This is a genomic window from Streptomonospora mangrovi, from assembly GCF_027604915.1.
Taxonomy (GTDB): domain Bacteria; phylum Actinomycetota; class Actinomycetes; order Streptosporangiales; family Streptosporangiaceae; genus Streptomonospora; species Streptomonospora mangrovi.
In genome coordinates, this window is sequence record NZ_JAJAQC010000050.1 from 1 (window position 1) to 56,720 (window position 56,720).

Annotated in this window: 54 protein-coding genes, 1 tRNA gene and 1 pseudogene (1 of these 56 running past the window's edge); 17 read left to right on the plus strand and 39 right to left on the minus strand. The window is 74.0% G+C overall.

Going from position 1 to position 56,720, the window contains the following annotated elements:
• Positions 1-100: 100 nt before the first annotated feature.
• The 4 genes from LG943_RS22735 to LG943_RS22750 form a co-directional block, all read right to left on the minus strand.
• Positions 101-844 (minus strand): alpha/beta hydrolase, encoded by a 744-nt coding sequence (locus LG943_RS22735; protein ID WP_270074388.1) that lies wholly within the window; start codon positions 842-844, stop codon positions 101-103.
• Positions 845-954: 110 nt separating this feature from the next.
• Positions 955-1,281: an ATP/GTP-binding protein gene (locus LG943_RS22740; protein ID WP_270074389.1), complete on the minus strand. Its 327-nt coding sequence runs from the start codon at positions 1,279-1,281 to the stop codon at positions 955-957.
• A gap of 107 nt (positions 1,282-1,388) precedes the next feature.
• Complete coding sequence (locus tag LG943_RS22745; RefSeq protein ID WP_270074390.1) at positions 1,389-2,579, minus strand: 3-hydroxyacyl-CoA dehydrogenase; 1,191 nt, start codon at positions 2,577-2,579, stop codon at positions 1,389-1,391.
• Between the two features lie 151 nt (positions 2,580-2,730).
• The gene (locus LG943_RS22750) at positions 2,731-3,117 is read right to left on the minus strand and encodes an SCO5389 family protein (protein WP_270074391.1); all 387 of its coding nucleotides are present in this window, start codon (positions 3,115-3,117) and stop codon (positions 2,731-2,733) included.
• A gap of 289 nt (positions 3,118-3,406) precedes the next feature.
• On the opposite strand from LG943_RS22750, the gene nucS reads away from it, so the two are divergent.
• The 3 genes from nucS to LG943_RS22765 all read left to right on the plus strand — a co-directional run bounded on the left by nucS (position 3,407) and on the right by LG943_RS22765 (position 7,009).
• Complete coding sequence (gene nucS / locus LG943_RS22755) at positions 3,407-4,084, plus strand: endonuclease NucS (RefSeq protein WP_270074392.1); 678 nt, start codon at positions 3,407-3,409, stop codon at positions 4,082-4,084.
• 445 nt (positions 4,085-4,529) lie between these two features.
• A complete protein-coding gene (locus LG943_RS22760) occupies positions 4,530-5,996 on the plus strand; it encodes a M20/M25/M40 family metallo-hydrolase (RefSeq protein WP_270074393.1) in 1,467 nt (488 codons plus the stop codon).
• A gap of 404 nt (positions 5,997-6,400) precedes the next feature.
• Positions 6,401-7,009 carry a cob(I)yrinic acid a,c-diamide adenosyltransferase gene (locus tag LG943_RS22765; RefSeq protein ID WP_270074394.1) on the plus strand — a complete coding sequence of 203 codons (609 nt, stop codon included), beginning with the start codon at positions 6,401-6,403 and terminating at the stop codon, positions 7,007-7,009.
• Positions 7,010-7,098: 89 nt separating this feature from the next.
• Here the strand turns inward: LG943_RS22765 and LG943_RS22770 are convergent, their stop codons facing one another.
• From LG943_RS22770 to LG943_RS22905, 28 genes and pseudogenes are all read right to left on the minus strand, one after another.
• Positions 7,099-7,401: an MTH1187 family thiamine-binding protein gene (locus tag LG943_RS22770; protein WP_270074395.1), complete on the minus strand. Its 303-nt coding sequence runs from the start codon at positions 7,399-7,401 to the stop codon at positions 7,099-7,101.
• A 91-nt stretch (positions 7,402-7,492) separates the two neighbouring features.
• Complete coding sequence (locus LG943_RS22775; RefSeq protein WP_270074396.1) at positions 7,493-7,978, minus strand: DUF2550 domain-containing protein; 486 nt, start codon at positions 7,976-7,978, stop codon at positions 7,493-7,495.
• A gap of 28 nt (positions 7,979-8,006) precedes the next feature.
• On the minus strand, positions 8,007-8,414 hold the full coding sequence (locus LG943_RS22780; protein WP_270074397.1) for a F0F1 ATP synthase subunit epsilon: 408 nt from the start codon (positions 8,412-8,414) through the stop codon (positions 8,007-8,009).
• A gap of 89 nt (positions 8,415-8,503) precedes the next feature.
• Positions 8,504-9,937: pseudogene (gene atpD / locus LG943_RS22785) on the minus strand (F0F1 ATP synthase subunit beta); the annotation flags it as partial.
• 5 nt (positions 9,938-9,942) lie between these two features.
• Positions 9,943-10,863 carry a F0F1 ATP synthase subunit gamma gene (locus LG943_RS22790; protein WP_270074398.1) on the minus strand — a complete coding sequence of 307 codons (921 nt, stop codon included), beginning with the start codon at positions 10,861-10,863 and terminating at the stop codon, positions 9,943-9,945.
• 3 nt (positions 10,864-10,866) lie between these two features.
• Positions 10,867-12,510, minus strand: coding sequence for a F0F1 ATP synthase subunit alpha (gene atpA, locus LG943_RS22795; protein WP_270074399.1), 1,644 nt, complete (start codon positions 12,508-12,510; stop codon positions 10,867-10,869).
• A 77-nt stretch (positions 12,511-12,587) separates the two neighbouring features.
• The gene (locus LG943_RS22800) at positions 12,588-13,397 is read right to left on the minus strand and encodes a F0F1 ATP synthase subunit delta (RefSeq protein WP_270074400.1); all 810 of its coding nucleotides are present in this window, start codon (positions 13,395-13,397) and stop codon (positions 12,588-12,590) included.
• A complete protein-coding gene (gene atpF, locus LG943_RS22805; RefSeq protein WP_270074401.1) occupies positions 13,397-13,951 on the minus strand; it encodes a F0F1 ATP synthase subunit B in 555 nt (184 codons plus the stop codon). The genes LG943_RS22800 and atpF overlap by 1 nt, the downstream gene beginning before the upstream one ends.
• A 21-nt stretch (positions 13,952-13,972) precedes the next feature.
• Positions 13,973-14,185 (minus strand): ATP synthase F0 subunit C, encoded by a 213-nt coding sequence (atpE, locus tag LG943_RS22810; protein WP_179767334.1) that lies wholly within the window; start codon positions 14,183-14,185, stop codon positions 13,973-13,975.
• Between the two features lie 111 nt (positions 14,186-14,296).
• Positions 14,297-15,139, minus strand: coding sequence for a F0F1 ATP synthase subunit A (gene atpB / locus LG943_RS22815; protein WP_270074438.1), 843 nt, complete (start codon positions 15,137-15,139; stop codon positions 14,297-14,299).
• Positions 15,140-15,345: 206 nt separating this feature from the next.
• Positions 15,346-15,564, minus strand: a complete 219-nt coding sequence (locus tag LG943_RS22820) for an AtpZ/AtpI family protein (protein WP_270074402.1) — start codon at positions 15,562-15,564, stop codon at positions 15,346-15,348.
• 69 nt (positions 15,565-15,633) lie between these two features.
• Positions 15,634-16,086 (minus strand): hypothetical protein, encoded by a 453-nt coding sequence (locus LG943_RS22825; RefSeq protein WP_270074403.1) that lies wholly within the window; start codon positions 16,084-16,086, stop codon positions 15,634-15,636.
• A 288-nt stretch (positions 16,087-16,374) separates the two neighbouring features.
• Complete coding sequence (locus LG943_RS22830; RefSeq protein WP_270074404.1) at positions 16,375-17,535, minus strand: MraY family glycosyltransferase; 1,161 nt, start codon at positions 17,533-17,535, stop codon at positions 16,375-16,377.
• Between the two features lie 743 nt (positions 17,536-18,278).
• Entirely contained in the window at positions 18,279-19,571 is a 1,293-nt protein-coding gene (locus LG943_RS22835) for an erythromycin esterase family protein (protein WP_270074405.1), read from the minus strand.
• Between the two features lie 279 nt (positions 19,572-19,850).
• The gene (locus LG943_RS22840; protein ID WP_270074406.1) at positions 19,851-20,441 is read right to left on the minus strand and encodes a hypothetical protein; all 591 of its coding nucleotides are present in this window, start codon (positions 20,439-20,441) and stop codon (positions 19,851-19,853) included.
• Between the two features lie 172 nt (positions 20,442-20,613).
• The gene (locus tag LG943_RS22845) at positions 20,614-21,489 is read right to left on the minus strand and encodes an L-threonylcarbamoyladenylate synthase (RefSeq protein WP_270074407.1); all 876 of its coding nucleotides are present in this window, start codon (positions 21,487-21,489) and stop codon (positions 20,614-20,616) included.
• Positions 21,490-21,589: 100 nt separating this feature from the next.
• Positions 21,590-22,447: a peptide chain release factor N(5)-glutamine methyltransferase gene (gene prmC, locus LG943_RS22850; RefSeq protein WP_270074408.1), complete on the minus strand. Its 858-nt coding sequence runs from the start codon at positions 22,445-22,447 to the stop codon at positions 21,590-21,592.
• Positions 22,444-23,511 (minus strand): peptide chain release factor 1, encoded by a 1,068-nt coding sequence (prfA, locus tag LG943_RS22855; RefSeq protein ID WP_270074409.1) that lies wholly within the window; start codon positions 23,509-23,511, stop codon positions 22,444-22,446. Before prfA ends, prmC begins: the two co-directional genes overlap by 4 nt.
• 153 nt (positions 23,512-23,664) lie before the next feature.
• Positions 23,665-23,874 carry a 50S ribosomal protein L31 gene (gene rpmE / locus LG943_RS22860; RefSeq protein WP_179767343.1) on the minus strand — a complete coding sequence of 70 codons (210 nt, stop codon included), beginning with the start codon at positions 23,872-23,874 and terminating at the stop codon, positions 23,665-23,667.
• A 431-nt stretch (positions 23,875-24,305) separates the two neighbouring features.
• Positions 24,306-25,577 carry a serine hydrolase domain-containing protein gene (locus tag LG943_RS22865; protein WP_270074410.1) on the minus strand — a complete coding sequence of 424 codons (1,272 nt, stop codon included), beginning with the start codon at positions 25,575-25,577 and terminating at the stop codon, positions 24,306-24,308.
• Positions 25,578-25,798: 221 nt separating this feature from the next.
• The gene (locus tag LG943_RS22870; RefSeq protein ID WP_270074411.1) at positions 25,799-27,673 is read right to left on the minus strand and encodes an L-lactate permease; all 1,875 of its coding nucleotides are present in this window, start codon (positions 27,671-27,673) and stop codon (positions 25,799-25,801) included.
• A gap of 260 nt (positions 27,674-27,933) precedes the next feature.
• The gene (rho, locus tag LG943_RS22875; RefSeq protein ID WP_270074412.1) at positions 27,934-29,907 is read right to left on the minus strand and encodes a transcription termination factor Rho; all 1,974 of its coding nucleotides are present in this window, start codon (positions 29,905-29,907) and stop codon (positions 27,934-27,936) included.
• Between the two features lie 430 nt (positions 29,908-30,337).
• The gene (thrB, locus tag LG943_RS22880; protein WP_270074413.1) at positions 30,338-31,315 is read right to left on the minus strand and encodes a homoserine kinase; all 978 of its coding nucleotides are present in this window, start codon (positions 31,313-31,315) and stop codon (positions 30,338-30,340) included.
• 38 nt (positions 31,316-31,353) lie between these two features.
• Entirely contained in the window at positions 31,354-32,412 is a 1,059-nt protein-coding gene (gene thrC / locus LG943_RS22885; RefSeq protein WP_270074439.1) for a threonine synthase, read from the minus strand.
• Positions 32,413-32,672: 260 nt separating this feature from the next.
• Positions 32,673-33,968: a homoserine dehydrogenase gene (locus tag LG943_RS22890; RefSeq protein WP_270074414.1), complete on the minus strand. Its 1,296-nt coding sequence runs from the start codon at positions 33,966-33,968 to the stop codon at positions 32,673-32,675.
• Between the two features lie 108 nt (positions 33,969-34,076).
• Positions 34,077-35,471 (minus strand): diaminopimelate decarboxylase, encoded by a 1,395-nt coding sequence (gene lysA / locus LG943_RS22895; protein ID WP_270074415.1) that lies wholly within the window; start codon positions 35,469-35,471, stop codon positions 34,077-34,079.
• A gap of 294 nt (positions 35,472-35,765) precedes the next feature.
• Positions 35,766-37,421 carry a DALR anticodon-binding domain-containing protein gene (locus LG943_RS22900; protein ID WP_270074416.1) on the minus strand — a complete coding sequence of 552 codons (1,656 nt, stop codon included), beginning with the start codon at positions 37,419-37,421 and terminating at the stop codon, positions 35,766-35,768.
• Between the two features lie 216 nt (positions 37,422-37,637).
• On the minus strand, positions 37,638-38,036 hold the full coding sequence (locus LG943_RS22905) for a response regulator transcription factor (protein WP_270074417.1): 399 nt from the start codon (positions 38,034-38,036) through the stop codon (positions 37,638-37,640).
• Positions 38,037-38,174: 138 nt separating this feature from the next.
• Here LG943_RS22905 and LG943_RS22910 point away from each other — a divergent pair.
• From LG943_RS22910 to LG943_RS22920, 3 genes are all read left to right on the plus strand, one after another.
• Positions 38,175-38,246, plus strand: a tRNA-Arg gene (locus tag LG943_RS22910).
• A gap of 932 nt (positions 38,247-39,178) precedes the next feature.
• Positions 39,179-40,441, plus strand: a complete 1,263-nt coding sequence (locus tag LG943_RS22915) for a styrene monooxygenase/indole monooxygenase family protein (RefSeq protein ID WP_270074418.1) — start codon at positions 39,179-39,181, stop codon at positions 40,439-40,441.
• Positions 40,442-40,582: 141 nt separating this feature from the next.
• Positions 40,583-41,200: a class I SAM-dependent methyltransferase gene (locus LG943_RS22920; RefSeq protein WP_270074419.1), complete on the plus strand. Its 618-nt coding sequence runs from the start codon at positions 40,583-40,585 to the stop codon at positions 41,198-41,200.
• A 49-nt stretch (positions 41,201-41,249) separates the two neighbouring features.
• Here LG943_RS22920 and LG943_RS22925 read toward each other — a convergent pair whose 3' ends face one another.
• The 3 genes from LG943_RS22925 to LG943_RS22935 form a co-directional block, all read right to left on the minus strand.
• The gene (locus tag LG943_RS22925; RefSeq protein ID WP_270074420.1) at positions 41,250-42,629 is read right to left on the minus strand and encodes a hypothetical protein; all 1,380 of its coding nucleotides are present in this window, start codon (positions 42,627-42,629) and stop codon (positions 41,250-41,252) included.
• 105 nt (positions 42,630-42,734) lie between these two features.
• Positions 42,735-43,358, minus strand: a complete 624-nt coding sequence (locus tag LG943_RS22930; RefSeq protein ID WP_270074421.1) for a TetR/AcrR family transcriptional regulator — start codon at positions 43,356-43,358, stop codon at positions 42,735-42,737.
• Positions 43,359-43,461: 103 nt separating this feature from the next.
• Positions 43,462-44,190, minus strand: a complete 729-nt coding sequence (locus tag LG943_RS22935; RefSeq protein ID WP_270074422.1) for a hypothetical protein — start codon at positions 44,188-44,190, stop codon at positions 43,462-43,464.
• Positions 44,191-44,551: 361 nt separating this feature from the next.
• On the opposite strand from LG943_RS22935, the gene LG943_RS22940 reads away from it, so the two are divergent.
• The 11 genes from LG943_RS22940 (at position 44,552) to LG943_RS22990 (ending at position 51,502) form a co-directional block, all read left to right on the plus strand.
• A complete protein-coding gene (locus LG943_RS22940; protein WP_270074423.1) occupies positions 44,552-44,863 on the plus strand; it encodes a gas vesicle protein GvpO in 312 nt (103 codons plus the stop codon).
• 70 nt (positions 44,864-44,933) lie between these two features.
• The gene (locus LG943_RS22945; RefSeq protein WP_270074424.1) at positions 44,934-45,347 is read left to right on the plus strand and encodes a gas vesicle structural protein GvpA; all 414 of its coding nucleotides are present in this window, start codon (positions 44,934-44,936) and stop codon (positions 45,345-45,347) included.
• Positions 45,344-46,075: a GvpL/GvpF family gas vesicle protein gene (locus LG943_RS22950; RefSeq protein WP_270074425.1), complete on the plus strand. Its 732-nt coding sequence runs from the start codon at positions 45,344-45,346 to the stop codon at positions 46,073-46,075. The genes LG943_RS22945 and LG943_RS22950 overlap by 4 nt, the downstream gene beginning before the upstream one ends.
• Before the next feature lie 36 nt (positions 46,076-46,111).
• Positions 46,112-46,360 (plus strand): gas vesicle protein GvpG, encoded by a 249-nt coding sequence (locus LG943_RS22955; RefSeq protein WP_270074426.1) that lies wholly within the window; start codon positions 46,112-46,114, stop codon positions 46,358-46,360.
• A 13-nt stretch (positions 46,361-46,373) separates the two neighbouring features.
• Complete coding sequence (locus LG943_RS22960; RefSeq protein ID WP_270074427.1) at positions 46,374-47,057, plus strand: hypothetical protein; 684 nt, start codon at positions 46,374-46,376, stop codon at positions 47,055-47,057.
• The gene (locus tag LG943_RS22965; protein WP_270074428.1) at positions 47,050-48,312 is read left to right on the plus strand and encodes an SRPBCC family protein; all 1,263 of its coding nucleotides are present in this window, start codon (positions 47,050-47,052) and stop codon (positions 48,310-48,312) included. The genes LG943_RS22960 and LG943_RS22965 overlap by 8 nt, the downstream gene beginning before the upstream one ends.
• A gap of 98 nt (positions 48,313-48,410) precedes the next feature.
• Entirely contained in the window at positions 48,411-48,863 is a 453-nt protein-coding gene (locus LG943_RS22970; RefSeq protein WP_270074429.1) for a gas vesicle protein, read from the plus strand.
• Complete coding sequence (locus LG943_RS22975; protein ID WP_270074430.1) at positions 48,860-49,705, plus strand: GvpL/GvpF family gas vesicle protein; 846 nt, start codon at positions 48,860-48,862, stop codon at positions 49,703-49,705. The genes LG943_RS22970 and LG943_RS22975 overlap by 4 nt, the downstream gene beginning before the upstream one ends.
• On the plus strand, positions 49,702-50,004 hold the full coding sequence (locus LG943_RS22980; RefSeq protein ID WP_270074431.1) for a gas vesicle protein: 303 nt from the start codon (positions 49,702-49,704) through the stop codon (positions 50,002-50,004). The genes LG943_RS22975 and LG943_RS22980 overlap by 4 nt, the downstream gene beginning before the upstream one ends.
• Before the next feature lie 86 nt (positions 50,005-50,090).
• Positions 50,091-50,645 (plus strand): gas vesicle protein K, encoded by a 555-nt coding sequence (locus LG943_RS22985; protein ID WP_408648638.1) that lies wholly within the window; start codon positions 50,091-50,093, stop codon positions 50,643-50,645.
• Between the two features lie 116 nt (positions 50,646-50,761).
• Positions 50,762-51,502, plus strand: coding sequence for a class I SAM-dependent methyltransferase (locus LG943_RS22990; protein WP_270074432.1), 741 nt, complete (start codon positions 50,762-50,764; stop codon positions 51,500-51,502).
• Between the two features lie 229 nt (positions 51,503-51,731).
• Here LG943_RS22990 and LG943_RS22995 read toward each other — a convergent pair whose 3' ends face one another.
• The 4 genes from LG943_RS22995 to LG943_RS23010 all read right to left on the minus strand — a co-directional run.
• Positions 51,732-53,225, minus strand: a complete 1,494-nt coding sequence (locus tag LG943_RS22995) for an ABC transporter ATP-binding protein (RefSeq protein WP_270074433.1) — start codon at positions 53,223-53,225, stop codon at positions 51,732-51,734.
• Positions 53,222-54,043 carry an ABC transporter permease gene (locus LG943_RS23000; protein WP_270074434.1) on the minus strand — a complete coding sequence of 274 codons (822 nt, stop codon included), beginning with the start codon at positions 54,041-54,043 and terminating at the stop codon, positions 53,222-53,224. Before LG943_RS23000 ends, LG943_RS22995 begins: the two co-directional genes overlap by 4 nt.
• 705 nt (positions 54,044-54,748) lie before the next feature.
• Entirely contained in the window at positions 54,749-55,753 is a 1,005-nt protein-coding gene (locus LG943_RS23005; RefSeq protein ID WP_270074435.1) for an ABC transporter permease, read from the minus strand.
• Positions 55,753-56,720, minus strand: partial view of an ABC transporter substrate-binding protein gene (locus LG943_RS23010; RefSeq protein ID WP_270074436.1) — the 3' portion only. 544 nt of this gene lie beyond the right edge of the window; 968 of the gene's 1,512 nt are visible here — the last part of the coding sequence; its start codon lies off the right edge, out of view — the gene reads right to left on this strand; it ends in the stop codon at positions 55,753-55,755. The genes LG943_RS23005 and LG943_RS23010 overlap by 1 nt, the downstream gene beginning before the upstream one ends.

The window sequence follows — 56,720 nt, forward strand, 5'->3', positions numbered from 1 at the left end:
CCGGTTCGCCCGGGGGCGGGGCCGCCGCCGTTGGTGTGTGCTCGGTGTGCTTCGTGTGCTTGCGAGGTGCCCCCCGCAGGGAGCGCCCCGCCGCCCCGGATCAGGTGGCGGTGCTGAAGGTGTCGCGCTCGTAGGGGCCGTCCCACTCCTGGGGCAGCGGGGCGGCCTTGGGCGCCACGCGCTCGACCACCTCGTTGAGCACCCGGCGCACGTAGGGCTCGCCCACCCACAGGTGCTTGGCGCCCTCCACTCCGATGACCTCGGCCTGGGGCACGCGCGCGAAGCGCCGCCGGGCCTCGTCGGGGCGCAGGTAGTCGTCGAACTCCGGCACCAGCGCCACCAGGGGCTTGCCCGACTCCGCCCAGGTGTCCAGGTCGGCGTCGGTGGCGCGGTGCAGCGGCGGCGACAGCAGGATCGCGCCCGCGACCTCGGGGTCGCACCCCCACTTCAGCGCCAACTCGGTGCCGAAGGACCAGCCCAGCAGCCACGGCGCGGGCAGCCCCTCGAACTCGGCGAACTCGATGGCGGCCGCCACGTCGAGGCGCTCGGTCTCGCCCTCGCCGAACTCGCCCTCGCTGGTGCCCTGGCGCGAGGACGTGCCCCGGGTGTTGAAGCGCAGCACCGCCACGTCGGCCAGCGCGGGCAGCCGGAACGCCGCCTTGCGCAGCACATGGCTGTCCATCATCCCCTCGGCCGTGGGCAGCGGGTGCAGGCACACCAGCGTGGCGACCGGATCGCGGTCCTGCGGCAGGGCGAGTTCGCCCACCAGGCGCAGGTCGTCGGCGGTGTGCAGGGTGACGGGGCGGCGCTCGGCGGGCAGCACCGTGGTGGCGCGGATCTGCATGGCTCCTCGGTTCGGGTGGAGGTGCGGGCCAACAAGAGCGGGGCGGGCGGCGGAGGGCGGCGCGGGCGCGGCGGCGGGGCCGGCGGCCCGCGCGTCGGTGGCCGGCGCGGTCAGCGCCGGGGGTGGCGCACGCCCCGGTGGGTGCGCCGCTCCCAGCACGAGGAGTGCCAGTGGCGGCGGTCCTCACCGTCGCCGAAGGGCCGCCAGGCCACGACGTGCGGCATGCCCGGGGGGATCTCCTGGTGGCAGCCGGGGCAGCGGTAGGACTTGGCGGCGGCCGCGCCGGTGATGCGGCGGATGACCCACTCGCCGTCGGGGCCGGACTCGCGGGCCTGGCCGCCCGTGACGCGCAGGAACAGGGCGTCGTCGTCACCGGACGGGCGGCCGCCCCCCTTGCGGAGGGCGCCGCGGCGGGAGGTGTTGCGGCGCGGACTCACCCCTCCAGGGTAGGGGCGCCCCCGGCGGCGCCGGGCAACGGCCCGCCCGGCGGCGCGACGTCACCGCGCGCCGCCGCGGCGGGGCCGGAGGCCGGGCCGACGGCGGGTCAGCGCAGGGTGTCGCGGCCCTCGCGCATGAGGTCGGCCAGCAGCGGCGCCCACTGGATCGACGCCAGGTGGGCGTTGGCCATGCCGCCCAGCACACCGGTGACCCAGCCGACCCCGCGCTCGTCCAGCAGTTCGATCGGCCCCTTGGGGTAGCCGCAGCCGAACCGCATGGCGGTGTCGACGTCCTGGGCGGTGGCGTAGCCGTCGCCGACCATCCGCAGGGCGTCGTCGATGTGGGGGGCCAGCAGCAGGCCGGCGAGGTCGAACCCGTGGGCGCCCGAGCGCACCCGCTCGGCGAGGACGCCGGTGGGAGGTTCCTCGGCGGGGTTGTCGGCGGCGTTGTGGTCGTAGAACCCGCGCCCGGTCTTGCGGCCCAGCCGGCCGGCGGCGACCATGCGCCGCAGCAGGGGCGCCGCGACGAACCGGGGCGAGCGGAACTCCGCCCACAGCACGTCCATGACCGCCAGGCAGACGTCCAGGCCGACCAGGTCGGCCAGGGTCAGCGGCCCCATGGGCAGGCCGGCGTCCTTGGTGATGGCGGTGTCGATCTCCTCGCGCGAGGCCAGGCGGCGCTCGTAGACGCTGATCGCGTCGTTGATGTAGGGCACCAGCAGCGCGTTGGCGACGAACCCGGCGCGGTCGCCGACCACCACGGGGGTCTTGCCGATGCGCTTGGCGACCTCGGCGGTGATCTCGACGGTGGCGGGGGCGGTGGAGACGGTGCCGACCACCTCGGTCAGCTTCATCACCGGCGCGGGGTTGAAGAAGTGCAGGCCCACGACCTTGTCGGGGCGCCCGGTCAGCGCGGCGATCTCGGTGACCGACAGCGAGGAGGTGTTGGTGGCCAGGATGGTGCCCGGCGGGCAGATGCGGTCGAGGTCGGCGAACACGTCGCGCTTGAGGTCCATGCGCTCGGGCACGGCCTCCACCGCGAAGTCGGCGTCGGCCAGGTCCGCGCGGTCGGTGCTGAAGGCGATGCGGCCGAGGATGGTGCGCTCCTCCTCGGCGGTGAGCTTGCCCTTGGCGACGGCCTTGGCCAGCGAGCGCTCGACGTGGGCGCGGCCGCGCTCCAGCGCCGCGCCGTCGATCTCGACCCCTGTCACGTGGAACCCGGCGCGGGCGAACACCTCGGCGATACCGGCGCCCATGGTGCCCAGCCCGACCACACCGACCTTGTCGAATTCCTGCATGGGGTTCACTTTACGCGCTGGTAGCCCGGGGCGCGGGCGGCAGGGGCGCCGTGGGCGGGCCGGGGTGCGGGGGCGGAGACGGCGGCGGGGGCCGGCGGTGCCGGCCCCCGCACCTGTGGCGGCCGCGGCGCGCGGGCGCCGCGGCCGGCTGTCAGCAGTCGACGAGTTCGGGGGTCTGGTTGAGCACCTGGGCTCTGGGGGTGACGAAGTCGGTGTAGGCGGAGTCGGCCTCGGGCCGGAACAGGGCCACCCGGTGGCAGTTCTGGAAGGCCAGGCGCATGCCGAAGTGGCGCTCGACGGCGCCGCGCATGGCGTCGCTCGCCAGCAGGCGCAGGAGCTGGCCGCGCTCGGCCTCGCCGGGCGGCGGAACCTCGTTGGCCTCGTAGCCGGCCTCGGCGGTCGCGGCGCGCTCGGCCAGACCGCTGACCAAACTCCAGGCGTACGGCAGTGACTCCTGGATGCAGGCGATGAAGTCGGCGTCGCCGACCGGGCCGCGCCTCGCCTTGCTCAGGAGTTCCGGTGAAACCGTAAGCGACATTGGATGTCCCTATCTTGTCTGTGGCAGACCGCCGCGCGGACCCCTCCCTGACCGGCGCAAACCGATCGGATCCGCGCACCTTCCTGCGACGTTAGCCCCCGCACGCAGAGACGTCACGGGACGTCAAGGCCATACCTGACTAGCCTCGACGCCATATGAAAATAGTTATCGTTTTCATCCGGCGCCACCGGAACCGCTGGAACGCCCGCCACACAAGGCGTGAGGCGCACCACACCCCTGCGGCCAACGCCCCCCGCGCGGTCCCCCGGCGCGGCTAGGATCGTGCAGCGTGAGACTCGTGATCGCCCGGTGCAGCGTCGACTACGTCGGCCGCCTCACCGCCCACCTGCCCATGGCCCCCCGGCTGATCCTCTTCAAGGCCGACGGCTCGGTCTCGGTGCACGCCGACGACCGCGCCTTCAAGCCGCTGAACTGGATGAACCCCCCGTGCACGGTGCGCGAGTCCGCCGACGACGACGGCACCCAGATTTGGACCGTCACCCACGGCAAGTCCGGCGAGAAGCTGGTGCTGCGCATCGAGGAGGTCAGCCACGACAGCTCCCACGAGCTGGGCGTGGACCCCGGCCTCCAGAAGGACGGCGTGGAGGCCCACCTCCAGGAGCTGCTGGCCGAGCACATCACCACCCTGGGCGAGGGCTACACCCTGATCCGGCGGGAGTACCCCACCGCCATCGGCCCGGTCGACATCCTCTGCCGCGACGGCTCGGGCGCCACCGTGGCCGTGGAGCTGAAGCGGCGCGGCGACATCGACGGCGTGGAGCAGCTCACCCGCTACCTGGAACTCCTCAACCGCGACCCCGCGCTCACCCCGGTGCGCGGCATCTTCGCGGCCCAGGAGATCAAGCCGCAGGCGCGCGTGCTGGCCACCGACCGCGGGATCGGCTGCGTCACCCTCGACTACGACGCCCTGCGCGGCATCGAGCCCGACACCCCGCGCCTGTTCTAGCCCCGGGCCTCTTGGCACAGCCCGCCACCCCGGCCGCAGCCGGTCCACCGGGCCGCTCCGCCCTGCCCGGACCCGCCCACCGCTGACCGGCTCTGACCAGCCCGTCGAGCCCGCCGGTCCGGCCCAGGCGCCCCGGAGTCCTCGCGCGTCCGCCACCCCGATCCGGGAACCGTTCATCACACCACACAACTCCGACATCACGGAAGGTGTGTGGCTGAATGTGGCAAGTATGCGCGTATCGTCTTGCTGTCGCGCGACCCCGGTGACAGGCTCGCGATACCTCGCACCAGTTGCGCCCGCCCGGTCACCCCGGGTAGACGGGCGCGCCCACAGGAGGACTCAAGTGCCCACCCGTGAACCTGGACCATCCCCCCGGCCGCTCCGCCGCGGCCGGCGCCCCGCCGAGCCCGGGCGCGCCTCCGGCGGACCGGGCCGCGGCGGTGCCGTGCGCCTGATCGGCGCCGGATCCGCCGTCGTCCTCGCCTTCGGCCTCGGCCTGGCGCCCGGCACGGCCCACGCCGACGACGCCGTGCTGCCGACCCTGGTCACCCCCGGCGGCATCCGCGAGCACCTGGAGAACCTCTCCACGATCGCCGAGTACAACGGCGGCAACCGGGCCACCAGCACCCCCGGCTACGACGTCGCCGCCGACTACGTGGTCGACCAGCTCAAGCGCGCCGGGTACAAGCCGCGCCGCGTCGACTACGACTACGAGCTGTGGGTGGAGAACTCCGACCCCGTCCTGGCCCAGACCGCGCCCGAGCCGCGCGAGTTCGCCTACCCCGACGAGTTCGCGACCATGAACTACTCCGGGGCCGGCGACGTCACCGCGCCGGGCGTGGCGGTCAACACCGGCAGCGCCGAGAGCGGCTGCGCCCCCGCCGACTTCGCCGACTTCCCCCAGGGCGCCATCGCGCTCATCATGCGCGGCACCTGCACCTTCCAGCAGAAGGCGCAGAACGCCGCCGACGCCGGCGCGGCCGGCGCCGTGGTCATCAACAACGTCGAGGGCCCGATCAACGGCACCGTCGGCGAGACCTCCACCATCCCGGTCGTGGGCGCCACGGCCGCCGCCGGCGAGGCGCTGCTGGCGGCCGGCGAGGGCCTGGAGCTGCACCTGGCCGTGGACTCCCAGGTGCGCCAGGAGTCCTCCTACAACATCGTCGCCGACAGCCGCCAGGGCCGCGCCGACAACGTGGTCATGGTCGGCGCCCACCTCGACAGCGTCCCCGAGGGCGCGGGCATGAACGACAACGGCAGCGGCGTGGCCACCGTCCTGGAGACCGCCCAGCAGTTCGCCAAGCTGGACGACCCGGCCAACCGCGTGCGGTTCGCGTTCTGGGGCACCGAGGAGGAGGGCCTGATCGGCTCCACCCGCTACGTCGAGGGCCTCACCGAGCGCCAGCGCGAGCGGATCGCGCTCTACCTGAACTTCGACATGCTGGGCTCGCCCAACTACGGCCGGTTCGTCTACGACGGCCGCGGCGAACTGGACGACTCCCTGCCGCCGCCCTCGGGCTCGGGCGCCATCCAGAAGACGTTCGAGGACTACTTCAGCGAGCGCGGCCTGGTCACCGAGCCGACGCCGTTCAACGGCCGCTCCGACTACAGCGCCTTCATGGAGGCGGGGATCCCCTCGGGCGGCCTGTTCAGCGGCGGCGACGGCACCAAGACCGAGCAGCAGGTGGAGTACTACGGCGGCACGGCCGGGGTGGACTTCGACCCCAACTACCACACCGCCCAGGACGACCTCGACAACGTCAACATGGAGGCCGTGGACCAGCTCTCCGACGGCGTGGCCTACGCCGTGGAGACCTACGCCCACAGCACCCTGCCGGTCAACGGGGTGGCCCGCACCTACCAGGACCAGGAGTTCGACCCGGCCCGCAAGGGCGACCTCTGGCTGCGGTAACCGTCCTACCGCAGACGGCGCCCGTGGACGAGGCGATGCGCTCCTCGTCCACGGGCGCTCCGTGTGACCGGCCCCCCGGATACCGTGCGGCAACCGAGGCGACCGGCCGGGGTGCCGCGCGCCGCGAAAGCTCCCCCCGACCAGGGTGGATGGCCCGGCCCCCCGACCCCGGCCATCCACCCCAGCGGTCGCGGCGCGCCGCTCGCGCCGGCGCGCGCTGGTCGGTCGAATGGCCCCCGCTGTCCACACCCGAACAGCACCGCGCGCCCCGGCGTCAAGGCAACTACTCTGAGTAGTTCACCCACTCCATAAGGTATCAGCACCGCGTCAGGGCCACACCCTTCGATGCCGAACGGTTATCCGCGCGGGGCGCGCCCCGCCGCCCCCGGCCTAGAGTGGGCGGCATGACCAACCGGGACTCCGACACCCCCGTCGTGCTCTCCAGGATCTACACCCGCGTCGGCGACGACGGCACCACCGCCCTGGGCGACATGAGCCGCACCCGCAAGACCGACACCCGCCTGGCCGCCTACGCCGACGTCGAGGAGGCCAACGCCGCCATCGGCACCGCGCTCGCTCTGGGCCGCGACATCCCCGACCACGTCCGCGCGGTCCTGGGCCGCGTGCAGAACGAACTGTTCGACCTCGGGGCCGACCTGTCGCGGCCCGTGGCGCCGGCCGAGGAGGCGGCGGAGTACCCGCCGCTGCGGGTGGAGGCGGCCTACATCGAGCGCCTGGAGGCCGACTGCGACCGCTACAACGCCGACCTGCCGACCCTGCGCAGCTTCCTGCTGCCCGGCGGCACGCCGGCGGTGGCCCTCATGCACACCGCCCGGGTGGTCACCCGCCGCGCCGAACGGGCCGCCTGGGCGGCGGTCGAGGAGCACGGCGACACGGTCAACCCGCTGACCGCCCGCTACCTCAACCGGCTCTCCGACCTGCTGTTCGTCCTGTGCCGGGTGCTGGCCCCGGCCGGGACCGAGGTGCTGTGGAAGCCGGGCGGCGAGCGCTGAGCACTCCCCCGCCGGGCGGCGGCGCGCGGCCGGACCCGCCCGGCGGACCGGCGCGGTCGGTGCCGGTGGCGCCGACCGCGCGGCCGGGGCTAGCCCGCGCCCTCGGCGAGTTCGCGCTCGACCGCCTCGACCTTGCTGGTCAGGCCGTCGGTGACCCCTTCGCGGATGTCGGCCTTGAGCACCAGGCTGACCCGCGAGGAGCCCTCGCCGGCGGCGGCCACCGCCCGCTTGACGACGTCCATGACCTCGTCCCACTCGCCCTCGACGCTGGTGAACATCGCGTCGGTGCGGTTGGGCAGGCCGCTCTCGCGCACCACGCGCACGGCGCGCGCCACCGCCGGGGCGACCGAGTCGCCGGTACCCATCGGACTCACTGAGAATGCCACGATCATGGAGCCAGCCTAGGCCGCGGCCGCCGCGCTGTCGCGTACGGATGCCCGGCGGGGCGGCCCGGTGCGGCGGGGGGCGGCGAGCGGCGGGGCGCTAGGACTGCCAGATGGTCCCCGGCGGCATCGACTCCAGCCACGACAGGAACCCGGTGAGCGCGCCCTCGGTCATCGCCAGCTCATAGACCGGCTCGGTGGGGTCGGAGCCGTCGGCGGCCTGCCAGCCGACCGCCACGACCACCAGGTCCATGGTCAGCTCGGTCAGGTCGGCCGGGGTGGGGGTGCGGCGGGCCATAACGACGAGGCCGCGGCGCGACAGTTCGACTGTCGGCCGCGGCCACAGGGAGAAGATCCGGTACCAGCGCAGCTCCTGGCTGCCGTAGCGCCCGAACCCCATGCGCCAGGGGGTCGGGCGGGGTCCCGCCCCCACACGCAGGTAGCACTCGACCCCGCCGCCGCCCCGCTCCAGGACGAACCGCCGCCCGGTGACGGCCAGCAGGCCCAGCAGCGTCAGCACCAGGAGCGCGATGAAGACCCATTCGGCGACGAGGAACCACGCCTGCCCGAGTATCCGCTCCTGCACTGACGCCTCTCCTTGCTCGGCCCGCCGCTCAGACGGTCTCGCCGACGGCCTGGAGGCGGCTGCGCGCCCGCGCGGCGCGCGCCAGGGTGTCCACGTCCTCGGGGGACAGGCCGCCCGACTCCACGTCGCGCAGCGCCGCCTTGGCGCGCTCGACGTCGATGTCCTCGGCCAGCTCGGCGACCTCGGCCAGGATCGAGACCCGGTTGTCCTGGGACACGACCATGAACCCGCCGTGCACCGCCGCCCGGACCTCGCCGTTCTCGCGGCCGCCCAGCACCCGCACCACCGCGCCCGGCGCGAGCAGCGCCAGCACCGGGGTGTGCCCGGGCATCACGCCGACCTCGCCTTCGGTGGTCTTGGCGATGACCATGCCGCCCTCGCCGGCCCACAGCTCGCGCTCGGGCGAGACGATCTCGACGAAAAGCTTCTTCGACACTGCCACAAACTCCTCTGCTCGTGGGCGGTTTCACGCGGACGCGGCCGGCCGGTGCGGCCGGCCGCGCCCCGCGAAGCGCCATAGCCATGCAGCGTCTTCGCCTTCTCGACGGCCATCTCGATGTTGCCGACGTCCAGGAACGCCTGCTCGGGCAGGTGGTCGTACTCGCCGTCGCAGACCGCCTTGAACGAGGCGATGGTCTCCTCCAGCGGAACGAACACGCCCGGGTTGCCGGTGAACTTCTCGGCGACGAACATGTTCTGCGAGAGGAACCGCTCCAGGCGCCGCGCCCGCTCGACGATGATCTTGTCCTCTTCGGACAGCTCGTCGATACCCAGGATCGCGATCTGGTCCTGGAGGTCGTTGTTGCGCTGGAGGATGCCGATCACGCGCTGGGCGACGTCGTAGTGCTCCTGGCCCACGTACTGCGGGTCGAGGATGCGCGAGGTCGACGCCAGCGGGTCCACCGCCGGGTAGATGCCCTTCTGCGAGATCGGGCGCGACAGCTCGGTGGTGGCGTCCAGGTGGGCGAAGGTGGTCGCCGGAGCGGGGTCGGTGTAGTCGTCCGCGGGCACGTAGATCGCCTGCATCGAGGTGATCGAGTTGCCGCGGGTCGAGGTGATCCGCTCCTGGAGGATGCCCATCTCGTCGGCGAGGTTGGGCTGGTAGCCCACCGCGGAGGGCATGCGGCCCAGCAGGGTCGAGACCTCCGACCCGGCCTGGGTGAACCGGAAGATGTTGTCGATGAACAGCAGCACGTCCTGGTTCTGCACATCGCGGAAGTACTCCGCCATGGTCAGCGCGGACAGCGCCACGCGCAGCCGGGTGCCCGGCGGCTCGTCCATCTGGCCGAAGACGAGGGCGGTGTCCTGGAGGACCTCCATCTCGTCCATCTCCAGGAACAGGTCGGTGCCCTCACGGGTGCGCTCGCCCACACCGGCGAACACCGACACACCGCCGAAGTTGCGGGCGATACGCGTGATCATCTCCTGGATGAGCACGGTCTTGCCCACACCGGCGCCGCCGAACAGGCCGATCTTGCCGCCGCGCACATAAGGCGTCAGCAGGTCGATGACCTTGATGCCGGTCACCATCATCTCGGTCTTCGACTCCAACTGGTCGAAGGCCGGGGCCTTGCGGTGGATCGGCCAGCGCTCGGTGACCTTCAGCTCCGAGGCGGGGACGTCCAGGGGCTCGCCCAGCGTGTTGAACACGTGGCCCTTGACGCCGTCGCCCACGGGGACGCTGATCGGCTCGCCGGTGTCGCGGACCTCGGCGCCGCGGACCATGCCGTCCTGCGGGGCGAGGCTGATGGTGCGGACCAGGTTGTCGCCGAGGTGCTGGGCGACCTCCAGGGTCAGCGTCTTGGTCTCGCCCCCGAGGGTGACATCGGTGTGGAGGGCGTTGTAGATGGGCGGGAGGGCGTCGGCGGGGAACTCCACGTCGACGACCGGGCCGGTGACCCGGGCGATCCGCCCGGTGGCCGTGCCAGGCGTGGCCGTCCCTTCAACAGTCGCAGTCACTTCTCTTACTCACTTCCCGCGCGGGCAGCGGCGAGCGCGTCAGCGCCGCCGACGATCTCGCTAATCTCGTTGGTGATCTCCGCCTGGCGGGCCTGGTTGGCCTGGCGGGTCAGGGTCTTGGCAAGCTCCTCGGCGTTGTCGGTCGCCGCCTTCATGGCGTTGCGGCGCGACGCCTGCTGCGATGCGGCCGACTCCAGGAGCGCGAAATAGATCCGGTTGGTGACGTACTGGGGCAGGAGCTGGTTCAGCGCCTCCTCGGCGGAGGGCTCGAAGTCGTACAGGGGCAGCGGACCGCCCTGCTCGGCCTCCAGCACCTCGGCGTCGACCTCCTCCACCTCCAGCGGCAGCGCCCGGTGGGAGGCCGCCTTCTGGGTGAGCATCGAGATGAACTCGGTGGAGACGATGTGGATCTCGTCGACGCCGTCCTCGGTGGCGCTGTCCTTGGTGAAGCGGTCCATCAGCTCCGAGGCGATCTCCTTGGCGTCGGCGTAGGAGGGGCGCTCGGTGATGCCCTCCCACGTCCGCTCCATGGGCCGCTGCCGGAACTGGTTGAACGCGATGCCCTTGCGGCCCACCACGTACTGGACGACGTCCTTGCCCTGGTCGCGCAGCAGCGCGCCCAGGCGCTCGGACTCCTTGATCGCGTTGGCCGTGTACGCGCCGGCGAGCCCCTTGTCGCTGGTGATGACCAGGACGGCCGCCCGGGTCGGGTTCTCCGACTCGGTCAGCAGCGGGTGGTCGGTGACGCGCTGCGCCAGTGCCGACACCGCCCTGGTGATCTCCCGCGCGTACGGGCCCGCCGCCTCGACCGCCCGCTGCGCCTTGGTGATGCGGGTGGTGGCGATCAGTTCCATCGCGCGGGTGATCTTCGCCATCGACTTGGTCGAGCGGATCCGCCGGCGGTAGACGCGAAGCTGTGCTCCCATGGGCTACTTCCCGGAACTCTTGGCGACCTTGATGGTCTCCTGGCCGACCTGGCTCTCCTCAAGCGCCTCGGCCTCCTCCTCGGTGCCCAGCACGGTGCCGGCCGAGGTCTGGAAGGTGGCCTTGAACTCCGCGACGGCCTCCTTGAGCGCGGCCTCGGTCTCCTCCTCGAACTTCTCGCTCTCGCGGATGTTGTCGAGGACCTTGCCGTGCTCGCGGGCGAGGAAGTCCAGGAAGTCCTCCTCGAAGCGGCGCACGTCCTCCACGGGGACGTCGTCGAGCTGGCCGGTGGTGCCCGCCCAGATCGAGACGACCTCCTTCTCCATGGAGAACGGGGCGTACTGGCCCTGCTTGAGCAGCTCCATCAGCCGCTCGCCGCGCTCCAGTTGCGCCTTGGAGACCGCGTCGAGGTCGGAGCCGAACGCGGCGAACGCCTGGAGTTCGCGGTACTGGGCCAGGCCCAGCCGCAGCGAACCGGTGACCTTGCGGATGGCCTTGGTCTGGGCGGCGCCGCCCACACGCGACACCGACACACCGACGTTGATCGCCGGGCGCTGGCCCTGGTTGAACAGGTCGGTCTCCAGGAAGACCTGGCCGTCGGTGATGGAGATGACGTTGGTCGGGATGTAGGCCGACACGTCGTTGGCCTTGGTCTCGATGATCGGCAGACCGGTCATCGAGCCCGCGCCCATGTCGTCGGAGAGCTTGGCGCAGCGCTCCAGCAGCCGGGAGTGCAGGTAGAACACGTCACCGGGGTAGGCTTCGCGGCCCGGCGGGCGGCGCAGCAGCAGCGACACCGCGCGGTAGGCCTCGGCCTGCTTGGTGAGGTCGTCGAAGACGATCAGCACGTGCTTGCCGTCGTACATCCAGTGCTGGCCGATGGCCGAACCGGTGTAGGGCGCCAGGTACTTGAAGCCGGCGGGGTCGGAGGCCGGGGCGGCGACGATGGTGGTGTACTCCATCGCGCCGGACTCCTCCAGCGCGCGGCGCACGCCGGCGATGGTGGAGCCCTTCTGGCCGACGGCGACGTAGATGCAGCGGACCTGCTTCTTGGGGTCGCCCGACTCCCAGTTGGCCTTCTGGTTGATGATCGTGTCGATGCCGATGGCGGTCTTGCCGGTCTGGCGGTCGCCGATGATCAACTGGCGCTGGCCGCGCCCGATCGGGGTCAGGGCGTCGATGGCCTTGAGACCGGTCTGCATCGGCTCGCCCACCGGCTGCCGCTTCATGACCGAGGGGGCCTGGAGTTCGAGGTCGCGGCGCTCGGTGGTCGCGATCTCGCCCTGGCCGTCGATCGGGTTGCCCAGCGGGTCCACGACCCGGCCGAGGTAGTTGTCGCCCACCGGAACCGAGAGGACCTGGCCGGTGCGGCGCACCGCCTGGCCCTCCTCGATGTGGGTGAAGTCGCCCAGGACGATGGCGCCGATCTCGCCGATCTCCAGGTTCTGGGCCAGGCCCAGGGTGCCGTCTTCGAATTGCAGCAGCTCGTTCGCCATCGCCGAGGGAAGGCCACCGACGCGCGCGATTCCGTCACCGGAGTAGGTGACGGTTCCGATCTCCTCGCGTGCGGCGGCGTCGGGCTCGTACGACTGGACGAAGCGCTGTAGCGCGTTCCGGATCTCCTCCGGCCGGATCGTCAGCTCCGCCATCTCACGTATGTCCTTGCTCTCGAATGGCGCCGCGTTGCCCGGCGCCGGTGCGTTGTGCTTGGGGGTGGATCGTCGCCTCAGCCGGCCAGGCGGCGTCGGACCTCACTCAGCCGCCCGGCGATCGTGCCGTCGATGACCTCGTCGCCCACGCGGATGGACAGGCCACCCAGGACCTTCGGATCGACGTCGATGTTCAGGTGGATCGGCCGGCCGTAGGCCCGCGAGAGGGTGGTGCGCAGGCGGTCCTGCTGGGCTTCGCTGAGCGCGACGGCCGTGCGCACCAGGGCGACGTACCGCTGCGCGCGCTCGGCCACGAGCTGGCCGTAGTACTCCAGGCCCTGCTCCAGGGTACGTCCCCGGGGACGGGTCACGACCTCGGTGACCAGGGCCGATGTGGCGGGGTCGGTCTTGCCGCCGAGCAGGGACTCCACCAGGCGCGCCTTGGCGCCGGTGTCGGCCGCGTCGTTGGTCAGGGCCGCGCGCAGCTCGGGCTCACCGGAGAGGATCCGGCCGAACCGGAACAGCTCGTCCTCGACCTCGCCCAGCCGCTGCTCGCTCTCGGCGCCGGCGACCGTCGCGAAGACGGCCGCCCGCTCCACCGCGGCGACCAGGTCGCGCGGGTTGGACCAGCGGGCCTGGACGATGTCGCCGACCACCAGGATGGTGGAGGGCGACACCTTGGCCTCCAGGAGGTTCCCCGCCAGGCCGGACTTGCCCTCGGCGGGGTTGGCCGGGTCGGCCAGCCACCGCCGGAGGGTGTGCTCGCGGTCCAGCAGGGCCGCGACCTCGAACAGCTCGCGGCCCAGGGCGGCGGTGTCGGCCGAGGCCAGCAGGGACCCCAGCCGCTCGGTGACCGACTCCAGGGAGGTGCGGCTGATACCTCGCATCAGCGCACCTCGGCCTGGGAGGCGGTGCCGCTCCGCTCCAGCTCGTCCAGGAACCGGTCGATGACGCGGTTCTGGGCGGCGGTGTCGGAGAGGGTCTCGCCGACGATGCGGGCGGCGAGGTCGGTCGACAGGGCGCCGATCTCACCGCGCAACTGGGCGAAGGCGTGCTGGCGGTCGGCCTCGATCTGGGCGTGTGCGGCGTCGAGGATCCGCTGCGCCTCGGCCTGGGCCTCCTCGCGCGCCTCGGCGATGATCGCCGCCCGCTGCTCCTTGGCCTTCTCCAGCTCCCGCGCGTACTCGCGGTGCGCCTCTTCCAGCTTCTCGCGGTACTGCTGGCGGATCTCCTCCGCCTCCGCCTCGGCCTTCTGGGCGCGCTCGATGCCGCCCTCGATCTGGTTGGCGCGCTCGTCGAGAGCGGCCATCAGCCGCGGCCACATGCGGTAGACCACCACGGCGAAGAGCACGAAGGCGATCGTGCCGAAGGTGAACTCATCCCAGTGGATCCGCAGGATGTTGGGCTCCTCGTGCCCCTGCGCCAAAATCATGGCCGGCATCTCCTAGCTCGAAAAAGCGGACTACTGCTGGATCAGCGCGAGCACGAAGCCGAGGATGGCGAGCGCCTCGACGACCGCGAAGCCGAAGATCATCTGGGTCTGGAGCATGCCGCGGGCCTCGGGCTGGCGGGCGATGGCCTGCACGCCCATGCCGAAGATCAGACCGACACCGATACCGGGGCCGATGGCGGCGAGGCCGTAACCGATGGTCGCGAGGCTACCGGTGATTTCCATTGATTTCCCTTTACTCGAACACGCCGACGGGTATGGGTTCCGCCGGTCTGACGTTGCTTCTTGCGGACTAGGGGTCGAGACGGCGCACGCGGCTCCCGAGGGGAGGACCCGCTAGTGCGCACCCTCCATCGCCTCACCGATGTAGACCGAGGCGAGCAGGACGAACACGTAGGCCTGGACGGCCATGATGAACAGCTCGAACACCGTGAACACCAGGAACCCGAACAGCGCGATGCCGGAGTAGAGCACCGACACACCGCCGAGCACGGGGCCCATGGGGCTCATGGGGTTGAACATGTAGAACCCGGCCGCCGCGAACACCGCCAGCAGCAGGTGGCCGGCGAACATCACCGCGAAGAGCCGGACCGCGTGGGTGAACGGCCGGATCACGAAGTTGGAGATCGCCTCGATCGGCACCACGACCGGCAGCAGGTAGCCCGGCACTCCGGCGGGCACCATGCGGGCCTTGAAGTGGGCGCCCACGCCGTGGCGGCGGATGCCCACCGCGTTCCACAGCAGGTAGATGAAGAGGGCCAGCACCGCGGGGAACGCCAGGTTGCTGGTGACGGGCAGTTGCAGCCCGGGGATGAGACCCATCACGTTCATCGTGAAGATGAAGATGAAGAGGGTCACCATCAGCGGGATGTACTTGTCGCCCGCCTTGCCCATGGTGTTGCGGGTGATCTGGTCGCGGACGAAGGCCACGAACAGCTCGGCCACGCTCTGCGCCCGAGTGGGCACCACCTTGGGGTTGCGGGTGGTGAAGTACCAGAACGCCATGGACACCAGCGTGGCCACGATCAGGACCAGCAGGTACTTGGTGATTCCGGAGGTGCCGGGAAGACCGAACTCCACCCAGGGGGCGGGGAAGAAGAGCTCCGTGGTGGGGGCCTGGAACCCACATCCGAAGTCGTTGAAGATGTGGCAGCCTTCTTCTTGGGCGGCACTGTGCACGGCAGCACTCCCGTTGGTGTGTACGTTCACCGGTCCTCGCTCGCTACGCGGACGGTGCGGACAGGCTGCGCGACGGCGCCGACCACCACGCTCCCGCGGAGGGCTCCCTCACGGCGAACCCATTCGTCGTGACGCAACTCAATCCTCGATGTATACGGCGGCACCGCGCCGCGGACCCTGGGCCGCGGGGGTACCGGAGTGGACTTTCAGGAGCGGACGTAGGGGACCACGATCAGATAGATCGCGCCCGCCATACCGAGGAGCACGCCGATCGGCAGGAACACCGTCGACAACCCCAGCAGCCAGTCCGCCAACCAGCCCGCGCCGCCGAAGACGAGCGGGCCTGCCAGCAGGTAGGAGAAGAGCGTCATCCCGTCGGCTTCCGGCGACTTCGGGGCCTCGCCGGTTCCTGGACGATCGTTCATCTCGCTCCGGAAGATAGCAGTAAGTGAAACGTGCTCGCACATCGCCCCGAAGGGGCGCAACCACCGGTTTCACCTGTCGTTCCCGACTCCGGCACCGGCCTGGGACCCCGCGTTCTCGGGGCCGTCACCCGCCGGCTCCACGTAGAGCTGGCGGACCCGGGAGCTGACGATCGCCTGACCGGTCAGCCAGGCGATGACGCAGCCCAGCGAGGTCAGTGCGAACGAGAGGTGGTGGAACGCGGTGGTCCCGCCGAACAGCACCAGCGCGACCGCCAGCACGCCGATCTTGGTCGTGTAGACCACGAACGCGATCGGCAGCAGCAGGTGGGGATGGCGCTGGCCGGCCCAGGAGACCACGAAGGCCGACACGGCGAAGAACCCGAGGATCAGCAGCGTGCCGATGGCGGCGCCGATGAGCCCCGGAACGCCCGCCGAGACGGTGGCGGCCGCTGCGGCCACCACACCCACGGCGGCGGTGGGAATCGCGGCGCCGCGGAGGATCCGGGCGTCGTGTTCCTGCATGAATAAGGCTCCGGTGGCTGTCTTGGGGTGCTTGCTCGTGAAAGCTATCACAAGGTTTAGGGCACCCGGACGCGGGTGGCCTTTACGCCCACCTTACCCGCGCCTGCCCTGCCGTGGTCACCGGTCGCCCGCGTTCCCGCGCGCCTGTGTGCGGCGATTGTCACCGCGGTGCGGCCACCGCGGATCATGTGTGCGTCTACCCGGCTCGGCCTCCCGCACAAGGTGTCCGGCGCGGGAACCCCGCGCTCATGAGGGACGTTGGACGCGTTGGCACCGGCGCCGGGGCGGTCACGGCCGCTCCCCCGCCGACGCGGTCTGGGCGGCCCGGCCCTGCGCGCGTTCGCGGGCGGCGCGCTCCTCGGCCCGGCGGCGCAGGCGCGGCATCGTGATCAGCGCCACGGCGCACGCGGCCACCAGGAGGGTCACGGTCAGCACCACGAACGGATTGTCAAAGACCGAAAGGGAGACCGATGCGAACGCGATGATCGCCGCCCACAGGTACATGAGCAGCACCGCCCGGGCGTGGGAGTGGCCCAACTCCAGCAGCCGGTGGTGCAGGTGCTTCTTGTCCGGGGCGAACGGCGACTTGCCCGCCATGGTGCGCCGCACCACGGCCAGCACCAGGTCGGCGAGCGGGAGGGCGATCACCAGCAGCGGCAGCAGCACCGGCAGGAACAGCGCCAGGCCGTGCACGCTGGTGCGGCCCTCGGGGTAGAACTGGCCGGTCACGGTGATGGTGATCGAGGCCAGCAGCAGGCCCAGGAGCATGGCACCGGTATCGCCCATGAACACCCGGGCGGGGTTGAAGTTGTGCAGCAGGAAGCCCAGGCACACCCCGGCCAGGATGATCGCGATCATCGCCGGGTAGGACTGGCGCTCGAACCCCTGGTCGACCGCCGCGACGTAGTAGTAGATGAAGAACGCGAACGCCGAGATCGCCACGATCCCCGCCGCCAGGCCGTCGAGGCCGTCGGCGAAGTTGACGGCGTTGATCGTCACCACGATCAGCAGGATCGACACCATCGTGCCCAGCCACGGCCCGAGCGAGAGCTGGGTGCCGGGCATGGGCAGCCACAGCATCTGCACGCCCGACCACACCATGATCCCGGCGGCCAGGGTCTGCCCGGCGAGCTTGGGGATGGGACCCATGCCCCAGCGGTCGTCGATGATGCCGATGACCACGATCACGCCGCCCGCCAGCAGCAGGCCCCGCCAGGTGGTGTAGACGAACACGTCTTGGAGGTGCGGGAGCCGGTAGGAGATCAGCAGCGCCGCCGCGAAGCCGCCGTAGATCGCGATTCCGCCGAGCCGCGGGATGGGCTCGGTGTGGACGTCGCGGTCGCGGACGGGGGGCACCGCGCCGAAGGCGATCGCCGCGCGCCGGACGAACGGGGTCAGCAGGTAGGTGACCGCCACGGCGATGACGAAGGTGAGCGCGTACTCACGCACGGCGTGTCAGGTGCCTTCCTCGTAAGCGCGTCGGCGGCTGCGCCGAGCGCGGCGGTGTGGACGCTGGCTGCGGTGGACGCGGGCGGCCCGGCCCGGCCGACCGGTCGGCTCGGCCGATGACCGCGGTCGGCGGGCGGGGGCCGCGAAGCGGCTGCCGGGCACCGGGGACCGCGGTGGTGTCGAACCTAGCACTACCCGCCGCCGGGATGCGGCAAGACCGTATGACTACATGGCGTGATAAATGTGGTCCCGGCCACGGCGGGGGCGGGGTGCGGGTCCCGGTCGGCGCCGGGAAGGCGGGGCCGCCGGGCCGGGCGCGGCGCCGGGCGGTGGGCGGCGACCGGGTGCGGCGGCGGAGCCGCCACCGGGGGCGGTCCGGACAATCCGCACCACATCGCCCGTGATCCCGCCGCCGGACGGGCGCCGGGGCGGGAACGGCGCGCGGCGGCGGGCCGCGCGGACCCGGCCGGGACGGAGCGGAGCGTGCGGGCCGGTGCACGCGGCGCCACCGTGATCGGCGCACATGCACAACGCGCTGCGTAGCCGGTGGAGTTTCCGCCGCCGCCGATCTTTGCGCTTTCTTGACGCCGCCCCGCGCCCACACCCGGCCCGCTGCCCCGAGGCCACCCTGTGAAGGGCGGCGTGGGGGGTGCGGGCCGGTGCGGATGGGGCGGATGGGGGCGGACCGGGAAACCACGGGCGGCGTGCGGCCGCCACCCGGCCCCCTGCCTCGGCCCCCTCCCCTACTCCCGGCCCGGCTCCGCGCCCAGCTCCATGGACACCTCCGTGGTGGTCGAGGGCACCGACAGCACCGCGTCGAAGGCGTCGCGCACGGGCACCGCCATGACCGCCGACTGCGAGCGCATCCGGTCCAGCCGGCGCGCGGGCGCCTCGGGCGCGCTGCGCAGGTCGGCCAGCACGGTGGCCCCGCCGTGGCCCGCCGCCACGAGCGCCGCCTCGACGCTGCCCTCGGGCGGCGGCGCCAGCGGCTCCTCGACCACGCTGAACCCGGCCGGGCTGGCGTCGGGGTGCATCTCGGGCACCCGGTCGGCGGTGTGGGTCAGGGCGACGGCGCGGTAGTCCTCACCCAGCGCCCGGTGGAGGAGGTGGCCCATGGGCAGCGCGGTGTGGTCGCCGGTGATGGGCGTCTTCTGGATGTGGTTGTTGTGGGCGGCCAGGACGAACCGGGTGCCCGGCTCGGCGCGCTCCAGATGCCACAGCAGGGTTTGCGCCATGTAGTGCTCGCGCACGGAGGTGTCGTTGCCCAGCCCGCCGCCGGCGAAGAGGTCGCGCATGGCGCCGAGCATGTAGTCGGTGTGGGCGGCGGCCTCCAGCAGGCGCAGCGCGGTGGCGTAGCGGTCGGCGCCCCCGCGCTCGACGTAGACCGGCTCCAGGGCGCGGGCGCGCAGGAGCAGCCGCGCGAGCGCCGCCGTGAGCCCGTCCCGCTCGGCCGGCTCCAGCGCCGCCCAGGCCGGGGCGGCGGCCGCCACCGAGGCGCCGGCGAACCGGTCGGCCACGGCCAGCGCGGCCTCGACCCGGGGCAGCGCCTCGGGGTCGACGTCGCGCAGGTAGGCGGCCAGCGGTTCCAGCACCGGGCGCAGGTCGCCCCCCGCCACGGGCACGTCGACACCCACGAAGCGCAGCGGGTGGCCGCCGGTGCGGTTGTGGCGGCGCAGCCAGTGGCCCATGTCGGCGGTCAGCCCGGCGTTGGCGGTGCCGCCGGCCGGTACCGGGTCCCCGGTGTCGGCGTCGAGCCACCGCTGGAGGGCGATGCCCTCGGCGAAGCCGTACTCGAAGGCGAGCACGGTGAACCCGCAGCGCTCGGCGAGGAACCGCACCAGCCGCTGCCGGGCGAGGGCGAACTCGCGGACGAAGTGGGCGCCCTCGCCCACGGCGACGACGCGGGCGCCGCCGATGACGGGGCGCAGGGGTTCGAGGTCGTCCAGCGGCGCGTCGGGGTCGAGCCCGCCGAGGACGGTGGTGTGGGGCGCCAGCCAGTGGTGGCGGGCGCGGTCGGAAGAGATGCCGTCGGTCATGGTCCAGCGCTCGCTTCTCGGTGGTCGAGGTGCGGAAGGGTCACCGAAGACACCGGGCGCGAGCGGTGGCGGGGCGGTACGCCCGCACGCCACCGGCCGGAGCATCGGCCCCGGCCGCGCACCGGTGGAGCGCGTGGTTAGAGGAACAGGCTTCCGGTCGGCATACCGCCACGCTACCAGCGCGGGCGGCCGCACCCGAAGGGGTTTTCCGGCCACGCGGGGCGCGGGCACCCGGTCGCGGGCATGCAACTGCGGGCGGGCGACACGGCCGGCGGCGACTCAGCCGCCGCAGCGGGTGTCGGGTCCCGGGCCGACCGGGTCGGTGAGGATGGCGGCGGCGCGCCAGCCCTCCCCCTCGCGGCGCAGGGTGTAGCCGGTCCACTGGACCGGCTCGGCCGGGGCGGGCACGACGGCGGTCCGGTCCAGGCAGGCGTCGATCTGCACCAGGTCGGCGGTGTAGCGGCCCACGGCGATGTGGTGGAAGACGAACCGGCCGACAGGTGCGGGGCGGTCCTCGGCCAGGTGCTCGGCAAGCGCGGCGGCCGCCGGCGAGCCGGGCAGGGCGCGGGCCAGCACGGCGTCGGCGTCGCCGCCGTGCTCGGCACGCAGCAGGGCCGCCTGGAGTTCCACGACCGCCGCGACGGCCGCGCGGTCGGGGTCGGCGGCGGGCGGGTTCTGGGCGAGGACGGCGACGCCCTCGGGCAGCGGGGCGAGCGGCTCCAGCGGCGCGGCCGCCGCACCGGCGCCGGCGGGCAGCCGGACGCGCGTGTCGGTCTGACCGGTGCCGGCCATCAGCGGCGCGCCGCAGAGCGCCAGGACGAACGCGGTGGCCAGGGCGGCCGCCGCCGAGGCGCCGCGCGCGGGCGCCACCCGGTCCGCACCGCCGTAGTGCGGCCCCCACCGGTCGCCGGTGCGTGCCGCCCCTGCCCCGCGCCGTTGTCCTGCCCGCACCCCGCACCCGCTTTCTCGCCGCTGCCGGCACCCGGCCGGCGGCGCTACGGCCGCCGGCCCCGCCCAACGCCGGGGCAGCGCGACAACGGACTCAGGGTGTGCTGCCTCCCGGCTTCTCCGGGCCTGAGACGTCCGGGGCGGCCCCGCCGGTTCCCTCACTGTCGGAGGGCGGCGGTACGGCGCCCTGGCCGGTCTCGGCGGCCGGGGCCGCCGTGCCGGCGGCGCCGGCGGTGCCGCCCTCGGGGGCGGTGTCGCCGGGCGCGGTGCCGGGGGCGCCGGAGTCGTCGGCAACGCTCTCGGGCGCCGTGGTGGGCGTGCGCTTGGCCACCCCGATGACCGTGCCGCACACGGCGCGCAGCCGCTCGACCGGGATGGCGCCGTCGCGCAGCACGCGCGGCACCGCGTAGGTGAGGTCCACGATGGTGGAGGGCGTCTGGTCGGCGCACGGGCCGCCATCGAGGTAGACCGCGACGGAGTCGCCCAGCATCTTCTCGGCGTCCTGGGCGGTGATGGCGGCGGGCTGCCCGGAGAGGTTGGCGCTGCTGACGGCCATCGGCCCGACCTCCTTCAGCAGGTCCAGGGCCACCGGGTGCATCGGCATGCGCACCGCGACCGTGCCCTTGGTGTCGCCGAGGTCCCAGGACAGGCTCTGGGCGGCCGTGCAGACGATGGTGAGCGGTCCGGGCCAGAACTCCTCGATGAGGTCCTGGCCGTAGTTGCCCAGGTCCTCGATGAGCGCCTGGGCGGCGCGCACCGAGCCCACCAGCACCGGCGGCGGCATGTCGCGGCCCCGGCCCTTGGCCTGGAGCAGTCCGGAGACGGCGCCGGGGCTGAACGCGTCGGTGCCGATGCCGTAGACGGTGTCGGTGGGCAGCACCACCAGCTCGCCCCGGCGCACCGACGAGGCGGCATCGGCGATGCCGTCCCTGCGCTCCTGCACGTCAGCGCAGTCGTAGCTGCGGCTCACCTGCGGTCACCTCTTCTTCTCTGGTCGGCGCCCACGGGGCGCTCTCGCTCGTGGGTCCCGGCGCCGGCCCGGCGGCGGGACCGCTCGCCCACCGGCCGCCTCAGTCCTCGGCCCGGCGCATGACGACGAACCGGTCGCGGTGGGCGAGGTCCTTGCGGTTGCGGACGTCGCGCCAGCCCAGCTCCTCGGGGAACAGGCGCGGGATGTCGATGCCCTGGCCGTCGCCGTGCTCGATTGCCATGGCCCCGCCGGGGCGCAGCAGCCGGCGGCCCACCGCCTCCAGGCCGCGGATGAGGTCGAGGCCGTCGGCGCCGGCCCACAGCGCGGGCGCGGGGTCGTGGTCGCGGACCTCGGGCGGCAGCACGTCGGCGTCGGCGGTGGGCACGTAGGGCGGGTTGGAGATCAGCAGGTCCAGCCGGCCGTCGAGGTCGGGCAGCGCGGTGCGCATGTCGCCCAGGTGGGCGTGCACTCGGTCGCCGTGGCCGCTGGCCTCGATGTTGCGCCGGGCCCAGCCCAGCGCCTCGGGGTCGATGTCGACGGCGTGCACCCGCGAGCGCGGGACCTCCTGGGCGATGGAGATGGCGATGGCGCCGGAGCCGGTGCCGAGGTCGGCCACCAGGGGGTCGGCGACGTCCATGGCCCGCAGGGTCTGGATCGCCCAGTCGACCATGATCTCGGTCTCGGGCCGGGGCACGAAGACCCCGGGGCCCACCCGCAGTTCCAGGTAGCGGAAGTAGGCGCGGCCGGTGATGTGCTGGAGGGGTTCGCGCGCGGCGCGGCGGGCCACGCACTCCCAGTACAGCGCGTCGAAGTCGGAGTCGGCGACCTCGTGCAGCCCCCCTCGACGAACGCCGTGCACGTACGCCGCCAGCTCCTCGGCGTCGGTGCGGGGCGAGGGGACGCCCGCGTCGGCCAGCCGGAGCGTGGCGCGGGCGACCTCGTCGAGCAGGAAGTTCATGACTGGGCCTGCTCCAGCCTTTCCTTGGTGTCGGCGTCGATGAGCGCCTGGAGGACGCCGTCGAGTTCTCCGTCGAGGACCTGGTCCAGGTTGTACGCCTTGTAGCCGACACGGTGGTCGGAGATGCGGTTCTCCGGGAAATTGTAGGTGCGGACCCGCTCGGAGCGGTCAACGGTGCGCACCTGGCTCTTGCGTTCGGCGGCGGCCTCGGCGTCGGCGCTGGCCTGGGCCTCGGCCAGCAGGCGGGCGCGCAGGATGCGCATGGCCTGCTCCTTGTTCTGGAGCTGGCTCTTCTCGTTCTGGCAGGACACCACGATGCCGGTGGGCAGGTGGGTGATGCGCACGGCGGAGTCGGTGGTGTTGACGCTCTGGCCGCCGGGGCCCGAGGAGCGGAACACGTCGATGCGCAGGTCGTTGTCGTTGACCTCGACCTCGACCTCCTCGGCCTCGGGCACCACGAGCACGCCGGCGGCGGAGGTGTGGATGCGGCCCTGGGACTCGGTGACGGGCACCCGCTGCACGCGGTGCACCCCGCCCTCGAACTTGAGCTGCGGCCACACGCCCCGGCCGGGCTCGGGGGTGGCCCGGTTCTTGAAGGCGATGGTGATGTCCTTGTAGCCGCCGAGGTCGGAGGGGGTGGAGTCGATGACCTCGGTCTTCCAGCCCTGGCGCTCGGCGTAGCGCAGGTACATGCGCACGAGGTCGCCGGCGAACAGCGCGGACTCCTCGCCGCCCTCGCCGGCCTTGACCTCCATGATGAGGTTCTTGTCGTCGGCGGGGTCGCGCGGGATGAGCAGCACGCGCAGGCGGTCGGTCAGCTCCTCGCGGGTCTTCTCCAACTGGCGCGCCTCGTCGGCGAAGGAGGAGTCCTCGGCGGCCAGCTCGTTGGCGGCCTCGATGTCGGACTCGACCTGCTTGAGCTGGCGGTAGGCGGCGACGATGGGCGTGAGCTGGGAGTAGCGCTTGCCCAGGGCGCGCGCCCGCCCCTGGTCGGCGTGCACGTCGGGGTCCGCGAGCTGCTGCTCCAGCTCGTAGTACTCGCCCAGGAGGTCGTCCAGCTTCACTTCTCGCTTACCAGCTTCCGTGGATGGCGGTTGAGTCGGGTCCGGCGGCGCTCCCGGACCGCCGGCGCGCGGCCCGGGGGCACCTACGACGAGCGGCGCCGGACGCGCGGGCCGAACGGGTCGGCTCCGCGCGCTCCGGCGCCGCGAGGCAGGCTACTGGCGCTTGCCGAAGCGCTTCTCGAAGCGGGCGACCCGGCCGCCGGTGTCCATGATCTTCTGCTTGCCCGTGTAGAACGGGTGGCAGGCCGAGCACACGTCGGCGCGGATCACGCCGGAGGTGGCGGTGCTGCGGGTGGTGAAGGTGTTCCCGCAGGTGCAGGTGACCTCGGTGACAACGTACTCGGGGTGGATGTCGGCTTTCACGTGGATCTCCTCGCTAGGGGCGGTCGCCGGGCGCACTCGCGCGGGCGCGCGCTGGGGCACACGGGCGCGTCGAGCACGAGGACTCGTCGGGTGTGCGTGAACCGGTACCGCGGCGGTCGATATACCAGTTTGCCAGACCTTCAACGAAGAACCGACCAGCGGCTATTCCACCGCCCGCCACTGGGAGGGAACCATCCCCGCGTGTGCGGGGAGCACGCCGCCCAGTCGACGGCGGTGATGTCGCCGAGGGGACCATCCCCGCGTGTGCGGGGAGCACCATGTCGTCGACCATGCGCTCCCAGTCCTCCCGGGACCATCCCCGCGTGTGCGGGGAGCACGCTGAATGACCTGCGGCTCCGTTGAGCCTATAGATCGATTTCATTCACTTCTTCGGAAACCGACAAAAAACCCACTCAGCGGCCTGGGCGGGCTCAGCCGTCCTCGCCTCGGCCGGTGTCCTCCACCGGCTCGGTCGGGTGGTCGCCCGGGGTGGGTGCCGGGCGGTCGCCGTGGACGGGGCAGAGCGCGGTCTCGATCATCGCCCAGGCGGGCGGGTCGGGGTCCTCGGTGTAGCGGGCCTGGAAGAGAGTGAGGTGGCGGCCGCCGCCGTGGACGGTCCAGGTGCGGTAGCCGGGGATGTTGCCCGAGTGCATCCACACGTCCAGCCCGCAGGTGAGGGTGTAGGCGCGCGGCCCCAGGGCGAACCCGTAGCCGTCGTCGGTGACGGCCTGGACCTCCAGCATCTCGGCGAGCATGGGCCGCCCCAGCACCCGCCCGCCCAGCAGCGCCTCCCAGAACCGGTTGACGTCGCTGACGGTCGAGACGACCTGGGCGGTGCCGTACCAGCGCGTGGGGTTGAAGTGGGTGATGTCGGCGGGCTCGGGCGCCAGGCCGGGCGCGGGTGCGGCGGCGAGGTAGGCGTGCATCGCCGGGCCGGGGACCTCGCTGTCGGTGGGGATGGAGGTCTCGGTCAGCCCCAGCGGGGTGAGGATCGCGCGGTCCACGGCCTCGGTGTAGGGGCGGCCGGTGATCTCCTCGATGACCATCGCGACCAGCACGTAGTTGGTGTTGGAGTAGGCGACGTCGGTGCCCGGCGCGAAGACGGGCCCCCGCCGGTTGGCGATCTCCACCAGTTCGCGCGGGCGCCAGCGGCGGTGGGGGTCCTCGCGGACGTCGGGCATGGCCCGGTTGTAGCTGAAGATGCCGCTGGTGTGGCTGAGCAGCATGCGCAGGGTGATGTGCTCGCCGCCGTCGAGGACGCCGGGCAGCAGCTCCTCGACGGTGTCGTCCAGGTCGGCGCGGCCCTGCTCCACCAGGTGCAGCAGGGTGGCGGCGACGAACGGCTTGGACAGGCTGGCCACGCGGAAGTGCGCCTGGGGGTCCACGGGCGCGCCGGTGGCGCGGTCGGCGACCCCGGCGACCCCGTTCCAGGTGTCGCGGCCGTGCTCGTCGACCACGGCGAGTTCGGCCACGGCGCCGCTGGAGCCCTGGCGCACGACCCGGTTGAGTGCCTGCTGGAGGGCTATCTGGTCCTCGGCCGCGATCCCGGCGGCGGGGCGGGGGCCGTCGTTGGCGGGCGCGGCGGGGGCGGCATCGGCCCCCCGGTCGGCGCCGCCCAGCAGCAGCGCCTGGGCCGCGACGACGACCGCCGCGGCGGCCAGTGCCCCGGTTGCCAGGAGCGCCCGGTTCTTCCTGCTTTCCATCAGGGCGAATGGAAACACGGATCGGGGCCGCGCGCGACTCGGACAGCCCGCGCGGCGGCGGGTGCGCGCCTTCGGCGCGCGGGCGCGGGCCGGCGGGCGGCCGTCCGAGCAGGGCACACGCGGCCGGGCGCGGCTCGGTGCGATCCGCCCCACACTGGAGGTTCCGGGGGCGGTGGCGGGCGGCTCCGATGGCGGGCGCCGGGGTCGGCCGGCGCCCGCCCTCAGGCGCCGCGGGTGTCGTCGGGTCCCGGGGCGGGGGTGTCCGCTTCGGACGGTTTGGGCGCGCGGCCCGGCGATCGGCGCAGCAGCACCACGACGCCCGCCAGCCCGGCGGCCACGGCCGCCAGCACCGCCAGCCCCGCGTTGAAGCCGATGCCGTAGGTGAGGAGGTAGGTCAGCGCGCCCGCCGTCAGCAGGTAGTAGACCAGCGGTATCGCGGTCTGGCGGATGAGGTCTCCCTCGCGGCCCACGAGCCCCACCACGGCCGCCGCCGCCACGACGTTGTGCACGGTGATCATGTTGCCCGCCGCGCCGCCGACCGCCTGCCCGGCCACGACCGACTCCGGGGGCACCCCGATCTGCTCGCCGGTGGAGAACTGGAACAGCGCGAACATGAGGTTGGAGACGGTGTTGCTGCCGGCGACGAACGCGCCCAGCGCGCCGATCCAGGGCGCCATCAGCGGCCAGGCGCCGCCCGCCAACTCCGCCGCGCCCTGGGCGAGGGTGAGGGGCATGCTGTCGAGGTCTCCGGCGCCGAACTCCGCGCCGGAGTTGATGAACACCCGCACCAGCGGCACGGCGAACAGCAGCGCCACGGCGGCACCCGCCAACTGCCCGCCCGCCATCCGCCAGGACGCGGCGATCTGGCGGGCGCTCATCCGGTGCAGGACGTAGGTGGCCACGCAGACCAGGATGAACACCGCGCCGGGCGAGTACAGCGGCTGCACGGCGTCACCGATGGAGGTGCCGAACAGGTTGTCGGCGCCCAGTTCCACCCCCTGGAGCCAGGTGGTGAGGGCGGGCACCGTTCGGGTGAGCACCAGCAGCGCGGCCACCAGCAGGTAGGGCGACCACGCGCGCAGCAGGCCGATCCGGGGGCGGCCGCCGTCGCCGGCTCCCCGCGCGCCCTCCGCTCCGGCCCCGCCGCCGGTGGGGCCGTCGCCCTCGCCCGGGTTCAGGGTGCCCGCCCAGCGCGCGGGCCAGCCCGAGCGCGGGCCGAAGTCCCAGGGCTCGGCCGGCAGCAGGAAGCCGCGCCGGGCGGCGGCCACGACGATCAGCAGCCCGGTGAGCCCGCCCAGCAGCGAGGTGAACTCCACGCCGAGGAAGGCGTTGTAGAGCATGGAGGGGATGGTCATGGCGAAGGCGGAGAACAGCGCGAACGGCCACACCGCCAGGCCGTCGGCGAAGCGGCGGCGCTCGCCGTAGAACCCGCACAGCAGGCAGCACAGGAAGAGCGGGATCAGGGTGCCGGTGATGCCGTGCACGATCGCCGTTTGCAGGCCGATGCGCTCCACCAGCTCGGCCACCGTCAGCCCCAGTTCGGCGGCGCGGCCTTCCACCTCCGGGGAGCCCGCCAGGCCGCCGTCGACGCCCACCAGGATGGGCGTGCCCACGGCGCCGAAGCTGACCGGGGTGCTCTGGATGACCAGGCCCACCATGACCGCCGCCATCGCGGGGAACCCCAGGGCCAGCAGCAGGGGCGCGACCACGGCGGCGGGCGTGCCGAAGCCTGAGGCGCCTTCGATGAAGCTGCCGAACAGCCAGCCGATGATGACCGCCTGCACCCGCCGGTCGGGGCTGATGCCGGTGAAGGTGGCGCGGATGGTGTGGATGGCGCCGCTCTTGGTGAGGGTGGCCAGCAGCAGCAGCGCGCCGAAGATGATGTAGAGCAGGCCGGCCGCCAGGATGAGGCCCTGCACGGTCGAGGCCGCCACCGCGGCCCAGTCGGTCCGCCACACGGTGACGGCGATCGCCACGACGACCGCGTAGCCGGCGGGCATGGCGTACTTGGCGGGCCAGCGGAACCCCACGAGGAGGATCCCCACCAGCAGGATCGGGGCCAGGGCGAGCAGGCTGAGCAGGGCGATGCCGTCCACACGCACTCCCGGGAGACCGGCGGTACACGGTATGCAATCTCCCTGCGCACCTTAGGCGAGGTACTTCCCCGGGTAAAGGGGGGCGAAAGGGAAAACCGTGAACGGTGGTGCGGTCCGCCGCGATCACAGCGGGCGCGGCGGGCGCTCAGCCCAGGCGCCCGCCGGGGCACCCGGCCGCACCCGGGCGTGCGGCCCGGGCATCACACGCGGCCGCCCGGTCCCGCGCCGGCGAGCGGCGGGGACCGGACGGACCGCGGCGGTCAGTGCTCGTTGGGGCCGCCGACCGTGGTCTGCTGCACCTGGAGCAGGAACTCGGTGTTGCTCTTGGTCTCCTTCATCCGCTCCAGCAGGAGTTCGAGGGCCTGCTGGATGTCGAGGGCGTGCAGCACCCGGCGGAGCTTCCAGATGATCTTCAGCTCCTCGTTGGACATCAGGATCTCCTCCTTGCGGGTGCTGGAGGAGACGACGTCGACCGCGGGGAAGATGCGCTTGTCGGCCAGGGAGCGGTTGAGCTTCAGCTCCATGTTGCCGGTGCCCTTGAACTCCTCGAAGATGACCTCATCCATGCGCGAACCGGTCTCGACCAGCGCCGTGGCCAGGATGGTCAGCGACCCGCCGTTCTCGATGTTGCGGGCGGCGCCGAAGAACCGCTTGGGCGGGTACAGCGCCGTGGAGTCCACACCACCGGAGAGGATGCGCCCGCTCGCCGGCGCGGCGAGGTTGTAGGCGCGGCCCAGGCGGGTGATGGAGTCGAGCAGGACCACCACGTCCAGGCCCATCTCGACCAGGCGCTTGGCGCGCTCGATGGCGAGTTCGGCGACCGTGGTGTGGTCCTCGGCCGGGCGGTCGAAGGTGGAGTGGATGACCTCGCCCTTGACCGTGCGCTGCATGTCGGTGACCTCTTCGGGCCGCTCGTCGACGAGCACGACCATGAGGTGGGTCTCGGGGTTGTTCTCGGTGATCGCGTTGGCGATCGACTGGAGCACCATGGTCTTGCCGGCCTTGGGCGGCGAGACGATGAGCCCGCGCTGGCCCTTGCCGATGGGCGCGACCAGGTCGATGATCCGCGTGGTGAGGATGTTCGGCTCGGTCTCCAGGCGCAGGCGGTCCTGCGGGTAGAGCGGGACGAGCTTGGCGAACTCCGGGCGGCTGCGGGCCTGGTCGGGCGCCATGCCGTTGATGGTGTCGAGCCGGACCAGGGCGTTGAACTTCTCGCGCCGCTCCCCCTCGCGCGGCTGGCGCACGGCACCGGTGATCGCGTCGCCCTTGCGCAGGCCGTTCTTGCGGACCTGGGCCAGCGAGACGTAGACGTCGTTGGCGCCGGGCAGGTAGCCGGTGGTGCGCACGAACGCGTAGTTGTCGAGGATGTCCAGGATGCCGGCCACCGGCAGCAGGACGTCGTCGTCGCTGATGACCGGCTCGGTCTCCTGGCGGTCGCGCCCCGAGCGGCGGTCGCGGCGGTCGCGGCGCCGGCCGCGCCGGCGTCCGGTGCCGAAGTCGTCGTCGCCGCCACCGCTGTTGCCGCTGCCGCCCCGGCCGGTCTGCTGCCCGCCCTGGCCGCCGCCCTGCTGGGCGGTGTCCTGGGCCGGGGCCTCGGCGGCGGAGTCCTCGCGGCCGCCCCGGTTGCGGCGGTTGCGCTGCCGTTCGCGGCCCCCGCTCTGGCCGGACTGGCCCTGGGAGTCGGAACCGGACTTCTGGGAGTTGGATGTCTTGGTCACGCTGCTCGCGGGGGTAGAGGTGTCGCCGTCCGACGGCCGGTTCTGGTCAGTTGCGTCGTCGCCGCGCTTGCGCGTGGTGCGGCGGGTGCGGGCCGGCTTGTCGGTGCGCTCCGCCTGGTCGGCGCCGCCCTCGCGGGCGCCGACCGGCTCGACCGGGGCCGCCTGCGCGGCGGGCTCGCCCGCCTCGGCGGGGGCCTGCTCGGCGCGTTCGGGCCGCTCCGCGGGCTTGCGCGCCGCCGCCTGCGGCGCCGAAACCGGTCCGCCCTGCTTGGCCTCGATGGCGGTGATGATGTCGTTCTTGCGCATCCGCCCCGTGCCCGTGATTCCGAGACTCGACGCCAGCCGCTGGAGCTCGGTGAGCTTCAGCGCCGACAGCCCCGTGCCTTGGCTGCGCGACCGAGACGGCGTGCTCTTTCTGGATGAGGTCGCGGCGTCGCCGGCGTCCACATCGGACGCGGTCGAATTCTGCTGCGTGCTGACCGCCGCGTCCGTGTGGAGTTCGGTGGTGTCGCTCACTAAGGGTCCTTCCCAAGGAGCGGGCTTGGGCCGTCATGTGTCGGTGACGGCCGGCCCGGTGGTGCGAACCGGCGGGGGGCCGGGTCGGGCGTGCCCCACGCGGATGTCGGGAACCGTTGATTCCCCTACCCGATCGCGGCGGGCTCCGGGTACAGCCAGGCGTTGGGGCGATGAGTCCGCGGCCGCCGCCCGTGTTCCACGCTGCCGCCGTCGGCCGGCGAGGCGACGGTGGTGGCGGGGTGATCGGAGCAACGGGCGCTCCGCGAACTCAACACAGTGGTAACCGTGCGCAGCGATCGCATGGCCAAAACCACGTACATCTCGGACGCGGAAAACACTGTGGCGGATGAGCACACGCCCCGCAACGGGGCAACTGGTGCTTCACCCAGCCTAACATCACCGGAGCCCACAGCTATTCCTTGACACGGGTCTATGTTTCGATCCTCGCTCCTGACGGATCGATGGCTAGGGGGCGTATGTGCCAATGCTTACCCGTTCGCTCGTGAATTGAATCAACCAGGTCCTCCCGGATTTGCAGCGCAGCCCCGGTTTCCGGGGGGTGCGCCGGGGTGCCCGCGGCGGCCCCCGCGTCGGCGAGGACGAGCACGGTGGGGCCCGCTCCCGACACCACCGCCGCCAGCCCGTGGACCTTGCGCAGCTCACGAGCGAGCCGCAGGCTCTCGGGCATCGCGGGTTCACGGTAGCGCTCGTGGAGGCGGTCCTCGGTCGCCTCCAGCAGGAGTTCGGGGTGGCCGGAAACGGCCGCGACGAGCAGCGCGGCGCGCCCGGCCGTGAACGCGGCGTCGGCGTGGGGCACCGAGGCGGGCAGCAGGCCGCGCGCGGCCTCGGTGGACAGCCGCTCGGCGGGCACGCAGGCGATCGGCGCGACGCGCGGGGACACCGGCACGCCCAGCGCCCGCCAGCGGTCCTCGCCGCGCCAGGCGACCGTGCAGCCGCCGTAGACGCAGGGGGCGACGTTGTCGGGGTGGCCCTCGATGCCGGCGGCCAGCTCGAACACGCGGTCGCGGTCGAGGCCGCCCTCGGGGGTGGTCCACCCGAGCAGCGTGGCGGCGGCGCTGACGCCGGCGACGATCGCCGAGGCCGAGGAGCCCAGGCCGCGCCCGTGGGGGATGGCGTTGCGGCAGCGCAGCCGCAGCCCGGGCAGGGGGCGGCCGGCCTCCTCGAAGACCGCGCGCATGGCGCGCACGACCAGGTGGGTGCCGTCCAGGGGGACCTCGCCGGCCCCCTCCCCCTCGACCTCGACGCCGAGCCCGCCTCCGGGGTCGAGTTCGACCTCGACCTCGTCGTGGAGGGCCAGCGCCAGCCCCAGGGAGTCGAACCCGGGGCCGAGGTTGGCGCTGGTGGCGGGGGTGCGCACGCGCACCCGCGCCGGGTGGGTGTGGGACATGGTCGTGCTTTCCGTTGGCGGGCCGCGGGGCGGCGTTGTCAGGCCAGGCCGAGGGCGGAGGCCGCCGCGTGGGCGTCGACGGGGACGGTGGTGGCCGAGGAGGCGCCCGCCAGCGCCCAGTCGGGGTCCTTGAGGCCGTTTCCGGTCACGGTGCACACCACGCGGCTGCCGCGCTCGACGTGGCCGGCCTCGACCGCCTGGAGCAGCCCGGCGACGCTGGCGGCCGAGGCGAGTTCGACGAACACGCCCTCCTCGGCGGCGAGCATGCGGTAGGCGGCCAGGATCCGGCGGTCGGTGACGGAGTCGATGCGCCCGCCGGACTCGTCGCGCGCCTGCTCGGCGTAGGTCCAGGAGGCGGGGTTGCCGATGCGGATGGCGGTGGCGATGGTGCGGGGCCGCTCCACCGGTGCGCCGTTGACGATGGGCGCCGACCCGCTGGCCTGGAACCCGAGCATGCGGGGCAGGCGGGTGGCGGGCCCGGAGTCGGCGTACTCCTTGTAGCCCATCCAGTAGGCGGTGATGTTGCCGGCGTTGCCCACGGGCAGGCAGTGGATGTCGGGGGCGTCGCCCAGGGCGTCCACGACCTCGAACGCGGCGGTCTTCTGGCCTTGGAGGCGGTAGGGGTTGACCGAGTTGACCAGTGCCACCGGGTAGTCCACCGACAGCTTGCGGGCGAGTTCGAGGCAGTCGTCGAAGTTGCCGTCGATCTGGAGGAGCTTGGCGCCGTGCACGAGCGCCTGGGCGAGCTTGCCCATGGCGATCTTGCCGCTGGGCACCAGCACCGCGCAGGTCATGCCGGCGCGCACCGCGTAGGCGGCGGCGCTGGCGCTGGTGTTGCCGGTGGAGGCGCAGATGACCGCTTTGGCGCCGTCCTCGGCGGCCTTGGTGATGGCCATGGTCATGCCGCGGTCCTTGAAGGAGCCGGTGGGGTTGAGGCCCTCGACCTTGAGGAACACCTCGCAGCCGGTCAGCTCCGACACCCGCGGGGCGGGTACCAGCGGGGTGCCGCCCTCCAGCAGGGTGACGACGGGGGTGTTCGCTGTGACGGGGAGGCGGTCGCGGTACTCCTCCACGACCCCGCGCCACGCCCGTGCCATGCTCACGACAGGGCCCTTTCGGCAGACGGAAAATGCGTTGGATGTGCGGACTCCGCGGTCGGCGGCGCCGGTGGGCGGCCGGGGGCGCGGATTCGCCGGTGCGGCCGGGCGCGCGGGGGCCGCCCGGGGTGGGGCGGCGGACGCCGGGCGGGGCCGCGGCCTCGTCCTGACCACGAGTCTAGAGGGCGCGGCCCGCGCCTCGTGCACCGCGGTGGGGCCGTCTCAGCAGATGGGACGGTGTGCGCGCGGCGCGCGGGGGCTCACGCGTCGGCGAACGCCTCGACGCGCATGACGCTGGCCACGGCGCGCACCATGTCCAGGCGGCGCAGCCGCTCGACGGTCTGGGCGAGGGCGGCGTCGGGCGCCCGGTGGCTGACGAGCACCAGCTGGGCGTCGTCGCCGAAGCCCTCCTGGCGGACGTTCTTGATGGAGACGCCGTTCTCGGCGAAGACCTCGGCGACGCGGGCGAGCACGCCGGGGCGGTCGGCCACGTCCAGGGAGATGTGGTAGCGGGTGACGGTCTGGCCCATGGGGTGCACGGGCAGGCCGGTGTCGTGGCCGCCCTCGCCCACCGAGGTGCCGGCCAGGCGGTTGCGCGCCACGGCCACCAGGTCGCCCAGCACCGCGCTGGCGGTGGGGGCGCCGCCGGCGCCGGGGCCGTAGAACATCAGCCGGCCGGCGGACTCCGCCTCGACGAACACGGCGTTGTAGGCCTCGGTGACCGAGGCCAGCGGGTGCTCGCGGGGCAGCATGACCGGGTGGACGCGCACGCCCACCGAGCCGCCGTCGGCGGCGCGCTGGCAGATGGCTAGGAGTTTGACCACGCAGCCCATGGCCTTGGCGCTGGCGATGTCGCCGGCGGTGACCTCGGTGATGCCCTCGCGGTGGACGTCGGCGGCGGTGACGTTCTGGGTGTGGAAGGCCAGGCGGGCCAGGATGGCGGCCTTGGCGGCGGCGTCGAAGCCCTCCACGTCGGCGGTGGGGTCGGCCTCGGCGTAGCCCAGGGCCTGGGCCTCCTCCAGGGACTCGGCGAACCCGGCGCCCTGGGTGTCCATGCGGTCGAGGATGAAGTTGGTGGTGCCGTTGACGATCCCCAGCACCCGGTTGACGCGGTCGCCGGCCAGGGAGTCGCGCAGGGGGCGCAGCAGCGGGATGGCCCCGGCGACCGACGCCTCGTAGTAGATGTCGACGCCGGCGGCGCGCGCGGCAGCCAGCAGGGTGGCGCCGTCCTCGGCCAGCAGCGCCTTGTTGGCGGTGACCACCGACTTGCCCGCCTTGATCGCGTCGAGGATCAGGGAGCGGGCGGGTTCGATGCCGCCGATCACCTCGACCACCACGTCGATGTCGGGGCGGGTCACCAGGGAAGTGGCGTCGGTGGTGAACAGCGCGGGGTCGACGCCCGTGCCGCGGTCGCGGCCCAGGCGGCGCACCGCGATACCGCCGATCTCCAGGGGGGCTCCCACACGCGCGGCGAGTTCGGCCGACTGCCGGTCGACCAGCCGCACCACTTCCGCGCCCACAACGCCGCATCCCAGCAGCGCCACCTTCATCGCCATAGGGGGGTGACTCCCGCTTCTCGTATCACTGGTGTCGTCGCCTTGTTCGTCGGGTCCGCGGCGCTCCGGGCGGTGCCGCCGAGGGGCGGGGCCGCCCGGAGCCCCCGGTCAGCCTATGTCCAAGCGGAGCAGGTCCTCCTCGGTCTCGCGCCGGACGAGGGTGCGCGCGGCGCCGTCGGCGACGGCGACCAGGGCCGGGCGCGGGAGGTGGTTGTAGTTGCTGGCCATGGAGAAGCAGTAGGCGCCGGTGGCGGCGACGGCGACGAGGTCGCCGGGGCGGATGTCGGCGGGCAGGTAGAGGTCGTGGACGATGATGTCGCCGCTCTCGCAGTGCTTGCCGACCAGGCGGGAGAGCATGGGTGCGCCGGAGCCGGTGCGCGAGGCCAGGGCGCAGGTGTACTCGGCGCCGTAGAGGGCGGTGCGGATGTTGTCGCTCATGCCGCCGTCGACGCTGACGTAGGTGCGGATTCCCTCGACGTCCTTGACGGTGCCGACCTCGTAGAGGGTGACCCCGGCGGGGCCGGAGAGCGCGCGGCCGGGCTCGACGGCGATGCGCGGCATGGGCAGGCCGTGGGACTCGCACTCGTGGCGGACGATCCCCAGCAGGCTCTTGGCGATGGCCTCGGGCTCCAGCGGGGTGTCGTCGGGGACGTAGGCGATGCCCAGGCCGCCGCCGAGGTCGAGTTCGGGCAGTTGGGCGCCGGTCTCGGCGATGACGCGGACCATGAACTCGGCGACGCGGCGGGCGGCGACGTCGAACCCGGCGGTGTCGAAGATCTGCGAGCCGATGTGGGAGTGCAGGCCGACCAGCTCGATGTGGGGGGCGGCCAGGACGCGGCGGACGGCCTCGTCGGCGGCGCCGGTGCTCAGCGCCAGGCCGAACTTCTGGTCGTCGTGGGCGGTGGCGACGAACTCGTGGGTGTGGGCCTCGACGCCGGTGGTGACGCGGACCAGGACCCGGGGGACGCGGTCGAGGCGGGCGGCGATGCGCTCCAGGCGCTCGATCTCGTCGAAGGAGTCGACGATGATGCGGCCCACGCCGACCTCGACGGCGCGCTCCAGCTCGGCCTCGGACTTGTTGTTGCCGTGCATGCCGATGCGCTCGGGCGGGAACCCGGCGGCGAGGGCGACGGCGAGTTCGCCGCCGCTGCACACGTCGAGCTTGAGCCCTTCTTCGAGCACCCAGCGGGCGACGGCCTTGGTGAGCAGGGCCTTGCCGGCGTAGTAGACGTCGGCCTCGGCGTCGCTGAAGGCGGTGCGGTAGGCGCGGGCGCGGGCGCGGAAGTCCTGCTCGTCCATGACGAACAGGGGGGTGCCGTACTCGGCGGCCAGCGCGCGGGCGCCCACGCCGCCGACGACCAGTTCGCCGTCGGCGCCGCGCCTGGCCGTGGCCGGCCACACGTGCGCGGAGAGTTCACCCAGGTCGCGCGGCGGGCGCGGCGGGTTGTCCTCGGGCAGCACGTCCGCGTGGCGCGGACCGGCGGGGTGGGCGTAACGGCTCATGGTGGTGCGCTTCCGGTGTCGTGGTCGGCGGACGCTCCCCGGGCGGTCCGGCCGTGGGGCGCGGGCGCCGGCGGGTGTCGCGGCGGTGGTGTGCGGTGCTGTGCGGTGGTGTGTGGTGTTGTGCGGGCGGCGGGTGTGCGGGCGGCGGACCGCCGGTGCGCGGCGACGCGGTGGCGGCGCCGGTGGGCGGGAGGCCGTGCGGGGGGCGGTGGCGGCCGGGTGGCCGGCCGGCGGTGCCGGCGGTCGCCCCGGTCCCCGGACCCGCCGGCGCGCGGCGCGCCGGGGAGGTCGTGTTCACGGCCTTGTGGGCGCGGACACGCCGAGAAGCGACAGCCCCGCGCGGAGGACGCCGGCCACGGCGGCGCACAGCGCGAGCGCGTCGTCGCCGCCGGGGTCGCGCGTGGTCTCACCCGTGAGGACGCCGCTGGATTCCCACCAGTCATGGTAGGCAATCGCGAGACCTTCGAGGTATCGGACGAGCATATGGGGTTCGCAACGCCGCGCCGCGGCCCGCACCACCACCGGCCCGTCGAACAGCGCCCCGACCAGCTTCGCGCGCGCGAGGGGTGAGTGGGGCGAGTGGAGGGTCCCGCCGGGGCCGCCGGGGCCGCCGTCGCCGGAGTCGGCGGAGTCGGCGGGGGCACCGGGGTCGGCGGAAGCGGCCGGGCCGCCCGGACCGACGGAGTCGGCGGGTGCGGGGAGACCGGCCGGGCCGCCGGGGTCGGCGGGGGCGTGCGGCGCGGAAGGGCGGGCCCCGGCATCGAAGGTCCCGGCAGAACCGCCGGAGTCACCGGTGCCGCCGGGACCGGCGGAGCCGACGGACGCCGTGCCGCGCGGGGCGGCGCGGCGGGCGTCCTCGACCCAGCGCAGCGTGGCGCACGCGTGGGCGTGGGCGTAGCGGAGGGCGAAGGCGGGGTTGTCGGCGGTGTGGCGGCCCCACGCGCCCGGCCGCTCGGCGGTCGGCAGGGCGGGGAGGCCGGGGCCTGTCAGCTCCCCGGGCCGGGGTCGCTCCCCCGGGCCACGGCAGAACGCCACGCGCGCGCTCGCCTCGCCGATGACGCCCAGCAGGCGGCCGGCGTCGGTGGCGAACGCCTCGGGACCCCGGTCGAGCCAGGGGTCGCGCCAGGTGGCCGCGCCCGGCTCCGAGCCGCCGCCGGGCGCGGTGGCGGCGTCGGGCGCGGTGGCGGCGTCGTCGGCGAGCGCGCCCAGCACCCGGTCGGCGGCGGCGAGCCTGCGGCGGGCCTCGTCGCGGGCGCGGCGCCGGGCCTCGGCGACCGTGGGGGCGTCCGCGAGCGGGGGCGGCGCCCCGGCGTGCTGGTCGGCGGGTCCGCCGTCCGCCCCGGCGTCGGAGTGGTGCGCGAGGTAGCCCGCCAGGTAGGTCCCGTGGTCGGCCGCGATGTAGGCGACCAGCGCCGACCACGCGGACTCGGCGGGCGTGACGGCGAGGAACCCCGGGCCTTCGGCGGCGGCGTCGGCGATCAAGGGGTGGCCGCGCAGGTGGGCGGCGGCGGCCTCGGCCAGCGCGCGCGCGGGCCGACGCAGGTCAGCGGCGACGCGCAGGGGCAGGGCGGAGGTGCAGCGCCCCACGGCCGCGAGGAGGTCCACAGGGTCGGGGGTGTCGGCGGGGGCAGCGGCGCCGGCGCTACCGGAACCGGCGGCGGCGGTATCAGCGGTGGCAGCGGCGCCGACGGTGGCAGTGGTGTCGGCGGGGCCGTCGGTGTCGGTGGGGGCAGGGGTGTCGGCGGGCTCGCGGCGGGCCACCGGAGGGGCATCGGCGCGGCCGCCGTCCCGGATGCCGGCGGCCGGCGGCGCGGCGGCGCGGCGCACCTCGGCGGGCGGCAGATCGGCGGAACCGCGCTCGGCGGCCAGGGCGACGGCTTCGCGGACGAGGGCGTCCAGCCGCCAGGGAGTGGCGGCGCGGCGGTCGAGGTCGGCCAACAGGTGCGGCACAGCGGGGTCGCCCACCTCACGCCCCCGCCGGCGCGATGCCGTACGGCATCGGGGCGCAGCGGCACCGGCCCGATACCCGGACCGGCGCGCGGCGGGAAGAGGCCGGTTCTCCGACCGGCGCGCGGCGGCGCGCGCACGGCTCATGGCGGACGCCGCTCCGTCCTCGCAGCCGAAGGGCGTCGCGGCTTGTCCGCAGCCGGGAGGCGCAGCGGCAGGTCACCCCGCCGACCCGGCGCGGTCACGGCGGGCGAGGTCGCGCACCAGGCGGATCAACTCGGTGGGGTCGAACGGCTTGGTGAGGTAGGCGTCGACGCCGATCTCCTGGCCGCGCCGGATGTCGTCCTCCTGCGCCCGCGCGGTGATGAGCAGCACGCGCATGCCGCGCGTGGCGGCGTCCTCCCGGAGCCGGGCGGCGGTCACCCACCCGTCGAGCCGGGGCATCATGACGTCGAGCGTGATCACGTCGGGCCGGATGTCGCCCACGCGGGCCAGGCAATCCTCACCGTCCACCGCCTGGTGCACCTCGAAGCCCTCAAGCTGGAGGTTGACGGCGATCAACTGCCGGATCACCTCGTTGTCGTCGACCACCAGTACCCGTGCCAGCGCTTCACCCACGGCCGCGAGACTAGCGCCCCGGACCGGCTCCCCGCTGGCGATCGCCCAACCCCACCGCAAATTGCGCGATCCACCCCGCGCCCTCTGCAAATTGCGCGATCCACCCCGCGCGCCCTGCTAGTGTTGATCCAGCAAAGCGCCCCCTTAGCTCAGGGGATAGAGCAACGGCCTCCGGAGCCGTGTGCGCAGGTTCGAATCCTGCAGGGGGCACCCCAGAGTGATCAGCGGAATCACTTACCGACCAGCGGAGACGCATCAGCGCCCGCTGGTTTTTCATGTCCTCGCGCGGCCCGAGCCGCCGCGTTCGCGGGTCGCCGCGGTCACACGGTGCACAGGGCATGCGCCGCACAAGGGGCGGGGGATCCGAGACCACGCGGAGTCCCCGCTTCTCTCAGCCGCGAGGGTGACGTGCGACACCCGCGGTCGCCCCTCCGGTCGCTCCCCACGGCGTCCCTCTCGGTCGGCCCCTGGGCGTGGATCCGTCGCAGCGCCCTTCCCGCCGGCAGTCCGCACGGCAACAGGACGGACGACGGGTGAGGAGCCGTCCCGTCCCGCCCTTCTGGGGGCCGGCCTCGCCGACCGTGGGGCCTTGGAGACAGGAAAGGGTCACTCCCCCGCGCGGTGGCATTGTCGGCCGGCGACTTGCAGTCGGGAAGTCGGGATTCGGGTGGGATTCGGGCTGGAAAAAACCCTTCTCGCTGGTGACCGAATTGCTGATGAATGCGTTTTCGCAGTTCCGGGGGCCGACCATACGGAAGGTCCGCCGGGCCGTGCGACCGCTCCGTCCTCATCCGCTGCACCCCTGCTGTACCCCCGCTGCCGCACCGCCTGCCGTCGGCCGGGCCGGCGGGTGGGGCGTTCCCGCGCGTGCGGCGGTCGCCCTCTGACCATTCGGCTCTTACTTGTCGGTCTCACTTGCCGATCAAGGACCATGTCCACTTTTTAGTAGCAGTTCTGGTGTGGCACCTTATGAGCATGTCGTCTTCTGTCGCCTCGTGTGACGCGGTCCCCAACCGCTTCACCTTGCCGGGCGCCCGCCGCGCCCACACCCCCCTCACCTCCCACAACACAAGGAGCGTCGATACCTCACCGGCACCGGCCGGTGCCACCCTCCTCCTCGCGCCCTCGGACGGGGGCCTCCGATGACCCGCCGAATCCTGATCGTGGGGGCGGGGCAGTCCGGGCTGCACCTGGCCCACGGCCTCCAGGGCGCCGGCTACGACGTCACCGTGATGACCGCCCAGCGCCCCGAGGAGATCCGCACGGCCGCGCCGTCGATCACCCAGTTCTCGCTGCCGCTGGCGCGCGAGGCCGAGCAGCGGCTCGGCCTGGACTTCTACGCCAACCTCGCGCCGCGCATCCACGGCGTCCACCTGGAGCTGTACCCGCCCGGCTACCCCGGCTCGATGACGGTCGCCGGGGCCTTCGCCAGCGAGGCCATCGCGGTCGACCGGCGGCTGAAGCAGGCGGACTGGCTGGAGTACCTCCAGGACCGGGGCGCCAAGGCGATCTTCGCCGGCTGCACCGTCTCCGACCTCGCCTACTTCCCCTCCATGTACGACCTGGTCGTGGTGGCCACCGGCGGCGGCATGCTCGGCGAGCTCTTCCCCGACACCGACGAGCTTCGGGGCGTGGGCGGCCACCGCCGCGTCATCACCCAGGTGCTGTGCGAGGGGATCGCGCCCAGCCCGTCGGGCGCCGACTACGCCGAGGTCATCTCCTCGCCGCTGGGGCGCATCCTCATCGCGCCGATCCTCAGCCCCTACGGCCCCGCGCACTCGGTGTGCGTCATGGACGCCCCCGGCGGCAGCCTCGACGGCTCCCACCTGCGGCCCCAGCGCGGCCACCCCGACCCCGAGGCCGTCACCTCCTGGATTGTCTCCGCCCTGGGCGAGCACTTCCCCGAGGTCTACCCCCGTGTCGCCAACGCCTCGCCGATCGACGCCCACGCCGCCCTGGTCACCACCGTGCGCCCGCACGTGCGCAAGCCCGTCGCCGCCCTGGCCGGCGGCAACCTGCTGGGCCTGGCCGACGCGGTCGTGCACACCGACCCGCTGGCCGGGCAGGGCTGGGCGGTCTCCAGCCTCAGCGCCTCGGTGTACCTGCACCGCATCCTCGACCACGGCGACGCCCCCTTCACCCGTGAGTGGATGGAGGAGACCTTCGCCGCCGCGTGGCGGGCGGGGGTGAGCGCGGCCGACACCCTCAGCAGCGCCCTGCACTCCATGTGGGAGCCCGGCGCCCCGCCCCACCTGGGCGAGGTCCTGGCCGCGGCCGCCGGCAACCCGGCGGTGGCCGACCGCTTCGTGGGCGGACTGGCCGACCCCTCCGACTACGAGAAGTGGCTGTATGACCCCAGTGCCGCGCGCGCCTACATCGCGGCGGTCACCCGGGCCAATTCCTGACGCGACTCCGACCTTCCCCTGAACCCGCGGTTCCCGTCTGGAGGTACCACCATGTCCGTCCCGCCGCCCGCCTCACCGCCCCCCGCCGCCGGTCCGTCCGCGCCCCCGCCCGGAGCGGACCGCGTGTGGAGCCGTCGCAACATGAACTGGCTCTACGACCTCCTGGTCATCCACGGCACCTACCGGGTGCTGTGGAGCTGCCCGTGGCGACGCGTGTTCGCCCTCTACGCCGAGGCCATCCGCCCCGGCCAGACCGTCCTGGAGATCGGCCCCGGCGCCGGGTACTTCCTCGACCGCCTCAAGCCGCGCGACATCGAGCTGCACCTGCTCGACATCAACGAGGGACCGCTCCAGACCTCCGCGGCGCGCCTGGCCCGGCACCGCCCGGTCACCCACCGCCAGAGCGCGCTGGAGCCCTTCCCGCTGGAGGAGGGCAGCGTGGACACGGCGGTGCTGTCGATGGTGCTGCACTGCGTGCCCGGGCAGAGCGTGGTGGAGAAGGCGGCGGTGTTCGACAGCATCGCCGCCGCCCTCAAGCCGGGCACAGGGGTGTGCATCGGGGCGACCGTGCTGTCCCAGGGCACCGACCTCAGCGCCCTGGGGCGGGCCGGACTGCGCTACCTCAACGCCAAGCAGATCTTCGCCAACACCGGCGACACGCTGAGCGACCTGACGGCCGTCCTGCACGACCGCTTCGCCGACGTGCGCCTGGAGGTGTGCGGCTCGGTCGCGCTGTGGCGGGTGACCGCCCGCCCGTAGGCCCCGCTCGTCCGCTTCGGCGTCCGCGTTCGCGCCCCCGCCCCGCCGGCTACCGCGCCGTGGGGCGGGGGTGCTTGCGCAGATCGACCCTGGTACGCCCGGCGGCCTCCGGGCGGGCGGCGCGCGGGCCGGGCGCGGGGCGGAGGGGGCGGGTGTCGGTGGACCGCTGCCCCCGGCCGGCCCGGGCGGCCGCCTCGCCCAGGGAGACGAACGTGACCCGCTCGTCGGCCAGGGTGAGGCCGGTGCCGGTCTCGCGGCCCGCCACCAGGCTCGGCAGGTGGTGGACCGTGGTCCAGGCCACCTGCTCGATGATGGACAGGCTCTCGCGGGAGGTCGTCAGGCCCCGCCCGGCAATGCCGGCCCGGCCGACGAAGTCCTGGAGTTGCCCCCAAGCCGGTGCGACCGTGTCGGCCAGAAGCGCCGGGATCCGCTCGGAGGCGCGGGCGGGGCAGGGGCCGCGGCGCTCGGATTCGTACCGCCAGCCGCGGGTGTCGTCGGCGGCGTCGGCGGTGCGCGCGCCCCGGGGCATGAGGGTCAGCTCGACCTCGGGCAGGCCCCGCTCCCACGAGGAGATCCTCGAGAAGAACCCGGAGCGGAAATCGCTCGCCTGGTCCTCCTGCCAGATTCGCAGGTATTCGGCCAGGCCCGCCTGGCCGCCCTTCTCCAGCGCGTAATGGTAGACGCCGGTGCTGCGGCCGGGCACGCCGTTGAGCGCGCCCAGCACCGACATCCCGCCCAGTCCGCGCAGGGTGGCCGCGGTGCGCAGTTCCCGGATGTTGTTCACGACCGCCATGGCGAGGTCGCTCGCACGGCGGATCTGGCGCGCGCCGGGCGCCTTCATGCGCCCCCACGGCCCCATCAACTGCTCCACCCCGAAGAGGACGTTGTAGAACTGCTGGCGCGCCATGGAGGCGAGGGTTTCCCGCACCAACTGCTCCCCGCCGGGAGGGCGCTTGTGCCCCATCTCCACCATCACGGCGTGGTAGGGGTGCCGCTCGTCGGCGATCGTGATGCCCTGGCCGCCCCAGTTGAGGAAGACGTCTTGATAGGCGGCGTCGAAGACGCCGTTGACGGACCGCAGGAATCGCTCCTGGTCCTCACGCAGGGGGTACACCGGGAAGCCCTCGCCCTGCCAGACGTGGGGGTGAACCTTCTTGGCGTAGATGTCGGTGCAGTCGGTCGCGACGAGGCGCTCGGCCCGAGGGAGGCGCCCCTCGCCGCGCCCGCTCATCCGGGCCACCGTGTCGACCAGCGCGCGCAGGTAGACGACCTCGACCATGATGGTCGACAGCGTCGAGAAGACCACGCTGCGCTCGCGGTCCTCATCGAGCCCCGCGAGCGCCCGCTGCGCGGGCTCCGCCTCCAGCAGCTCCGTGATCCGCCACGGCTCGTGCCGGGCCTCCTCGACAGCCGCGACCAACGACACCACGCCTTGTGGCGGCATCGTGCCCACCCCGTCCCCGTTGACGTCCGGGCACATCCTAGAATCCCCCTGCTCACCGCCCACGGGGAGGGTCGGCGGCGCCGGCACGTCTCAGGGGCGGGGGCGGAGGCCGTTGAGGCAGGTGGTGGTGATGGGGTCGGCCAGGTCGGCGAAGGGGACCTCGGGGTCGACGAGCCACTGGACCAGGGCGCCCTCGATCGCGGCGACCACGACGGCGGCCTCGGCCTGGCCGAGGCCGGGTCGCAGGTCGCCGTCCCGGCCGGCCTCGGCGAGCAGGTCGGCGATGACCGACCGGTAGGCGCGGTAGACCTCGGCGAGGTCCAAGGCGGGGGCGGCGGTGCCGCCGGGCGGGGTGCCGGGGCGGGCGCGGCCGGTGCTCCACAGGTCGACCATGATCCGGGCGAGGTCGGGTTCGGCCGCGAGCATGGCGACGGCGCCGCGGACGAGGTCGGCGAGGCGCTGGACGGCGGGCCGCCCCGGCCGGGCGGCCGCGGCCGTGAGCCGTTCGGAGCGGGCGGCCACGCGCGCGAACGCCGCGCGCAGCAGCGCGTCGCGGCTGTCGAAGTAGAGGTAGACGCTGCCCTTGGCGATGCCGGCCTCGGCGGCGACGTCCTCGATCCGGGTGGCGGCGAATCCGCGGCGGGCGAACACCCGCACGGCGGCGTCCAGGACGTCCTCGCGGCGCGCGGCGCGGTCGACCCTCTTGGGTGCCATGGTGTCTCTCCCTCACTCGCCCGGGTGCGGCCGGCTGCCCCATCATCGCGCCCGCGCGGCACCGCCGGCGCCGGGGAGGCGGTGCCCCGGCGCGGGGCGGCCGTCACCGCGCCCGTGCGGGGCCGCCCGCCTCGCGCGGCGGCGGTGCGGTGGCGCCCGGCGGCGCGGCGGTGGCGCCCGGGGGCGCGGCCTCGGCCGCCGGCGGCTCCGGCACGGCCCCCGGCGCCTCCGGCAGCAGGTGGCCCAAGAGCAGCTTGACCAGGCCGACCGGTGCCAGCCAGGCGATCGCCGGGGGGACGTCGAGCAGTGCCGCGGCCGCCGTGACGCCCACGGCGGTGGCGGCGAAGGCGGCGGGCCGGCGCAGCCGCTCGGGCGCGGCGACGACGCCTACTGCCGCGCCGAGGGTGGCCAGGTAGACCGCCGCGCCCTCGGCGAGGGAGAGGCCGGGCACGGCCCAGGCCGCCACCAGCGGCTGGACGTGCGCGGCCACGAACCCGAGGTGGTGGGGCCATCTGCGGTGCGGGCCGTGGAAGCGCCGCTTGGCGGCGCCGGTGGCGTTGGCGGTGGCGCCGCCGGCGTAGTCGAAGGCGATGATCGCGGCGACGGCGGCGGCCGTCAGGGACCATCCGGCGGCGCCCGCCCCCGCCAGGGCGAGGCCCGCCCCCAGCACCGCCGCGGCGAAGGTCACCACCACCTCGCCCCGGGCGGCCCCCGGCGCCACCAGCAGGTCGGCGATCCGCCGGCCGGTTCCCGCCCGCGCTCGCGGCGCCGGGACGGCGCCGCCCGCGCCCGCCCGCTCCGCCGCGTCTCCGTCCGCTTCCGGTGGTGCCATCGGGGGCCTCCCGTTTTTCATGACTGACTGGTCAGTCATGTTAGGCGGGCGCTCACGCGGCGTCAACGGCGACCCGGCCGCCCGCCCCGGCTCCCCCGGCGCCTTCCCCGGCATGTGCGGGATATCGGCGCCGCCGCCGCGCTAAATCCCGGGAGGCCCCATTGACTACGGTCCGAATAAATTCTCCCCACGCCCCCCACTTGTCACAGAATGCGATCGACCGTAAACGCCGGGCGCTTATCCCCCCGTTTCACCTGCCGTTTTCCCAGTTCATGGCGGCGAATGTTTTGCGCGGGTTATTCGGGTAGCACTCCACGCATGGTCAGGCCGTTCCACGGTGCCGGAAGAAGGATTGGACCCGATGAGCCAGGACAGCAGCGCCGATGACGACACCCAGCGGCGTGGTGCCTCCGGCAAGAAGACGGTGGCTAATCGCCTCAATGCCGCTCGCCAGCAGTTCGAGGAGGTGACCGGGATTGAGGTGGAAAGCGTCTCCGGGATCAAAAAGAACGACGAGGGCTGGACCGTGACGCTGGAGGCGCTGGAACTGCGGCGCGTCCCCGACACCGTCAGCCTGCTCGCCACCTACACCGTGGACGTCGACGCCGACGGCGACCTCGTGGGCTACGAGCGGCTCCACCGCTACACGCGCGGCCGCTCCGACAGCCGCTGAGCGAGCCGCCGCGGCGCCACCTGCGGCGTCTTCGCGGCCGGCCCTCCAGACGCAAAGGAGCAGCAGTCTCATGACCGTAATGCAGCAGTCCGGGGGCGGAAAGTCGTCCGGCAACCTCTACGAAGTACTGGACCTCATCCTGGACAAGGGTCTGGTGATCGACGTGTTCGCCAGGGTCTCCCTCGTGGGCATCGAACTCCTCACCGTCGACGTGCGGATCGTTGTCGCCAGCGTCGACACCTACCTGCGCTTCGCCGAGGCGTGCAACCGCCTCGACCTCACCACCAGCGGCGGCGCGGGCCTGCCCGACCTGGTGAACGGCGCCGTCGAGGGCGGCGCCCGCAACAAGTCCAAGGGCGCCCTGACCGGCGCCGCCGATGCGCTGAAGGACTCCCTGCGCTCCGACGGCGAAGAGGAGCGCGCGCCCGCCAAGACCCGCCGCCGCAGCAGCAGCTCCGGTGACAGCCGGAAGGAGAGCGAATGAGCACCTACGTCTACGGGATCACCCACGACAGTGAGTCCCTGGACGCGGCCAAGCTCACCGGCGTGGGCGAACCCCCCAGCGAGGTGCGGTTCGTGCGCGCCGACGGGCTGGCGGCCGCCGTCAGCACCACGCCCGACGGGTTGCGCGCCAAGCGCCGCGACCTCGCCGCGCACCAGGAGGTCCTGGTCGAGCTGGCGCGCGAGGCGGCCGTGCTGCCGATGCGCTTCGGCGCCGTGGCCCCCGACGACGAGTCGGTCGCCGCGGAGCTGCGCCGCTCCAAGGAGCACTACAGCGCCCTGCTGGAGCGCCTGCGCGACCGGGTCGAGGTCAACGTGAAGGCCACCCACATCGAGGAGGCCGCGCTGCGCGCCGTCCTCACCGAGGACGAGGAACTGCGCCGGACCAACGAGCGGCTGCGCGCCGCCGGCGGCGGCACCCCCGCCGACCGCATGGCCTTCGGCGAGCAGGTCGCCGCGGCGCTGGAGGAGCTGCGCCGGCGCGACGCCGACGCGGTGGTGGAGCCCCTCTCCAAGCACGCCGACCAGGTCTCGATGGGGCCGCCGGTCGACAACTGCCTCGCCAACGTCTCGCTCCTCATCCACCGCGACAAGGTCGAGGAGCTGAACCGCGAGGTGGGGCGCCTCCAGGGCCGACTGGGCCAGCTCATGGAGTTCAAGGTCAACGGCCCGCTGCCGCCCTACAGCTTCGTGACGGAGCCGGGCCGCTAGCGCGGCTCGGCCGCCGCCGCGCGGGAGGTGGTCCCCATGGGCCTCATCAAAGCGATCCTCACCGCCCCCACGGCCCCCATCCGGTTCGTGGACTGGACGGCCCGCCAGGTCCTCGACGCCGCCGAGCGCGAGTACTACGACCCGGCGGCGATCCGCCAGCGCCTCGCCGACCTCTCCGCCCAACTGGACAACGGGGAGATCACCGAGGAGGAATTCGACCGGATGGAGGACGAGTTGCTGGACCGGCTCGAAGAGGCCGAGGAATACCTGAACGAAAGACAATGAGGAGCCATCCGGTATGAACCAGACCGGAAAAATCGTTGCCGCGGCGGTCGGCGGCTATATTCTCGGCCGGCGCAAGAAATTCAAGCTGGCCGTGGGACTCGGCCTCTATCTGGGCGCGCGCAAGCTCAACATCAGCCCGCAGATGGTCGTCAAGGGGCTGACCAAGGAACTGGGCGCGCTGCCGGTCGTGGGTGAACTCAAGGACCAGACCCGCGACCAGTTGGTCGCCACCGGAAAGGACGCCGCCGGCAAGCTGGTGACCAAGTGGGCGGGCGGCCTGGCCGACTCCCTCAACGACCGCACCGAGCGGCTGCGCGGCGGCGCCTCCGAGGCCGCTTCCTCGGCGGCCGGCGCCGCCACGGGCGCCGCGGCCACGGCCACCGGCCGGCGCCGCTCGCAGGAGGCGGACGAGGACGCGGACGTCGAGGAGCCCGCGGCCCGCGGCGGCGACGCGGCCGAGGACACCGACGACACCGACGACCGCGGCCCCGAGGAGCGCGCCGACGACGGCGAGGACGCCGAGCGCGCCGAGCGGCCCGCCCGCACCCGCTCTTCGGGCACCCGCTCGGCCACCCGGAAGGCGGCCGGCGCCGCCACCGGCACCGCCCGCAAGGCCGCGCCGCGCAAGCGCGCCGCCAAGCCCGGCACCACCCGGCGCCGCGCCTCCTCCGGTGAGGACGGTGACAAGCGTGGCTGAGCAGACCGCCGGCCCGCTGACGCGGCTGCGCGAGGCGGCCGACCGCAACGAGGGCACCGCGCGGCTCGCCGACGCCGTGGGCGACTACGTCTCAGCCAAGGCGAGCAGCCTCATCAGCGGTGCCGCCGGCAAGCTCGGGGAGTCGGTGACGCGCCTGGCCGGCGACGGCGGCGCGGCCGCGATCGCCACGGGCGGCGCCAAGATCGCCCAGGGCAAGAACCCGGCGAGCGCGATCGCCTCGGCCGGCGCCACCGGCGCGAAGGAGAAGGTGAAGGGCATGCTGGGTCGCCTCAAGGGCGGCGGGGGAAGCGGACCGAAGGCGATCAACATCGTCGAGACCATCGACGTGGGCGTGCCCGTGCGGACCGCCTACAACCAGTGGACCCGCTTCCCCGACTTCGGCTCCTTCGCCAAGGGCGTGCAGAGCGTCGAGAAGACCGACGAGGTGTCGTCCAACTGGAAGGCGAAGGTCTTCTGGTCCAGCCGGAGCTGGAAGGGCAGCGTCACCGAGCAGATCCAGGACTACCGCATCGCCTGGACCACGGAGGGCGCCAAGGGCACCAACCGGGGTGTCGTGACGTTCCACCCCCTCGCCGAGAACCTCACCCGCGTGCTGCTGGTCGTGGAGTACTACCCCAAGGGGCTCTTCGAGCGGACCGGCAACATCTGGCGCGCCCAGGGGCGGCGCCTGCGCCTGGACCTCAAGCACTACCGGCGGCACGTGATGCTCATGGCCCAGGCCGACGCCGAGGAGCTGGACGGCTGGCGCGGCGAGATCCGCGACGGCTCGGTCGTGCTGGGCCACGAGGACGCGCTCGCCCTGGAGGAGGCCGGCCTCACCGACGCGGAGTGGGCGGCCCTGGCCGAACTGGACGAGGACGAGCGCGCCGAGCTTGAGGAGCTGGACGAGGACGAGCGGGCCGAGCTGGCCGCGCTGAGCGAGGAGGAGCGCGCCGAGCTGGCCGACCTGGCCGAGGCGGGCGGGGCGGACGGATCCGCCGACGCCGCCGAGGAGGACCGGCTGGACGACGGCGCCGAGGTGGACGAGGAGGCCGAGGAGGACGAGGACCGCGAGTACCACGACGAGCCCGAGGACGAGTTCGAGGAGGAGCCGGAGGAGGAGCCCGAGCCCCGGGACCGCGACCGCGAGGAGGCCGTGGACGCCGAGGACGACGTGGACGCCGAGGAGCCCGGCTACGAGGACGAGCCGGTCGACGAGGACCTGGAGGAGGAGCGCGGCGCCCGGCGCCGCTGACGCGCTCCGTCCCCCGCGGTGGGCGCCCCCGAGCGCGGCGTCGCCCTCCTGCCGTCCGGGCGGACACGGACACCAGAAACGGGAAGTGGGAGGCAGACGTGACCGAACCGGCCCCCTGGAGCGGCGAACCGCGCCAGATCCGGTCCCGCGGCGGCTCGTCCTCGGCGAACCTGGCCGACGTGCTGGAGCGGGTCCTGGACAAGGGCGTCGTCATCGCCGGGGACATCAAGATCAACCTGCTGGACATCGAGCTGCTGACCGTCAAGCTGCGGCTGCTGGTGGCCTCGGTCGACAAGGCCAAGGAGATGGGCATCGACTGGTGGGAGAACGACCCCGCCCTGTCGTCCAAGGCGGCCCAGCGCGCCGAGCGGGAGCTGGCCGAGGAGAACGAGCGCCTGCGCGAGCGCATCGCCGCTCTGGAGGAGCACCGCGCCGCGCCGCTGGAGGCCGGCGGTCAGGGCACCGGTGGAGCGGAGACCGGCCCCGGCGCCGGAGAGGAGACCGCGGCGCCGGCCGAGCGGCCCGCCGCACGCGAGGAGGACGAGAAGTGAGCGCACCCCAGGAGGCGAGCTATGTCTACGCGGTGGCCCGCCCCTTCGCCGCCGAGGCGGTGGCCGGCCTCGCGGGGGTCGGCGGGTACCCCGTCCACCTGGTGGCGCACGAGGGGCTGGCCGCCGTGGTCAGCGCCGTGCCGCTGCACGAGTTCGACGAGGAGGCGCTGCGCGCCAACCTGGAGGACCTTGGCTGGCTGGAGGAGGTGGCGCGCGCCCACCACACGGTGGTCGACGCCGCCGCCCGGCACACCGACGTCGTGCCGCTGCGGCTGGCCACCGTCTACCACGGCGACGAGCGGGTGCGGTCGGTGCTGGCCGAGGGGCGCGCGTCCTTCGAGCGGGCGCTGGGGCGCGTCGCGGGGTGCGTGGAGTTCGGGGTGAAGGTGTACGCCGACCCCGCCACGCGCACGCCCGCCGGCGCCGAGAAGTCGTCCGGGGCGCGCCCGGGTGAGAGCCCCGGGATGGCCTACCTGCGCAAGCGGCGCGAGCAGCGGGACCGCCGCGACGACACCTGGCGGACCGCCGCCGAGCTGTGCGACCGGCTCGACGCGAGCCTGGCGGAGTGGGCGCGGGCGCGCGAGCGGCACCGGCCGCAGGACGCGTCGCTGTCGGGCGAGTCGGGCGAGAACGTGCTCAACGCGGCCTACCTGGTGGCCGACGGCGACACCGGCGCCTTCCTCGACGCGGCGCAGCGGGTGCGCGACAGCGCGCCGGAGGGCACCCGGATCGAGGTGTCGGGGCCGTGGGCGCCGTACTCCTTCGCCGGCGTGGAGGCGCTTGAGGGGACGGCACCCGAGGCATCGGAGGCGACCGAGGCACCGGAGGGCGGGCGGCCGTGAGCGGATCGGAGTTTCCCGAGTACGAGGGGTCCTTCACCGGTTTCCCGGAGGAGTCGGCGTCGCTGTCGCGGATGCTGGACGAGGACCACCCGCTGGCCAACCGCGACATCTCGCTGGTGGACCTGCTCGACCGGGTGCTGGCCAAGGGGGTCGTCATCAGCGGCGACCTGACGGTGGCGATCGCCGACGTGGACCTGGTGCGCATCTCGCTGCACGCGCTGGTGTCGTCGGTCAACGAGAACGTGCCGTCGCCGTGGGAGCACGGCCACCCGCTGGCGGGGTGGGTGCGCTCCGACTGAGCGAGCGGGTGCGGCCGGGCGGCCGAGTCAGGTGAGGAACCGGCAGGGAACGGGCCGTCGGCGCGGACCGGCGGAAGGGAGGCAGCGTGACGGAGCACAGCGGCGGAGAGGCCGGCGCGAACGCCGAGGGCGTGTGGACGCGAACCGCCTCGGGATACGTCCGCGACCTGGACGCGGAGACCGACGCCCACGTCGTCGACGAGGGCTCGGGCATGCTCAAGGGGCTGCAAGAGGTCCTGGACGGCGAGACGGCCGCCCCCGGTCGGGAGACCGCCCAGGCGACAGGAGCGCTGTCCGTGTCTCCGGCCGCTCCGGGGTCCCCGGGCGCGTCGCCGAGGCGGAGCCAGACCGACAGCCTGCGCCACCGCATCGCCACCGAGCCCGACACCGTGGAGCGGGACCTGATCAAGCTGGTCCTGACCGTGGTGGAACTGGTCCGCCAACTGATGGAGCGCCAGGCCCTGCGCCGCGTCGACGTCGGCGACCTCACCGAGGAGCAGGAGGAGCGCATCGGCATGACGCTGATGCTCCTGGAGGAGCGCATGACCGAACTGCGGGAGCGCTACGGCCTCAGCGCCGCCGACCTCAACCTGGACCTGGGCCCCCTGGGTTCCCTCCTCCCCACGTCGGGCGACGGCTGACCGGTAGCTCGTTCGGGGACGGGGGTCACACCTCTGCGTGCCGCACCTCTAGGATGTGGAAATGGTTTTCATTGTCCAAAACCAGGTCCACACCGACCATCCCCTGGAGGACCGCCGTGGCTGAGTACGACGACCCCTATGCGGTCTCCGGGCAGTTCATCGACATCATGATCGCCGGCTGGTGGGAGCACTTCGGGGCCGCCGTCGCCGAGGCCGTGCGGGCGATGCCCGCCGATGAGGCCCCGCTGCTGGACGCCGGCGCCGGCGGCGGCTGGGGCACCCGGCTGCTGGCCACCGCCCACCCCACCGCCCGCGTGGTGGCCGTCGAGCCCTCGCCCGTGCTGCGGGCGGTGCTGCTCTCGCGGATCGCCGCCGACGACGACCTCCGCTCCCGGGTGACCGTCGACGGCGACGACCTTCTCTCGGCCCGGCTGCCCGACCGCCTCGCCGGTGTGGTGGCGGCCAACCTCATCGGCCACTTCTCCCCCGAGGAGCGCGGCCGGTTGTGGGGCGACCTGGCCGGGCGCCTGGTGCCGGGCGGGTCCGTGCTGGTCAACCTCGCCCCGCCGCTGGAGCCCGCCCGCGTCGAGCGCGCCCAGATGAGCCGGGTGGAGGTGGGCACCCGCACCTACCTCGGCTGGGCCGAGGCCGAACCGGCGGGCGAGCAGCGGATCACCTGGCACATGACCTACGAGGTCCACGAGGGCGACCGCCTCCTCACCCGCGACGAGGTGCACTACGGCTGGTGGACCCTGACCGAGCAGCAGTTGGTCGCCGAGACCGCCACCCACGGCCTGGCCACCCTCCTCCACGGCCCCACCGAGTCCGGCCTGTACACGGTCACCCCCAAGGACTGACCCCCGCCACCCCCCGTCCCGAGCAGTCACGCGCCCCACCCGGCGGCCGGGGGCCACCTCCCCGGCCGCCTGACCGCCCGCACCGACCGCCACCCGATCACCGACCGCGTCAACGCACTGGTCTCGCCCGGGGCCTCGCCCGAGGGAATTGCCGCGCCTTCCCGCAGGGCCGGGCAGACCGACGAGGCAGGTACCCGACAGCGGGCAGCCTCGGCGGCAGGCCGGCGCGTCACTCCTCCCGCAGCAGGCGGGTCTGGGGGTCTATGGTGATCACGCGGTCGGCGCGGGAGGCCACTCCACGGTCGTGGGTGGCCACCAGGACGGTCAGGCCGTGCTCGCGGCGGAGCCGGTCCAGCAGGTCCAGGACGGTGCGGGCGGTGGCCGCGTCCAGGGCGGATGTGGGCTCGTCGGCCAGCAGGACCGCCGGTTCGGCCGCCAGGGCGCGGGCGATGGCCACGCGCTGGCGCTGGCCGCCGGACAGGCCGCCGGGGCGGCGGTCGGCGAGTCCGGCGGGCAGTCCCACCCGCTCCAGCAGGTCGGGTACCCGGGCGGCCGCGCGGTGCGCGGAGTGGCCGAGGAGGACCCGGGCCGGGCGGGTGAGGGCGGCGCCCACCCGGTGGGCGGGGTTCAGCGCGCCCGCCGGGGACTGGTCCACGAACTGGACCGCGCGCAGGGCCGCGCGGGTGCGCTCGTTCACCCGGTCGGGCAGCGGGTCGCCGCCCAGCAGCATGCGGCCGGCCGCCGGCGGGTGCAGTCCGGCGGCGGCGCGCAGCAGCGTGGACTTGCCGCTGCCCGAGGGGCCGAGGACGGCCGCGAACTCCCCCGGCGCGAGCGCGAGGTCCACGCCGGCGAGTAGTTCCCGGCCGCCGGGGGCGGCCAGGACCGCGCCGCAGAAGGCGAGCGCCGGTGCGGGTCCACTCCCCACCGCACCGGGCCGGTCGGCCGCTGCGGCGCCGCCTGCGGGCTCGCCGACCACCTCACCCGGCCGGTCGGTTGACCGCATGGCCGTCGCCGTGCGTGGCCCCACGGCGTCGCCGATGGGGAGCACGTTGTCGGCCACGCGGTCGGCGAAGGCGGGGTCGTGGGTGATGACGACCGTTGCCCGGTCCGGGCGGTTGCGGCGGCGGGCCAGCACCTCCACGACCAGGTCCACCGTCGCGGGGTCGAGGCCGCTGGTGGGCTCGTCCAGTACCAGCAGCGGGGGGTCGCCGACGACCGCGCTGGCCAGGGCGACCCGCTGGGCCTGCCCGCCGGACAGCTCATGCGGGCGGCGCCCGCCCAGCTCGTCGGGGTCCAGGCCGAGCGCGGCCAGCACCTCCCGCACCCGCCGCCGGAGGTCCCGCCTGTCCCGCCCGTGCCACCCCTCCCGCCCGGCGCGGCCGGGGCGCAACCCCTCGGCGACGGCCGAGGCGGCGGTGCGCAGCGGGTGCAGGTCGGCCGCCGGGTCCTGGCCCAGCACACCCGCGTTCGCCAGGCGCCACCGGCGGGCCGCCCGGCCGGCGGGTACGGGCGTACCCCGCCAGTGGACGGCGCCGGCGGCGCGCACGAGCCCGGCCGGCAGGGCGTCGAGGGCCGCGAGGACGGCGCTCGTCTTGCCGCTGCCGGACTCCCCCATCACGGCCGTGACCCCGCCGCCGGGCGCCCGCAAATCCAGCGGCCCGACGACGGCGCGCCCGGCGCGGTCCACCACGGTGAGGCCCGTGGCCACGAGTCCGCCGGTCACCGGTCCCCCTCCCGTCCGGCGGCGGGCTGGGCGGCCAGGGCCAGCGCCACCGTGGTCAGCCCCAGGGCGGCGGCCGGCGCCGCGACGGCCCACGGGTTGGCCGACATGCCCGCCATGTTCTCCCGCAGCATCAGCGCCCAGTCGGGGGCGGGCGGGTCGGCGCCGAAGCCCAGCACGCTCAGGGCCGAGGCGACCTGGAGGGCCACCACCAGGCGCAGGCCCAGGTCGGCGGCGACCAGGCCGCGCGTGGCGGGCGCGACCTCGAACACCAGGATCCAGGCCGGGTGCTCGCCCCGGCAGCGCGCGGCCTGGACGTAGCCCGAGGAGCGGACGGCGCGCACGGCGTCGCGCACCACGCGCAGCGTCATCGGCGCGCCGCCGCAGACGGTGGCGACCACCACGGCCGCGTGCCCGGGGAGGGCGATGGCCGCGACCAGGGCCAAAAGGAGCGAGGGGACGGCCAGCATCAGGTCGGCGACGGCGGTGAGCGCGCGGTCGGCCGCGCCGGAGAACCACCCGGCGACCAGCCCGCCCGCGACCCCCACGGCGGTGGCGCACGCGGCGGCCAGGGCGGCCACGGCGACCAGTCCGGCTCCCCCGGCCAGGACGCGCGACCACACGTCGCGTCCGAGGGCGTCGGTGCCCAGCGGCGATGCGGAGTCCGGCGGCCGCCACGGGATTCCCACGGTCTCGGTGGGGTCGTAGGGGGCCAGCCAGCCCCCGAAGAGGGCGAGGCCCAGCACTGCGGTCAGCAGCAGGGGCACGGCCACGGCCCGTGCGGCGACCCCTCCCCGCCGCATCCAAGCGCAGTGGCCCATGCCGCCATCGCGGCCGGTGCCCCGCACCGCCGCGCCGGAAGGCGGCTGGGGGTCCCGCCCCACCGTCCACATGCCCGTGTCACCACGTCCGCCGGGTGTCCACGGCTCCTCGCCCACGGACGTGACCGCTCCGCCATTCCCGCTCTTGCCGATGCCGCCCGCAGGACCCGGCTCAGGCGCCCTCACGCCGCCCTCCCCCGGAGGCTGGCAGCCACCGAAACCGCTGCGGCCAGTACCGCCGCCGCCGAGGCCGAGTCGCACCCCCCGCCGCTGCCGACACCGCACGCCGTTCCCACCGCCGACACCCTCACCCCGTCTTCTCCCCGCACGCCGACCGCCCTTCCCGCGTCACCGTCCGCACCCCTCCGTCGGCGCGCCGACCCGGCGCCAACGGCTCCTCCCCCACCGGCGTGACCGCGCCGCGCTCCCCGGTCTCGCCTCCCCCGCGCGGAGGGAACTGCCGTCCCCCCAGACACCGGGCGACCGCCCGCGCGGCGGCCCCTCCCCGCCGCAGTCGACCGGAGCGGCGGCCGGTGGCCGCACCGCCGCGCCGGAGGGGCGTCCGCGCCTCCTGCCTCACTGGCCGCGTGCCTCCACGACCACGTTGGCCGAGTGCCGACGGCTCCTTCCGCTCCGACGTGGTCGCGCCGCCGATTCCGGTTGTGGAGATGCCGCTTGCGGGCTCCGGTTCCGGCTTTGGTCCGCTCATGCGGCCCTCCCTCTAGGGGTGACGGCCGCCGCGATCAGGTCGGACACCAGCAGGCCCGCCACCACGACCGTTGCGGCGAGCATCGCCACCGCCTGGACGGTGGGGGTGTCGCGGGCGGCTACGGCCGACACGAGCAGGGACCCCAGGCCGGGGTAGCCGAACAGGGTCTCCACCACCGTCGCGGCCGCGATGAGGCCGCCGGCGCTGACCGCCAGGACGCGGGTGAACGGCGGCAGCACGAAGGGCAGCACGTCGGTGAGCGCGATGCGCCACGGCGGGCGGCCCCTGCGGTGGGCGTCGGCCACATGGGGGCGGCGCACCGCGTCGGTGACCGCGCCGCTGATCAGGCCCGCGCCGAACAGGGCCGTGGGCAGGGCCATCGACAGCACCGGCAGCAGGAGCAGGTCGGGCCGGCTCACCGGGGCCGCGCCCGGAGGCAGGGTGGAGACCGGCGGCACCAGCCCCCACACCCCCGACAGCAGCGCGGCCAGCCCGCCGGCCACCACGGCGGCGGGCAGCGCGGCGCCGCCCGTGAGCACCGCCGTCAGCACCCGGCCGCCCCGCGCGGCCGCGCCCGCCCACCAGCCCAGGGCCAGCATGGCGGGCGCGGCCGGCGCCAGCGCGCCCGCCACCAGCGTGAGCGTGGCCGGCAGCCGCTGCGCGACCGCGTCGGCGACCGGGCGGCCGTTGAGCAGGGACGTGCCGAGGTCGCCGGTGGCCAGCCCCGCCGCCCACGCCAGGTAGCGCCGCCACGCGGGCGCGTCCAGGCCCAACTCGGCGCGCAGGTCGCCCACCTGCTCCTCCGTGGCGCCGGGCACCGCGCGCAGGCCGGCGGCGTCGCCGGGCAGCACCTCGGTCGCCGCGAAGACCACGACCGACACCCCGACGAGCAGCAGCGCGGCCCGCGCCGGCGGTATGAGCACCGCCGCCGCCCCGGACACCGCCCGGGACACCGCCGCGCCCCGCACCGGGCGCGGCGGCGGCGCGTGGAGGGCGGTCATCAGTCCGCAAGTTCGACCTGGTCGATCTGGAGGCGGTGGAAGCCCGGCCCGGTGGGCAGGTTGCCCACCTGCGGGGCGGCGAGGTCGATGCCGTCGCCGACACCCCACACCACGTACCCGCCCTCCTCGGCGACGCGGGTCTGGAGGTCGCCGAGCATGGCGTGGCGCTCGGCCTCGTCCTCGGTCGCCAGGGCCGCCGCGAAGTCCTCCTCCCACTCCGGGTCGTCCCACCCGGTCTCGTTGATCGGCCCCTCGGCCACCAGCGCCATCCGGGCGAAGTCCACGAACCCGTTGCCGCCCAGGCTGTTGAGGTAGAACGGCTCGGCGTTCCACACCTGGCTCCAGTAGGTGTCGGGCGGCCCCACCTCCACCTCGGCGTCGATGCCCGCCTCGCCGAGCTGCTCGGCGGCCAGCACGGCCGCCTCCTCCATGCCCGGGTAGGAGTTGGTGGTGTGCAGGGTCACCGACACCCCGTCGGCGTGCCCGGCGTCGGCCAGCAGCTCCCGCGCCCGGTCCACGTCGCGCTCGACGGGCTCGGCGTCGGGCGCGAACGGCTCCATGGGGTTGAGGACGTCGGCGCCGGGCTCGCCGTAGCCCAGGAACACGGTCTCCACCAGCTCCTCCCGGTCCAGGGCGAGCTTGACGGCCTCGCGCACCGCCGGGTCGTCGAACGGCTCGGTCTCCAGGTCCATGACCAGCGGGTAGTTCACGCCACCGGCCCGGGTGACCACCTGCACCTCGCCGCCCTCCTCGTGCCGGCGCGCCGCCGCCGGGGCGACGCTGCCCGCCACGTCGGCCTGGCCCGAGGCGACCGCGTCGGCGCGCGCCGCCGGGTCGGGCAGGGCGGTGATCTCCAGCCGCTCGACGTCGGGCGCCTGGCCCCACCAGTCGCCGTTGCGCAGCAGCACCGAGGTGGTGTCGTCGCCGCTGTCCAGCACGAACGGCCCCGAGCCGGCCACGGGCTCGG

Bases quoted from the DNA above. Each gene is read 5' to 3' on its own strand.
- LG943_RS22735 (WP_270074388.1), bottom strand. From the start codon at position 844: ATGCAGATCCGCGCCACCACGGTGCTGCCCGCCGAGCGCCGCCCCGTC.
- LG943_RS22745 (WP_270074390.1), bottom strand. From the start codon at position 2,579: ATGCAGGAATTCGACAAGGTCGGTGTGGTCGGGCTGGGCACCATGGGC.
- LG943_RS22750 (WP_270074391.1), bottom strand. From the start codon at position 3,117: ATGTCGCTTACGGTTTCACCGGAACTCCTGAGCAAGGCGAGGCGCGGC.
- LG943_RS22765 (WP_270074394.1), top strand. From the start codon at position 6,401: ATGACCAACCGGGACTCCGACACCCCCGTCGTGCTCTCCAGGATCTAC.
- LG943_RS22770 (WP_270074395.1), bottom strand. From the start codon at position 7,401: ATGATCGTGGCATTCTCAGTGAGTCCGATGGGTACCGGCGACTCGGTC.
- LG943_RS22790 (WP_270074398.1), bottom strand. From the start codon at position 10,863: ATGGGAGCACAGCTTCGCGTCTACCGCCGGCGGATCCGCTCGACCAAG.
- atpA (WP_270074399.1), bottom strand. From the start codon at position 12,510: ATGGCGGAGCTGACGATCCGGCCGGAGGAGATCCGGAACGCGCTACAG.
- LG943_RS22800 (WP_270074400.1), bottom strand. From the start codon at position 13,397: ATGCGAGGTATCAGCCGCACCTCCCTGGAGTCGGTCACCGAGCGGCTG.
- atpF (WP_270074401.1), bottom strand. From the start codon at position 13,951: ATGCCGGCCATGATTTTGGCGCAGGGGCACGAGGAGCCCAACATCCTG.
- atpE (WP_179767334.1), bottom strand. From the start codon at position 14,185: ATGGAAATCACCGGTAGCCTCGCGACCATCGGTTACGGCCTCGCCGCC.
- LG943_RS22820 (WP_270074402.1), bottom strand. From the start codon at position 15,564: ATGAACGATCGTCCAGGAACCGGCGAGGCCCCGAAGTCGCCGGAAGCC.
- LG943_RS22825 (WP_270074403.1), bottom strand. From the start codon at position 16,086: ATGCAGGAACACGACGCCCGGATCCTCCGCGGCGCCGCGATTCCCACC.
- LG943_RS22835 (WP_270074405.1), bottom strand. From the start codon at position 19,571: ATGACCGACGGCATCTCTTCCGACCGCGCCCGCCACCACTGGCTGGCG.
- prmC (WP_270074408.1), bottom strand. From the start codon at position 22,447: ATGAACTTCCTGCTCGACGAGGTCGCCCGCGCCACGCTCCGGCTGGCC.
- LG943_RS22865 (WP_270074410.1), bottom strand. From the start codon at position 25,577: ATGGAAAGCAGGAAGAACCGGGCGCTCCTGGCAACCGGGGCACTGGCC.
- thrB (WP_270074413.1), bottom strand. From the start codon at position 31,315: ATGTCCCACACCCACCCGGCGCGGGTGCGCGTGCGCACCCCCGCCACC.
- thrC (WP_270074439.1), bottom strand. From the start codon at position 32,412: ATGGCACGGGCGTGGCGCGGGGTCGTGGAGGAGTACCGCGACCGCCTC.
- LG943_RS22890 (WP_270074414.1), bottom strand. From the start codon at position 33,968: ATGGCGATGAAGGTGGCGCTGCTGGGATGCGGCGTTGTGGGCGCGGAA.
- lysA (WP_270074415.1), bottom strand. From the start codon at position 35,471: ATGAGCCGTTACGCCCACCCCGCCGGTCCGCGCCACGCGGACGTGCTG.
- LG943_RS22915 (WP_270074418.1), top strand. From the start codon at position 39,179: ATGACCCGCCGAATCCTGATCGTGGGGGCGGGGCAGTCCGGGCTGCAC.
- LG943_RS22920 (WP_270074419.1), top strand. From the start codon at position 40,583: ATGAACTGGCTCTACGACCTCCTGGTCATCCACGGCACCTACCGGGTG.
- LG943_RS22930 (WP_270074421.1), bottom strand. From the start codon at position 43,358: ATGGCACCCAAGAGGGTCGACCGCGCCGCGCGCCGCGAGGACGTCCTG.
- LG943_RS22935 (WP_270074422.1), bottom strand. From the start codon at position 44,190: ATGGCACCACCGGAAGCGGACGGAGACGCGGCGGAGCGGGCGGGCGCG.
- LG943_RS22940 (WP_270074423.1), top strand. From the start codon at position 44,552: ATGAGCCAGGACAGCAGCGCCGATGACGACACCCAGCGGCGTGGTGCC.
- LG943_RS22945 (WP_270074424.1), top strand. From the start codon at position 44,934: ATGACCGTAATGCAGCAGTCCGGGGGCGGAAAGTCGTCCGGCAACCTC.
- LG943_RS22950 (WP_270074425.1), top strand. From the start codon at position 45,344: ATGAGCACCTACGTCTACGGGATCACCCACGACAGTGAGTCCCTGGAC.
- LG943_RS22955 (WP_270074426.1), top strand. From the start codon at position 46,112: ATGGGCCTCATCAAAGCGATCCTCACCGCCCCCACGGCCCCCATCCGG.
- LG943_RS22960 (WP_270074427.1), top strand. From the start codon at position 46,374: ATGAACCAGACCGGAAAAATCGTTGCCGCGGCGGTCGGCGGCTATATT.
- LG943_RS23000 (WP_270074434.1), bottom strand. From the start codon at position 54,043: ATGGGCCACTGCGCTTGGATGCGGCGGGGAGGGGTCGCCGCACGGGCC.
- LG943_RS23005 (WP_270074435.1), bottom strand. From the start codon at position 55,753: ATGACCGCCCTCCACGCGCCGCCGCCGCGCCCGGTGCGGGGCGCGGCG.